The organism is Streptosporangium sp. NPDC023615 (assembly GCF_040640155.1).
Taxonomy (GTDB): Bacteria; Actinomycetota; Actinomycetes; order Streptosporangiales; family Streptosporangiaceae; genus Streptosporangium.
Genome location: NZ_JBFABE010000005.1, coordinates 112,708 through 168,360 on the forward strand (window position 1 = coordinate 112,708; position 55,653 = coordinate 168,360).

General features: G+C 72.4%; 56 protein-coding genes (2 of these 56 cut by a window edge). 23 read left to right on the plus strand and 33 right to left on the minus strand.

The genetic code is table 11. The features are described 5' to 3' along the window. The 5 genes from AB0G16_RS05955 to AB0G16_RS05975 form a co-directional block, all read right to left on the minus strand. A protein-coding gene (locus AB0G16_RS05955; protein ID WP_362799269.1) for a histidine kinase crosses the window boundary here: on the minus strand, positions 1–899 show its 5' portion. Its footprint begins 262 nt before the window's first position; 899 of the gene's 1,161 nt are visible here — the first part of the coding sequence; its start codon is at positions 897–899; its stop codon lies beyond the left edge, outside the window. A 166-nt stretch (positions 900–1,065) separates the two neighbouring features. Beyond that, a complete protein-coding gene (locus AB0G16_RS05960) occupies positions 1,066–1,785 on the minus strand; it encodes an ABC transporter permease (RefSeq protein ID WP_362799272.1) in 720 nt (239 codons plus the stop codon). A 35-nt stretch (positions 1,786–1,820) separates the two neighbouring features. Then, positions 1,821–2,720 (minus strand): ABC transporter ATP-binding protein, encoded by a 900-nt coding sequence (locus AB0G16_RS05965; protein ID WP_362799275.1) that lies wholly within the window; start codon positions 2,718–2,720, stop codon positions 1,821–1,823. Between the two features lie 177 nt (positions 2,721–2,897). After that, a complete protein-coding gene (locus tag AB0G16_RS05970) occupies positions 2,898–3,416 on the minus strand; it encodes a type II toxin-antitoxin system RelE/ParE family toxin (protein ID WP_362799278.1) in 519 nt (172 codons plus the stop codon). Between the two features lie 2 nt (positions 3,417–3,418). After that, positions 3,419–3,730 carry a type II toxin-antitoxin system prevent-host-death family antitoxin gene (locus AB0G16_RS05975; RefSeq protein WP_362799281.1) on the minus strand — a complete coding sequence of 104 codons (312 nt, stop codon included), beginning with the start codon at positions 3,728–3,730 and terminating at the stop codon, positions 3,419–3,421. 279 nt (positions 3,731–4,009) lie between these two features. On the opposite strand from AB0G16_RS05975, the gene AB0G16_RS05980 reads away from it, so the two are divergent. Beyond that, a complete protein-coding gene (locus AB0G16_RS05980; RefSeq protein WP_362799284.1) occupies positions 4,010–5,041 on the plus strand; it encodes a class I SAM-dependent methyltransferase in 1,032 nt (343 codons plus the stop codon). Positions 5,042–5,063: 22 nt separating this feature from the next. On the opposite strand, the gene AB0G16_RS05985 is transcribed toward AB0G16_RS05980, so the two are convergent. The 5 genes from AB0G16_RS05985 to AB0G16_RS06005 form a co-directional block, all read right to left on the minus strand. Next, positions 5,064–6,419, minus strand: coding sequence for a polysaccharide biosynthesis C-terminal domain-containing protein (locus tag AB0G16_RS05985; RefSeq protein WP_362799287.1), 1,356 nt, complete (start codon positions 6,417–6,419; stop codon positions 5,064–5,066). Continuing rightward, a complete protein-coding gene (asnB, locus tag AB0G16_RS05990; RefSeq protein ID WP_362799290.1) occupies positions 6,416–8,419 on the minus strand; it encodes an asparagine synthase (glutamine-hydrolyzing) in 2,004 nt (667 codons plus the stop codon). The genes AB0G16_RS05985 and asnB overlap by 4 nt, the downstream gene beginning before the upstream one ends. Next, entirely contained in the window at positions 8,407–9,573 is a 1,167-nt protein-coding gene (locus tag AB0G16_RS05995) for a glycosyltransferase (RefSeq protein ID WP_362799293.1), read from the minus strand. Before AB0G16_RS05995 ends, asnB begins: the two co-directional genes overlap by 13 nt. A 180-nt stretch (positions 9,574–9,753) precedes the next feature. Beyond that, a complete protein-coding gene (locus AB0G16_RS06000; RefSeq protein WP_362799296.1) occupies positions 9,754–10,614 on the minus strand; it encodes an SDR family NAD(P)-dependent oxidoreductase in 861 nt (286 codons plus the stop codon). Further along, entirely contained in the window at positions 10,611–11,843 is a 1,233-nt protein-coding gene (locus AB0G16_RS06005; RefSeq protein ID WP_362799299.1) for an acyl-CoA dehydrogenase family protein, read from the minus strand. Before AB0G16_RS06005 ends, AB0G16_RS06000 begins: the two co-directional genes overlap by 4 nt. 196 nt (positions 11,844–12,039) lie before the next feature. On the opposite strand from AB0G16_RS06005, the gene AB0G16_RS06010 reads away from it, so the two are divergent. Together AB0G16_RS06010 and AB0G16_RS06015 are read left to right on the plus strand one after the other, a co-directional pair. Then, positions 12,040–12,726, plus strand: coding sequence for a helix-turn-helix domain-containing protein (locus tag AB0G16_RS06010; RefSeq protein WP_362799302.1), 687 nt, complete (start codon positions 12,040–12,042; stop codon positions 12,724–12,726). Positions 12,727–13,259: 533 nt separating this feature from the next. Next, on the plus strand, positions 13,260–13,679 hold the full coding sequence (locus AB0G16_RS06015; RefSeq protein WP_362799305.1) for a Dabb family protein: 420 nt from the start codon (positions 13,260–13,262) through the stop codon (positions 13,677–13,679). A gap of 70 nt (positions 13,680–13,749) precedes the next feature. Here AB0G16_RS06015 and AB0G16_RS06020 read toward each other — a convergent pair whose 3' ends face one another. The 6 genes from AB0G16_RS06020 to AB0G16_RS06045 all read right to left on the minus strand — a co-directional run bounded on the left by AB0G16_RS06020 (position 13,750) and on the right by AB0G16_RS06045 (position 20,707). Then, positions 13,750–14,358, minus strand: a complete 609-nt coding sequence (locus AB0G16_RS06020) for an ATP/GTP-binding protein (protein WP_362799308.1) — start codon at positions 14,356–14,358, stop codon at positions 13,750–13,752. Beyond that, positions 14,339–14,647, minus strand: coding sequence for a DUF742 domain-containing protein (locus AB0G16_RS06025; protein ID WP_362799311.1), 309 nt, complete (start codon positions 14,645–14,647; stop codon positions 14,339–14,341). Before AB0G16_RS06025 ends, AB0G16_RS06020 begins: the two co-directional genes overlap by 20 nt. A gap of 38 nt (positions 14,648–14,685) precedes the next feature. Then, a complete protein-coding gene (locus tag AB0G16_RS06030) occupies positions 14,686–15,111 on the minus strand; it encodes a roadblock/LC7 domain-containing protein (protein WP_362799314.1) in 426 nt (141 codons plus the stop codon). After that, entirely contained in the window at positions 15,092–17,509 is a 2,418-nt protein-coding gene (locus tag AB0G16_RS06035; protein ID WP_362799317.1) for a nitrate- and nitrite sensing domain-containing protein, read from the minus strand. Before AB0G16_RS06035 ends, AB0G16_RS06030 begins: the two co-directional genes overlap by 20 nt. A 480-nt stretch (positions 17,510–17,989) precedes the next feature. Then, the gene (locus tag AB0G16_RS06040) at positions 17,990–19,441 is read right to left on the minus strand and encodes an MFS transporter (RefSeq protein ID WP_362799320.1); all 1,452 of its coding nucleotides are present in this window, start codon (positions 19,439–19,441) and stop codon (positions 17,990–17,992) included. A 333-nt stretch (positions 19,442–19,774) separates the two neighbouring features. After that, positions 19,775–20,707 (minus strand): methyltransferase, encoded by a 933-nt coding sequence (locus tag AB0G16_RS06045; RefSeq protein ID WP_362799323.1) that lies wholly within the window; start codon positions 20,705–20,707, stop codon positions 19,775–19,777. Positions 20,708–20,859: 152 nt separating this feature from the next. On the opposite strand from AB0G16_RS06045, the gene pcaD reads away from it, so the two are divergent. The 3 genes from pcaD to AB0G16_RS06060 all read left to right on the plus strand — a co-directional run bounded on the left by pcaD (position 20,860) and on the right by AB0G16_RS06060 (position 23,902). Next, entirely contained in the window at positions 20,860–21,600 is a 741-nt protein-coding gene (gene pcaD / locus AB0G16_RS06050; protein WP_362799618.1) for a 3-oxoadipate enol-lactonase, read from the plus strand. Between the two features lie 71 nt (positions 21,601–21,671). Beyond that, positions 21,672–23,405 (plus strand): pyruvate dehydrogenase, encoded by a 1,734-nt coding sequence (locus AB0G16_RS06055; protein ID WP_362799326.1) that lies wholly within the window; start codon positions 21,672–21,674, stop codon positions 23,403–23,405. 128 nt (positions 23,406–23,533) lie between these two features. Then, entirely contained in the window at positions 23,534–23,902 is a 369-nt protein-coding gene (locus AB0G16_RS06060; protein ID WP_362799329.1) for an MmcQ/YjbR family DNA-binding protein, read from the plus strand. 135 nt (positions 23,903–24,037) lie between these two features. Here AB0G16_RS06060 and AB0G16_RS06065 read toward each other — a convergent pair whose 3' ends face one another. Beyond that, entirely contained in the window at positions 24,038–24,541 is a 504-nt protein-coding gene (locus tag AB0G16_RS06065) for a MarR family transcriptional regulator (RefSeq protein ID WP_362799332.1), read from the minus strand. A 73-nt stretch (positions 24,542–24,614) separates the two neighbouring features. On the opposite strand from AB0G16_RS06065, the gene AB0G16_RS06070 reads away from it, so the two are divergent. The 4 genes from AB0G16_RS06070 (at position 24,615) to AB0G16_RS06085 (ending at position 29,011) form a co-directional block, all read left to right on the plus strand. After that, positions 24,615–25,865, plus strand: a complete 1,251-nt coding sequence (locus AB0G16_RS06070) for a flavin-dependent oxidoreductase (RefSeq protein ID WP_362799334.1) — start codon at positions 24,615–24,617, stop codon at positions 25,863–25,865. A 118-nt stretch (positions 25,866–25,983) separates the two neighbouring features. Further along, positions 25,984–26,433, plus strand: a complete 450-nt coding sequence (locus AB0G16_RS06075; RefSeq protein ID WP_362799337.1) for a DUF3237 domain-containing protein — start codon at positions 25,984–25,986, stop codon at positions 26,431–26,433. A 10-nt stretch (positions 26,434–26,443) separates the two neighbouring features. Beyond that, entirely contained in the window at positions 26,444–28,039 is a 1,596-nt protein-coding gene (locus AB0G16_RS06080; protein ID WP_362799340.1) for a CocE/NonD family hydrolase, read from the plus strand. A gap of 270 nt (positions 28,040–28,309) precedes the next feature. Then, a complete protein-coding gene (locus AB0G16_RS06085; RefSeq protein ID WP_362799343.1) occupies positions 28,310–29,011 on the plus strand; it encodes a hypothetical protein in 702 nt (233 codons plus the stop codon). A 53-nt stretch (positions 29,012–29,064) separates the two neighbouring features. Here the strand turns inward: AB0G16_RS06085 and AB0G16_RS06090 are convergent, their stop codons facing one another. From AB0G16_RS06090 to AB0G16_RS06125, 8 genes are read right to left on the minus strand one after another with little or no spacing between them, the layout of a single operon-like run. Next, positions 29,065–30,036 (minus strand): amidohydrolase family protein, encoded by a 972-nt coding sequence (locus AB0G16_RS06090; RefSeq protein WP_362799345.1) that lies wholly within the window; start codon positions 30,034–30,036, stop codon positions 29,065–29,067. A gap of 3 nt (positions 30,037–30,039) precedes the next feature. Beyond that, positions 30,040–30,555, minus strand: a complete 516-nt coding sequence (locus AB0G16_RS06095; RefSeq protein ID WP_362799348.1) for a 3-hydroxyanthranilate 3,4-dioxygenase — start codon at positions 30,553–30,555, stop codon at positions 30,040–30,042. Continuing rightward, entirely contained in the window at positions 30,552–30,974 is a 423-nt protein-coding gene (locus tag AB0G16_RS06100; RefSeq protein ID WP_362799351.1) for a RidA family protein, read from the minus strand. The genes AB0G16_RS06095 and AB0G16_RS06100 overlap by 4 nt, the downstream gene beginning before the upstream one ends. Beyond that, positions 30,971–31,741, minus strand: coding sequence for a fumarylacetoacetate hydrolase family protein (locus tag AB0G16_RS06105; protein ID WP_362799354.1), 771 nt, complete (start codon positions 31,739–31,741; stop codon positions 30,971–30,973). Before AB0G16_RS06105 ends, AB0G16_RS06100 begins: the two co-directional genes overlap by 4 nt. Continuing rightward, positions 31,738–32,877, minus strand: coding sequence for a 4-hydroxy-2-oxovalerate aldolase (dmpG, locus tag AB0G16_RS06110; protein ID WP_362799357.1), 1,140 nt, complete (start codon positions 32,875–32,877; stop codon positions 31,738–31,740). The genes AB0G16_RS06105 and dmpG overlap by 4 nt, the downstream gene beginning before the upstream one ends. After that, the gene (locus tag AB0G16_RS06115; protein WP_362799360.1) at positions 32,874–33,833 is read right to left on the minus strand and encodes an acetaldehyde dehydrogenase (acetylating); all 960 of its coding nucleotides are present in this window, start codon (positions 33,831–33,833) and stop codon (positions 32,874–32,876) included. Before AB0G16_RS06115 ends, dmpG begins: the two co-directional genes overlap by 4 nt. Continuing rightward, a complete protein-coding gene (locus tag AB0G16_RS06120; RefSeq protein ID WP_362799363.1) occupies positions 33,830–34,630 on the minus strand; it encodes a fumarylacetoacetate hydrolase family protein in 801 nt (266 codons plus the stop codon). Before AB0G16_RS06120 ends, AB0G16_RS06115 begins: the two co-directional genes overlap by 4 nt. Continuing rightward, a complete protein-coding gene (locus tag AB0G16_RS06125; protein ID WP_362799366.1) occupies positions 34,623–36,077 on the minus strand; it encodes a 2-hydroxymuconic semialdehyde dehydrogenase in 1,455 nt (484 codons plus the stop codon). Before AB0G16_RS06125 ends, AB0G16_RS06120 begins: the two co-directional genes overlap by 8 nt. Before the next feature lie 74 nt (positions 36,078–36,151). Here AB0G16_RS06125 and AB0G16_RS06130 point away from each other — a divergent pair, with 74 nt between their 5' ends. The 5 genes from AB0G16_RS06130 (at position 36,152) to AB0G16_RS06150 (ending at position 39,838) form a co-directional block, all read left to right on the plus strand. Next, on the plus strand, positions 36,152–36,910 hold the full coding sequence (locus AB0G16_RS06130; RefSeq protein ID WP_362799369.1) for an IclR family transcriptional regulator: 759 nt from the start codon (positions 36,152–36,154) through the stop codon (positions 36,908–36,910). Positions 36,911–37,037: 127 nt separating this feature from the next. Next, positions 37,038–37,784 carry a dienelactone hydrolase family protein gene (locus AB0G16_RS06135; protein ID WP_362799372.1) on the plus strand — a complete coding sequence of 249 codons (747 nt, stop codon included), beginning with the start codon at positions 37,038–37,040 and terminating at the stop codon, positions 37,782–37,784. A 242-nt stretch (positions 37,785–38,026) separates the two neighbouring features. Next, the gene (locus AB0G16_RS06140; protein ID WP_362799375.1) at positions 38,027–38,578 is read left to right on the plus strand and encodes a VanZ family protein; all 552 of its coding nucleotides are present in this window, start codon (positions 38,027–38,029) and stop codon (positions 38,576–38,578) included. Between the two features lie 150 nt (positions 38,579–38,728). Further along, positions 38,729–39,481, plus strand: coding sequence for a GntR family transcriptional regulator (locus tag AB0G16_RS06145; protein ID WP_362799378.1), 753 nt, complete (start codon positions 38,729–38,731; stop codon positions 39,479–39,481). A 126-nt stretch (positions 39,482–39,607) separates the two neighbouring features. Beyond that, entirely contained in the window at positions 39,608–39,838 is a 231-nt protein-coding gene (locus AB0G16_RS06150) for a hypothetical protein (RefSeq protein ID WP_362799381.1), read from the plus strand. Between the two features lie 268 nt (positions 39,839–40,106). Here the strand turns inward: AB0G16_RS06150 and AB0G16_RS06155 are convergent, their stop codons facing one another. Then, the gene (locus tag AB0G16_RS06155; RefSeq protein ID WP_362799384.1) at positions 40,107–41,651 is read right to left on the minus strand and encodes a DivIVA domain-containing protein; all 1,545 of its coding nucleotides are present in this window, start codon (positions 41,649–41,651) and stop codon (positions 40,107–40,109) included. 140 nt (positions 41,652–41,791) lie between these two features. Here AB0G16_RS06155 and AB0G16_RS06160 point away from each other — a divergent pair, with 140 nt between their 5' ends. The 3 genes from AB0G16_RS06160 to AB0G16_RS06170 all read left to right on the plus strand — a co-directional run bounded on the left by AB0G16_RS06160 (position 41,792) and on the right by AB0G16_RS06170 (position 44,090). Next, the gene (locus AB0G16_RS06160) at positions 41,792–42,334 is read left to right on the plus strand and encodes a gamma carbonic anhydrase family protein (RefSeq protein WP_362799387.1); all 543 of its coding nucleotides are present in this window, start codon (positions 41,792–41,794) and stop codon (positions 42,332–42,334) included. Positions 42,335–42,349: 15 nt separating this feature from the next. Continuing rightward, complete coding sequence (locus tag AB0G16_RS06165) at positions 42,350–43,693, plus strand: hypothetical protein (RefSeq protein ID WP_362799390.1); 1,344 nt, start codon at positions 42,350–42,352, stop codon at positions 43,691–43,693. A gap of 208 nt (positions 43,694–43,901) precedes the next feature. Beyond that, entirely contained in the window at positions 43,902–44,090 is a 189-nt protein-coding gene (locus AB0G16_RS06170; RefSeq protein WP_362799636.1) for a hypothetical protein, read from the plus strand. An 85-nt stretch (positions 44,091–44,175) separates the two neighbouring features. Here AB0G16_RS06170 and AB0G16_RS06175 read toward each other — a convergent pair whose 3' ends face one another. From AB0G16_RS06175 to AB0G16_RS06200, 6 genes are all read right to left on the minus strand, one after another. Beyond that, on the minus strand, positions 44,176–44,457 hold the full coding sequence (locus tag AB0G16_RS06175; RefSeq protein WP_362799392.1) for a metal-sensitive transcriptional regulator: 282 nt from the start codon (positions 44,455–44,457) through the stop codon (positions 44,176–44,178). A gap of 144 nt (positions 44,458–44,601) precedes the next feature. Continuing rightward, a complete protein-coding gene (locus AB0G16_RS06180) occupies positions 44,602–45,678 on the minus strand; it encodes a glycosyltransferase (protein ID WP_362799394.1) in 1,077 nt (358 codons plus the stop codon). Then, complete coding sequence (locus tag AB0G16_RS06185) at positions 45,675–46,481, minus strand: hypothetical protein (protein WP_362799396.1); 807 nt, start codon at positions 46,479–46,481, stop codon at positions 45,675–45,677. Before AB0G16_RS06185 ends, AB0G16_RS06180 begins: the two co-directional genes overlap by 4 nt. Positions 46,482–46,644: 163 nt before the next feature. Continuing rightward, a complete protein-coding gene (locus AB0G16_RS06190) occupies positions 46,645–48,795 on the minus strand; it encodes a (Fe-S)-binding protein (protein WP_362799399.1) in 2,151 nt (716 codons plus the stop codon). Positions 48,796–48,985: 190 nt separating this feature from the next. Next, positions 48,986–49,714 carry a TetR family transcriptional regulator gene (locus AB0G16_RS06195; protein ID WP_362799402.1) on the minus strand — a complete coding sequence of 243 codons (729 nt, stop codon included), beginning with the start codon at positions 49,712–49,714 and terminating at the stop codon, positions 48,986–48,988. Continuing rightward, positions 49,711–50,520: a sugar phosphate isomerase/epimerase gene (locus AB0G16_RS06200; protein WP_362799405.1), complete on the minus strand. Its 810-nt coding sequence runs from the start codon at positions 50,518–50,520 to the stop codon at positions 49,711–49,713. Before AB0G16_RS06200 ends, AB0G16_RS06195 begins: the two co-directional genes overlap by 4 nt. A 163-nt stretch (positions 50,521–50,683) precedes the next feature. On the opposite strand from AB0G16_RS06200, the gene AB0G16_RS06205 reads away from it, so the two are divergent. From AB0G16_RS06205 to disA, 5 genes are all read left to right on the plus strand, one after another. Then, on the plus strand, positions 50,684–51,382 hold the full coding sequence (locus AB0G16_RS06205; protein WP_362799408.1) for a class I SAM-dependent methyltransferase: 699 nt from the start codon (positions 50,684–50,686) through the stop codon (positions 51,380–51,382). Positions 51,383–51,534: 152 nt separating this feature from the next. Then, positions 51,535–51,915, plus strand: coding sequence for a MerR family transcriptional regulator (locus tag AB0G16_RS06210; RefSeq protein ID WP_362799412.1), 381 nt, complete (start codon positions 51,535–51,537; stop codon positions 51,913–51,915). Next, positions 51,912–52,226, plus strand: coding sequence for a thioredoxin (trxA, locus tag AB0G16_RS06215; protein ID WP_362799415.1), 315 nt, complete (start codon positions 51,912–51,914; stop codon positions 52,224–52,226). The genes AB0G16_RS06210 and trxA overlap by 4 nt, the downstream gene beginning before the upstream one ends. An 83-nt stretch (positions 52,227–52,309) precedes the next feature. After that, positions 52,310–53,713, plus strand: a complete 1,404-nt coding sequence (gene radA / locus AB0G16_RS06220; RefSeq protein WP_362799418.1) for a DNA repair protein RadA — start codon at positions 52,310–52,312, stop codon at positions 53,711–53,713. Positions 53,714–53,859: 146 nt separating this feature from the next. Then, positions 53,860–54,945, plus strand: coding sequence for a DNA integrity scanning diadenylate cyclase DisA (gene disA / locus AB0G16_RS06225; RefSeq protein ID WP_362799422.1), 1,086 nt, complete (start codon positions 53,860–53,862; stop codon positions 54,943–54,945). A 128-nt stretch (positions 54,946–55,073) separates the two neighbouring features. Here the strand turns inward: disA and AB0G16_RS06230 are convergent, their stop codons facing one another. Continuing rightward, on the minus strand, positions 55,074–55,653 hold the 3' portion of the coding sequence (locus AB0G16_RS06230; protein WP_362799425.1) for a hypothetical protein. Its footprint extends 116 nt past the window's final position; the window shows 580 of its 696 coding nt (coding positions 117–696); the start codon falls outside the window, past its right edge; it ends in the stop codon at positions 55,074–55,076.

The window sequence follows — 55,653 nt, forward strand, 5'->3', positions numbered from 1 at the left end:
GTCTCCCGCAGGACCAGGCCGAGCAGTTCGCCCGCGCGGGCGTCGACCTCGGTCTCGCGCTCGACGCGCACGCGGATCCCCGCGGCCTCGAAGAGGTTCTTCGCGTTCTCCAGTTCCGCGGACAGGTTGAGCCGCCGCTGGGCGTAGGCGAGTTCCTTGGTCTGGGCGATGGTGTCGCTGACCAGGGCGTGTACCTCGCGGAGTTCCCGCTCCGCCCGTTCGGCGTCGCCGCGCACCAGCCTCTGGGCCAGCGCGATCTTCAGCTTCACCACGTGCAGGGTGTGGCCCTGGATGTCGTGCAGGTCGCCGGCGAACCGGACGCGTTCGCGGATGACGGCCAGTTCCGCCTCGCGCTCCCGTGCCGCCTCCAGTTCCTCGATGAGGCCGTAGAAGCGCCTGTTGGGGAACATGAGGCCGACGAATATCGCGGTGATGCCCGCGGGGACGATGACGTACTCGATCAGGACGCCGGAGAGGTCTCCCCCGGTGACCAGCAGCCTCGACGCGCCCACCGCGGCGACGTAGGCGATCAGCCCTGCGGCCGCCGCGACCCGGTGGCGCGGCAGGTGGGGGACGACGTAGGAGCCCACGATCGAGAGGCCGTAGAACCCCGCGCCGCTGTCGGCCACCAGTACGGAGAACGGCCACACGGCCGCGGTGACGATCAGGCAGGGGAGCGCGACGCGCAGGACGTCCCCCGCCGCCCACCGCGTGAAGGCCACCAGGGCCGCCGCCACGCCCGCGCCGAGGACGAGGGCCTCCCACCAGGTCCGGGCGTCCCTCGCCACCAGTAGCGCCCCGACGGTGACGAGCAGCGGGAGGAACAGGGTGATGTTGAGCCTGCGCAGCCGTTCCCGCGCGGGCTCGGCGCGCTGGGACACCGCGTGTGTCGGGTTCACTGCGCCTCACCTGGTCGCCGGGCGGTCGGTTCGGGGGGCCGGACCCTGGTCGGCCCCTGTTCGGGCCGGGCCGGCCACATCCGTCGTCTCCACGGTAGGCGCTGTCGCGCGATGCTCTCGCGGGGCGGCTCTCTCCCGCCCGGGCCGGCGACGACGCCGGGGGCCGTCATCGGCGCGGTTCCCAGCGGAAGATCCGGGAGGCCAGCGCGACGGCGACGATCACCCAGCCCAGCGTGGGCGCCAGGAGAAGCAGGGATTCGCCGACGGGAACGCCGCCGTTCCAGGCGTCGACGGCCAGTTCGGTGGCCGAGCCGCCGGGAAGCAGCCGCTTGAGCAGGGTGAGCTCCTCGGTACCGCTGATGCCGACCCAGGTGGCCACGGCGATGGCGCCGAGGCTGACGGGCAGCGTGGTCACCTGGGCGTGCTCGGGGGAGTTCGTCAGCCCCGCCGTGGCCAGCGCCAGGCCGATCATCATGATCAGCGTCGAGAGGACGGCCGCCGCCAGGAGGAGGACGTTGTCCGGCCGGCCCGCGACCACGGCCAGCACGGTCATGATCACGGTCACCTGGACCAGTGAGATGGCGGTGATCGGGAGGAGAAGCCCGGACAGGATGCCGGTGTCGCCCTCCGCGGTGGAGCGCAGCCGCTTGAGGAAGAGGTTCTGCCTGCGGGAGGCCAGGGTCGTCACCGCGGTGGTGTAGAGCCCGAACGCCCCCACGGTGAACATCATGATCGCCGCGATGTACCCGAGGCTGCCCAGGGTCGCGAAGGCTTCGTGGCGGTAGATGAAGAACCCGCTGACCACCGCGGGCATGACGAGACCGGTGATCAGGACCAGCCGGTTCCGGAATATCTGGATCAGCTCGCCGAGAGCGATCGAGAGCATGGCGAAGCGCCCTTTCAGAGAAGGTTCGGGGAGGGTCAGCGGGTCCGGTCGTCACCGATGGCGCGGAAGACCTCGTCGAGCCGGGTCGGCCCGGCCTGGAGGTCCCGCAGCTCCACCGAGTGCTCCTGCGCCCAGCCCAGCAGGACGTGCAGGTCCTTCTGCAGGTCGAAGGTCTCGACGAGGAACGTTTTGTCGCCGTCGCGCACGGCCGGCACGGGCAACGGCACCGCCGGGGCGGGGTCCGGCAGGGAGAAGCGGGCGGTGGAGGGCAGGGTCCGCGTCAGCTCGGAGACGGTCCCCTCCCGGTGGAGGGTGCCCCCGTGCATGAGACCGATGCGGTCGGCGTGCTGCTGCGCCTCCTCCAGGTAGTGCGTGGTCAGAACGACGGTGGAGCCGGCCTCGCGCAGCCTGCCCACGGTGTCCCACAGATCGTCCCGGGACTGGACGTCCAGGCCGGTGGTGGGCTCGTCCAGGAAGATCAGCTCAGGTGTTCCGTACACGGCGGTGGCGAAGTCCAGGCGTCGCTTCTCGCCGCCGGAGAGCTGGGACACCGTGGTCCCCGCCTTGCGGGTGAGGTTGACGACGCCGAGCACGCGCTCGACGGTGTCCGTGCGCCGGGTGAGCCGCCCGATCAGCCGGACCGACTCCCTCACCGTCAGGTCCGGGGAGAAGCCGCTCTCCTGCAGCATGATGCCCATCCTGGGCCGCACGGCGCGCCGGTCCTGCGGGCTCTGCCCGAAGACCCGCACGCTGCCCGAGGTGGCCCTGCGGTGACCTTCGACGGTCTCCAGGGCCGAGGTCTTGCCCGCCCCGTTCGTGCCGAGCAGCGCGTAGAGCTCCCCTGGCCGTACCTGGAAGGACAGGTCCTTCACGGCATGGAAGTCGCCGTATGTGAGATTCAGACGTTCAACGTCGATGACCGGTGTCGAGGACATGCCGTCGATCCCATCAGCCACCGCCCTCGCCGGGCAGTGCGACCACGTCATGACCCGGGCGTGACATTCCCGGTGTGAACGTATGACGTGGCGTCACGGGTGCCGCTGTCCTCGCGGTAGCCCGGCGTTGAGAGCTGCCTTGGCCATGCGTCGTTCCAGCCCGTGAACGGCGACGGGCTAACGCGGCCCCGAACGGAACTCCGTCCAGAGATCGACGGCTTCCTCCAGGCCGAGCGCGGCCACATCCTCCCGAGCCATGCCGACCGTATGGATCAACCGATCGGCGAGCCAGTCGGGAACCGGCTCCCGCACGGGCACCTTTTCGACATGAATGTGGTCGGTCGGCGTTCCCAGGCGGTCGATGACCTCACCAAGACGCACGATGTCAGGACGAGCACCACCGACTGCCCGAACCCGCGCTTTGGCTTCCGCATAGACCTCGGCGTCGGCCCTTTCCCCGACCGCCCAGACCTCACAGATCTCGACCGCCTTGTCATCGGTGATCCGGTAGACGACCCGCCAGGTGTTCCGCCCGACGACGAGCTTGCGAAACCCGGTCAGCTCGCCGCCCAACGGGTAGCCGGCCTCGGGGTTCTCGAGGAGCAGGAAAATCTTCTTCAGGATCTTGGGGACGGCATCCGGACCGATCTTCCGGAGATCATCAATGGCCGGATCGGTGAATACGACGTCGGACATCGCTACTCGTCGTCGTCCGGAATCGTGGCCAGCGATTCACGGGTGTGCCCGAAAGCGGAAAGGACATCGTCGATCGACGTCCGCCGACCGCTGTCGGTGGCGGCCCTGACGAGCACCAACGCCAGATCCCGCAGATCGGCTGCGGCCTCTTCCAGTTCGTTGAGACGTCGCATGCTCACGACGGCTGCGACCGGCCGATGCCGGCGGGTCACCACCAGATCCGCGCCGTGCTCGGCGTCGGCCACCAGACGAGCGACCCCACGCTGCGCGGCCTCGGTGACCGTGAGCTCGGTCGCGTCATGAAGAACAGCCATGCGCAAACTATATAGAAAATTGTGCAGAACGGCGAGCGTCAGGTCCGAAGTCTCGATCGTCGAGCCGATCGGACGGGTCCGCCACGGCCTCGGACCGGGTTCACGGCATCGGTGGACGAAGATCCGGGCCGCCCGTGAGGCGTGCCGCGAACCGGCCGTCGCCGGACCATCGACCCGGCCTGCCACTCCGGCACCGCCTCCACGGGGTGATCGGCAGGCCACGGTACGTTGTCGATCATCGTACGGCGGTCCTCGCGCGGCAGGTGACAGGAGACGACGGTGGACGAGAACCTTCTGCAGGTCAGGCGGGGTGACAGGTTCGCCTTCGGCCGCAACTGGACGTCCTTCGTCGGGCTCGTCGACGAAGACCGCGTCCGGCGCGCGGTCGACTCGCTGCGGGCGACCCTGGGCGTCGAGGACCTCGCCGGGCACACCTTCCTCGACGTGGGCTGCGGCAGCGGCCTGTTCTCGCTCGCCGCGTACCGCCTCGGGGCGCGCGTGCACTCCTTCGACGCCGACGCCGAGGCGGTGGAGGCCGCCGTACGGCTACGGCACGCCTTCGCTCCCGAGGCCTCCGGGACGGCCGAGGGGGGAACGTCCGAGTCCTGCCTGACGGTCGAGCGGGAAGCGACCGAGGTTTCCCCGGCGGTCGAACGGGAGTCGGCCGACGCCTCACGGAAGGTCACGCGGGAATCGGCCGGTGCCTGCTGGACGATCGAGCAGGGGTCGATCCTGGACGGCGGCCGTCTCGCGCGGCTGGGGACCTTCGACGTGGTGTACGCCTGGGGGGTGCTGCACCACACCGGGGACATGTGGCGGGCCTTCGACGCCACCGTCGGACTCGTCGCCCCGGGCGGGCTGCTGTTCGTCTCGCTCTACAACGACCAGGGCAGGCAGAGCCGGGTCTGGACCGCCGTGAAACGGCGCTACAACCGGTCGGGGCCGGTGACCCGCGGCGCCCTGATCGCCGGGAGCGCGGTCTACGTCTACCGGGCATGGCCCCTGCTCGCGGTCGCGCGGCTGCTCCGCGGCGGGGCCGGCCCCGCGGACGTCCAGCCGCGGGGCATGTCGCGCCGGCACGACCTGCTCGACTGGGTGGGCGGCTACCCCTTCGAGGTCTCCCGGCCCGAGCGGGTCCTCGCCCGCGCCCGCGCGCACGATCTCGACCTCCTGGCCCTCAAGACGTGCGCGGGCGGGCTCGGCTGCAACGAGTACCTGCTCCGGCGACCGGGCGGATCGGACGGCCCGGACGGGCCCGGCGGGCCGGACGGAACTGATCGGCCGGTCGGCCGGCGGGCGGGAACCTCCTGAGCCGACGGGCGCGCGGGACCCCTCAGGGACGGCCGGCGCGCAGGAGCCCGTGGAGCCGTCGGACGATCTCACCTACCTCGGCGGCGCCCGGGACCAGCCGGCGCAGGGGCACCCCGGCTGAGTGCGCGAACCAGCCCACCTGGGCGGCGGCCAGCATCGTGTAGGCGATCGTGGACGCCAGGGCGCACCCCGTGACACCCATCGGGGGGATCAGCAGGACGTTCAGGACGAGGTTCGCCAGCAGCGCGGCGCCGTACACCAGCGCGGCGAGGAACGGCAGGTCGAGACGGAGCAGGTAGGCCGCGGCCGGGGCCGCCGTCGCCGCGGCCGCCACGCCCGGTGCGAGCACCAGCATCGGGACGACGCACCCCGCGAAGGCCGGGCCGGTGGCGGCGACCACCAGGGCCGGGCCCGCCAGGCAGAACAGGACGGCCGACGAGACGGCCAGGACACCGGTGATCCGGATCGTCCGCGCCGTGTACGCCGCCGCCTCCTCCAGGCTCGACTCCATCTGCCGGGGGAGCGCGAGCTGGACCACCGTGCCGGTCATGGCCCGCAGGAGCTCGGCGGGCGTCACGGCCATGGAGTAGACGCCCACGGCGGCGGGCGTGCCCAGGGCGTTCAGGATCAGGATGTCGAGCCGCAGCAACAGGAAGTGGCAGACGTAACCCGGGTGGTGGCGCAGCCCGCACGAGAGCGTGCGGGCGGCCAGCCTCCGCCCGCGCGGCCGGCGTACCGGCAGGGACGGCAGCAACAACACCAGGTTCACCACCGCGGAGAGGGTCCAGACGATCACCACCCCCTCGACGGTGAGCCGGCCGGGAAGCGCCAGGGCCGCCAGGGCGGAGCACTGGACGGCCGCCCCTGCCAGCGAGCCCCGGTCGACGACCCCGGTGCGGGCGCGCAGGACGTGCACGTTGCCGACGTAGACGATCGCCGTCATGACGGGCACCGCGACCAGCCCCCACACCAGCGTGGGGCGGTCCGCGACGACCGTCACGGCGGTGCCGGGAGGCAGGACGGCCGCGAACGCGACGACCGCGGCCACCGTGCCCACGGCGAGTCCCAGCCACGGCGCGTTCGCCGAGATCGCCGGTCGGCGGCCCTCCCGCGTCCACAGGGCCGTCTGTGACCTCTCCACCGACAGGTTCCCGACGGCCGCCGCCGTGATCGCGACCGTGACGACCACCCAGTAGACGCCGCGGTCCTCCGGCCCCAGTGCGCGGGCCACGACGACGCTGGTCAGCGCCCCGGCCACGGCGAGGGTCACGCGGGTCAGGAGCAGGTGGACCAGGCGGGCGGCGGTCGCGTCGCGACGTCCCGTCGCGGACGCGGGGGGCGGTAGGGAGGACGACGTGGAAGGCGACGGAGCGCTCACGCGGGCCGCGGGTGCCACCGGTCGTCCTCGACCGGAGGAGCGGGGACGGGCGGGACGACGGCGACAGGAGCGGCCGGCCGCACGGGTGGACGGTGACCGGCGACCGGGCCGGCGGCCGGGCGGGCAGGCAGGTGGGCGGGCAGGTGGGTGCGGTGCCAGAGCTCGAACTGCAGCAGTGCCCAGATGCGGTCGGAGTGGTCCCGGCCCGCGGCGTGCTCGGCGAGCAGACGGGCGACGGCCCCCGGGTCGAAGATTCCCCGGTCGCGGGCGGTGGCGTCGGTCAGCAGGTCATGCGCGAGGGGACGCATCCCGGTCCTGAGCCAGGAGGCCAGCGGCACCCCGAAACCCATCTTCGGGCGCCGCAGCAGGTCCTCCGGCAGCCAGTCGGCGAGGGCGCGCTTGAGCAGGTACTTCGTCGTCCCGCCCCGGATCTTCAGCTCGCCGGGCAGTCCTGCGGCCCACTCCATCAGGACGTGGTCCAGGAACGGGGAGCGCGCCTCGACCGAGCAGGCCATCGTGCTGAGGTCCGTCTTCACCAGGAGGTCGCCGGGCAGGTAGGTGTTGACGTCGACGTCCATGAACCGGGTGAGGTCGCAGCCGGCCGAGGACTCGGCGAAGGCCCGCTCCACGAGGGCGCCGCTGCGCACACCCCCCACCCGGCCCCGCTGCCACGGGGTGTAGACCTCCCACTTCTGTTCCCCGGTGAAGTAGGACATCAGCCGCGTGTACCTGTCGGCCGCCGGCAGCCCGGCCAGTTCCATGCCCCAGCCCGCCCTGCGGAGCATCGACCCCTGGCGCGACAGGACCTGCAGGCTCCTGCCCGCCGCCCCCAGCAGCGGCGCCGCCGCCCGCGGCGCCCGGAGCCGGGCGGCCCGCCGCAGCATCAGGTAGCGGCGGTAGCCGCCGAAGGACTCGTCCCCGCCGTCCCCGGTGAGCGCCACCGTCACCTCCCGGCCGCTCATCCGGGCGACGAGCAGGCTGGGAATCGCCGAGGAGTCGGCGAACGGCTCGTCGAAGTGCCAGGACAGGGCGGGGAACACGTCCAGCGGGGCGTCGGAGAGCGTCAGCTCCGAGTGGTCGGTGCCGTAGAGGGCGGCCACCCGGCGGGCGTGCTCGCGCTCGTCGAAGGCGGCATGGTCGAAGCCGACGCAGAACGTGCGGACCGGCCGCGAGGACTGGCGCGCCATCGCCGCGACGACGGCGGAGGAGTCGACCCCTCCCGACAGGAAGGCGCCGATCGGGCGCTCGCCGGTCATCCGCAGCCGGGTCGCCTCCATCAGCAGCTCGCGCAGCCGGTCCGCCTCCTCCCCGGCGTCGGCCACCGGACGGGGGGTGGCGTCCAGCCGCCAGTAGCGGTCGACGCGGACGCGGCCCTCCTGCCACACCAGGGTCGAGCCCGGCGGGAGCTTGCCGATGCCCTCGACGATCGACCAGGGGGCCGGGACGTACTGGAACGTCAGGTAGTGGTGCAGGGCGACCGGGTCGACCTCGCCGCGCCACTTCGGGTCGGCGATCAGCGCCTTCAGCTCGGAGGCGAAGCGGAGCGAGCCGGACCGGACCCCCCAGTAGAGCGGCTTCTCGCCGACCCGGTCGCGCGCCAGCAGCAGCCTGCGCCGGTGCCCGTCCCACAGGGCGAAGGCGAACATGCCGCGCAGCCGGTGCACCAGGGCGTCGCCGTGTTCCTCGTACAGGTGGACCAGGCACTCGGAGTCGCCGCCGGCGGCAAGGCGATGCCCCTTGGCCAGCAGCTCGGCCCGGAGCTCGGCGAAGTTGTAGATCTCGCCGTTGAACACCGCGACGACGCGGCCGTCCTCGCTGCGGACGGGCTGGTCGCCGCCGGCCACGTCGACGACGGCCAGGCGGCGCGCGCCGAGCACGGCCGAGTGCTCCACGTGCAGGCCGTCACCGTCGGGGCCGCGGTGCACCATGGTCTCGCACATCGCGCGGACCGTGGCCGGGTCCACCCCGTCCGCGCGGACGGCGCCGGCTATCGCGCACATCGCTGCTCCAGCAGGCGCCCGTACAGCTCCAGGTGGCGGTCGATCATGGAGTCCACCCGGAGGTTGTCCAGTGCCCAGGCGCGCGCGGCGCCGCCGAGGGAGGCTCCCAGGCGGGGGTCGCGCAGTACGCGCTCCAGGGCGTCGGCCAGTTCCCCCGCCCCCCGCGGGGGGACCAGCAGGCCGCGCCCGCGCAACAGCTCGCACGTCCCGCCCACCGCGGTGGCGACGATCGGCCTGCCCGCCGCCATCGCCTCCATGACGGCGTTGCTCATCCCCTCGTGCAGGGAGGGCAGCACCACCACCGAGGCCCGGTGCAGCAGGGCCTCGACGTCCCGGCGAAGGCCCAGCAGGCGCAGGTCCACCCCCAGGGCCGCCGCCTGCGGCACCAGGGCGTCGCGCTCGGGGCCCTCTCCCGCGAGCACCAGTGTGCACGGCCTGCCCCGGGCGGCCAGCAGCGCCGCGGCCTCGACGAGGAAGCGGTGTCCCTTGTACGTCATCAGGTTGGCGACGCAGCACACGACCGGCAGGTCGGTGGCGATCGGCGCGGGCGCGACGGGCAGGAAGGCCGACTCGGGCAGGCCGTTGTAGATCACACTGATCTTCTCCCGGGCGAGGCCCTCCACCCTCCTGGCGTCCTCCGCCACGGCCACGGCGTTGGCCACCACGTGCCGCGTCAGCCGGGCGGCGAGGCGTTCCAGGGGGCGGCTGCCGTACCGGAGCCGTTTGAAGACGCTCAGACTGCGCCGCCCCGCCACGATGACGGGGACCCGGGCGAGCCAGGCGAGCGGCGCGCCGATCACGTAGGCGTGGTAGAGGAAGGCGTGCAGCACATCCGGCCTGAGCCGCCGCACGGTCCTGACCAGGCGCGCCGCCGCGAGCAGGTTGCGGGGAAGGGCGGCGATCCCCGTCGACAGCGCCGTGAACCCGGCGTTGTGCACGAAGATGCCGGCGCGTTCGAGGGCGTCGCCGTAGGGTCCCCCGGAGTGCAACGTCACCACGTCGACCTCCACCCCGCTGCGGGCCAGGCCGATGGCCAGGAGATGGATCTGCTTCTCGGTGCCGCCGACCCGTAACTGCCCGGTCAGCAGCACGACCCGGCGGACCCTCGCGGGCGGCGCCTTCCCGGACAGGATCAGCTCACGGCCACTCTTCACGCCCGTGATCTTACTTTCGGTGACGGTCGCCGGCGCCCAGGAGATCGGCGTGAGCGGTGAGCGTGTCGTGGCCCGGCGGGTGGCGGCCACCGGGAGCGTGGGACGGCGGCCGCCCGGGAGCCCTCGAACCGGTGGGCGACGGCCACGGGAGCCGTGGACCGCCGATCCGCCGGGGGCGCGTCAGGTGCGCGGTCCCGGGGCGCGGCGGAAGGCGAAGGGCTGGCTCTCCCTGCCGGGGATCACGAACCAGCACTCGCCGGTGCCCTCGCTGTCGAGCAGCCGCATGAACGTCTCCACGACGTCCGAGACGTCGAGGACGGGGAAGCCGAGCTGTTCCAGCACGGCCTTGCCCTCGCCGAGGATCGCGGTGTCGGCGAAGGAGGGGCAGAGCGCCTGCACCCTGACCCCTCGCGACTGGAGGTCCTGGCCGAGCGTGCGGACCAGCCCGACGACCGCGTGCTTGTTGGCGGCGTAGATCGGGTCGGACGGGATGCCGACGATGCCGGCCATGCTGGCGGTGGCCACGATCGTGCCGCCGCCCGCCGCGAGCAGCGCGGGCAGGGCGGCGTGTACCCCGAACACGACGCCGTCGAGGTTGACGCCCATCGCCAGACGGTAGCGCCGGAGGTCGAAGTCCTCGCCCACCCCGCAGCCCGAGGAGATGCCCGCGTTGAGGAAGGCGAGGTCGAGCCTGCCGTACCGCTCGACCGCGGTCGCCACGGCCGCCTCGTTGTCCTCCGGGCGCGACACGTCACAGTGGACGAACGTCGCGTCCAGCTCTCCGGCGAGCTTCTCGCCCGCGGCGTCGTCGATGTCGGCGAGGACGAGGCGGGCCCCGCCGGAGGCCAGGCGCCGGGCCACACCCGCGCCGATGCCGTTGCTCCCGCCGGTGACCAGGGCCACCCTCCCCTCCAGGTCGTCGCCGCGGACCGTGTTGGCCGCCTGTATCGCGGGCTGCGGGACCAGGCCGCTGAGCAGCCCGCCCCCCGTGCCGCCGCTCGCGCCGTCGCCGGTTCCCCTGGTCGTCTCCTGCGTGCTCACAGCGGCAGTCCTCCGGTGGCGGCGTTGGTCGATCCGGTGCTCCGGTACGCCGCGATCGTACGCTCGGCGATGCGCATCTGGTGGATCTCGTCGGCACCGTCCGCGAACCGGGCCCATCGGGCGTGCTGGAGCATGTTCGCCAGCGGGGTGTCGGTCGAGTAGCCGAGCGCGCCGTGCACCTGGATCGCGCGGTCGACGATCCGGTTGAGGCTGTTGGCCACGAAGTGCTTGGCCATCGAGACCTCGGTGCGGAAGTCCTCACCCTTGTCGATCTTCGAGGCGGCGTGCAGGACCATGAGCTTGCACTGGTAGAGCTCCATGGCCGAGTCGGCGATGAGCCACTGGATGCCCTGCTTCTCGGCCAGCAGCGACCCGTGGCTGTAGCGGTTGAGCGCGCGGTCGACCATCATGTCGAGCGCGGTCTCGGCCTGGGAGATCCAGCGCATGCAGTGCGCGAGCCGCGCCGGGCCGAGGCGGTACTGGCCGAGCCGGTGGCCGTTGCCGCGCCCGCCGAGGATCTGGTCGTCGTGCACCCGCAGGTCGGTGATGACGATCTCGCTGTGCCCGGTGGAGCCGTGCATCGTCTCGACCTCGCGGACGTCGTTCCAGCCCTCCTGCGGCAGGTCGACGAGGAAGGCGGTGTTGCCGCCGCGCGAGCCCTCGGGCACGTCGAGCTCGGTCTTGGCGATGAGGATGGCGAAGCTCGCGCGGCGGGCGTTGGAGATGAACCACTTGTGGCCGTTGATCACCCACTCGTCGCCGTCCTTGACGGCGTGGGTGCGGATGAGCGTGGGGTCCGATCCGGCGACCTCTGGCTCGGTCATCGCGAAGCACGACATCGCGGTTCCCTCGAGCAGCGGCCTGAGGTACCTCTCCTTCTGCTCGTCGGTGCCCCAGTGCAGCAGCGTGTGCATGTTGCCCTCGTCGGGCGCCGAGCAGTTGAGGACCCACGGTCCCAGCCGGGTCCTGGCCGCCTCCGACTGCACCATGGCGAGCTCGACGTGGCCGAGTCCCATCCCGCCCCACTCGACGGGCATGTGCGGCAGCCACAGCCCCTCGGCCTTCGCCTTGGCGCGCAGGTCGAAGATGACACGGAGGTACTCGTCGCGACCGGTCCCCTTCTCCGTGTCGAGGCCCTCGACGGCCGGGATGACGGTCTCCTGGACGAAGGCCCGCACGCGGCGGCGGATCTCCTCGTGCTCGGGCGCGAGGGTGAAGTCGATGGCCATGCTCTCCCCTTGACCGGTTACCGGTTCCGTGGCGTGTCGGCGGGTCGCGTGAGATCACCGGGAGTCGCGGGCGTCACGCCGGTCGCCTCTATCCTGTGCGGTGTGCCGCCGCCCTTGAGGCGGCTGCTCGACGATTTGAGACACGTGCATTATTACCATAGTCATCGGCACATCCACCGGCAAGGCAGGAGTTCCCATGCCCCCCAACCCGGAGGCCACCGGCAGGCGCCTGGTGGCGGCGGCAGAGCTGCTCTTCGCCGAGCGGGGGATCGACGGCGTGTCGCTGCGCGAGATCAACGCCGCCGCCGGGCAGCGGAACTCGACCGCGCTGCAGTACCACTTCGGTGACCGAGCCGGGCTGCTGGGCGCGGTGCTGGCCAAGCACCATCCCGAGATCGAGGCCCGCCGCCACCAGCTCCTCGACGAGTACGAGTCCCGGGGCGCGCCGCACGGCGCCGAGGCCCGCCGGACGCTCGCCGGCGCGCTGGTGCGGCCGATGGCCGCGAAACTGGCCGACCCGGACGGGGGGCGCGCGTACCTGAGGATCATGGAGCAGCTCGTGCACCGCGCGGGCCGGCCGGCCCTGCGCAGCGGGCAGGACGATCCCGGGCAGAGCATCAACCGGTGGCGCGAGCTGGTGGCCCCGCTGCTGCCCGAGGTGGCCGTCACCCGGCTGCACCAGCGCTTCATGGCCATCCGGGTGACGTACGTGGAGCTCGCCCGGCGCGCCGCCGGGCCCGAGGGCAAGGACGACCGGCTCTTCACCAGCCACCTGGTCGACGTCGTCTCCGCGGTGCTGGCCACCGAGGTCTCCCCGGAGACCGCGCGGCTCCTCGGCGAACGCGACAGGCGTCCGGCCGGCGACGGCCGGACGCCCTCGTGAGACTTCCCGGCGTCTCCTCGCGGACCTTCCCGAGGGGTCCCGATCACGCCGTGCGGGCGCCATATAGGTGAGAACCACCGACGCGAACGCCCGGCCCTCGCTGCCAGTGTCGTGTCATGAGCAGCGCACGCTTCATCGGGGCCGGCTGGAAGCCGTCAGGGATCCCGGTCGCTGTCGCCACCGAGCACCACTCGATCCAGGAGTCGCCGTGAACCGCTTCCCCGCCGTCGCCCTCACCTCTGTCCTGATCGGCGGTTCCGTTCCCGCCGGCACTTCACCGGGACCGACACGCCGCGCGTCAAGCGTGGCCTGATCACCGACCACCGGCTCGACGCCGACACCCTGCTGCTCGTCACCCGGCTCGAGGCCGAGGCCGCCTGGACCACGGCCGCCGATCCTGACGGCCGTCGGCGTCGGTGACGGTCCCGTCACGAGGCCTGCCCGGCCGGACGACCGTCCCACGGACACGGCGGAGAACGAGTCCGCCCCGTCCCCCCACCTGCGCAACACCCTGACGAATCGAGGAGTCAACCATGATCTTCCACGTGAACCGCCTGACGTTCCGGCCCGAGGTCGACGACCGGCAACGCGCGGAGGCGCTCGACCGGCTGCGCCTTCAAGGATCGGAGATCGACGCCGTGACGTCCTGGGTGGTGGGCCCCGACATCGGCGGGGACTACGAGTGGGGCGCCGTGTTCGCGATCGAGGATCTCGAAGGCTACTGGGAGTACCTCGTGCACCCGGTGCACTTCGAGAGCCAGAAGGCGGGCCTTCCGCTGATCGGCCGTTTCGTGTCCTTCGACATCACCGACGACGACGACCCCGGGATCGGCGCGCGGATCGCCGAGCTTCACGAGCGCAGCTACCGGGAGAACCCCGAACTCGCCACGTTGGTGGGCGATGTGCCGTCGTTCGCCGCCGGCGCGGTTCCCGAGGACGAGCCGCGATCCTGACGGGGACGTCCCCGCGGACGCTCCGGCGCACCCGGGCCACCGGGTGCGCGTCCAGCCGGACGGCGGATGGTCAGACGCGCGCGTGGGCCTCCTGGTAGGCGCCCCCCGCCGAGTAGGTGACCAGCGTGGTCAGCACCTCCTTGACCGACTCGCGCCGGCGCACGTCGCACAGCACGATCGGGGCCACGCCGTCCAGGCCCAGGGCCCGCCGGATCTTGATCGGGTCGTGCCGCCGCGCGCCGTCGAAGCAGTTGACCGCCACGACGAACGGCAGGCCGCGCTGCTCGAAGTAGTCCACCGCCGGGAAGCAGTCCTGCAGGCGCCGGGTGTCGGCGAGCACGACCGCGCCGAGCGCGCCCACGGAGAGCTCGTCCCACATGAACCAGAACCTGTCCTGACCCGGGGTGCCGAACAGGTAGAGCCAGAGCCCGTCGCGGATGGTGATCCGGCCGAAGTCCAGCGCCACGGTGGTGGTGACCTTCGATTCCACGCCCGAGAGGTCGTCCACGCCGACGCCGCGCTCGCTCAGCAGCTCCTCGGTGTGCAGCGGCCTGATCTCGCTGATCGTGCCCACCATGGTCGTCTTGCCGACCCCGAAACCACCGGCCACAAGGATCTTGATGGCCATCGCAGGAGTGTCGTCCGGGGTCGCCCCCGGCTCAGAGGCCGCGTATTCCATGCAGCACTTCCCTGTAGATGCGTTCGTCGATCGTCTTCCCGACCGGGCGGGGCCGGTCGATGGTGACCAGGCCCTCTCGCCGCAGTTCGCTGAGGATGACGCGGGTGATGTTGAGCGGCAGCCGGAGATACGCGGCCACGTCGGCCACCGGGGTGGGGCGGCGGCAGGAGGACAGCACGTCGAGGTGCTCGGGCATCAGCCCGACCGGTTCGGACGGCATGTCGACCGTCGTGACGATGGCCACCACGTCGAAGCTCTCCCCGACCGGGCGGGCCCTGCCCCCGGTCACCCCGAACAGTCTGATCAGGGGCCCGGGATCCTCCCCTGTCACGACCTCACGCCGTTCCAGGCGGGCGCCGGCGCGGCCCCCCTCGGCTGGGAGGACAGATGCTCGCCGACGCGCTTGACCATCAGCGCCATCTCGTAGGTCACCATGCCCAGCTCGGCGTCCCCCGCGGCGAGCACGGCCAGCCTGGCCCCCTGCCCCGCCGCGGTGACGAACAGGAAGCCGCCCTCCATCTCGATGATGGTCTGCCGTACGCCGCCGAGGCCGAAGTGCCGCCCCGCGCCCAGCGCCAGGCTGTGGCTCCCCGCGGAGATCGCGGACAGGTGCTCCGCGTCCTCCCGGGTCAGCTCCCGGGAACCGCCCATCGCCAGCCCGTCGGAGGACAGCACGATGGCGTGCCGGACGCCCGGGACACGCTGGGTCAGGTCGTCGAGCAACCAGCTCAGTTCAGATCTGGGGTCGGGCATCGGGGCGACTCTCCTTTCGGTTCCACACGTCCTGGTCCTGCTCGGTCCGGCCACGGCCCTGCTGCCAGCCCCGCTGCATGGACGACATGAGGTTCGAGAGTTCCTCGGGGGTCCGCGTCGACACGTCACGCTGTGCCGAGGAACGCGCCTGGCGGAGCTGGGGTGCCAGGTTGGCCTGCCGTACCCGTACCGGGAGCCCGTCCAGGTCGTCGTCGGTCTCGGGTACGGCGACCGCCCGCCGGGTGGGCAGCACGGGCGGGGGCTGCTCCTGCCGCTCCTGGGCCGGGAACCAGTCCGTCGCCGGTTCGGGAGCCGGCTGCCACTCCGTCGCGGGCTCGGGAACCGGCTGCCACTCCCTCGGGGGATCGGGCTGCCACTCCCTCGGCGGCTCCGGCTGCCACTCCGGCACGCCGGTGAGCTCCCTGGGCGGCGTCGCGGCCGGCACGTTCGGCGCCCGCGTCTGCCCGGCCGCGTGGGCGCCGTGACGGGACCGTTGCGGGACCTCGAAGACCGGCACCTCCTCCACGGCGAGCAGGGCCGGGGGCAACAGCACGATCGCGGTGGTCCCGTCGTAGGGCGAGGGCCGCAGCACGACCTTGATGCCGTGCCGGGAGGCGAGGCGGGCGACGACGAACAGGCCGAGCCGGTCACTGTCGGCCAGGTCGAACTCCGGCGGTTCGGCGAGCTTGGCGTTGAGCTCGTCCAGGGTCGCCCGGTTGAGCCCCAGTCCCCGGTCCTCGATCTCCAGCGCGAAGCCCTTGGCCGCCGACATGCTGCGGACGTGGACCACGGTGTTCGGCGGCGAGAAGACGGTGGCGTTCTCCACCAGCTCGGCGATCAGGTGGATCAGGTCGGTGACCACGCCGCCCACCAGCATCGGGGCGTGCGGCATGGGCAGGACGGTGACGCGGGTGTAGTCCTCGACCTCCAGCACGGCGCTGCGCACCACGTCGAAGATCGGCACCGGGTCCCGCCACCTGCGGGCGGGCACCGCGTCGGACAGGATGATCAGGTTCTCCGCGTGCCGCCGCATGCGGGTGGTCAGGTGGTCGAGCTTGAAGAGGTCCTCCAGGATCTCCGGCTCCTCGACGCGGCGCTCCATCGCGTCCAGGAGGTTGAGCTGCCGGTGCAGCAGCGCCTGGTTGCGCCAGGCGAGGTTGAGGAAGACCTGGCCGACGCCCTTGCGGAGCGTCGCCTGCCCGACCGCGGCCTCCACGGCGGTGCGCCGCACGCTGGAGAACGCCTGCACGACCCGGTCCACCTCGGCGGTGTCCGCCGGGGCCAGCTCCGGGGCCTCGCTCGCCGGATCGACGTCCTCCCCCCTCCGCAGCCGCTCGACCAGCCTCGGCAACCGCTCCTCGGCCAGTTCCACGGCCGAGTCCTGCAGCCGCCTCAGCTCAGCGATCATGGATCGGCCGAACCGGTAGGAGATCAGGATCGAGGCGATGACGGCGATCAGGCCCACGCCGATGACCACGGCGATGCGGAGCAGGGCGTCGCGCTTGAGCTTCTCGCCCATGGCGGAGGCCCTGACCAGCTCTTCCTGGGTCTGCCGGGCGATGGTGTCCAGGACCGTCTGGGAGTCGCGCTTCCAGGAGGCGGGGTCCAGCGGCGGCCTGCCCTTCAGGTCCCACGCGAAGATCGTGTTCTCCGCCGCCTGGAGCCGCTGGTGGGGCGCGTCCCCCGCGACCTGCTGGTAACGCGCCAGCAGTTCGGGGCTCATGTCCCGGTCCGCGTTGGTCTGGAAGTTCCTGCGGCTGGTCATCGCCGCGACGAAGGCGGCGTGCTCGGCCTGCGTCATCTCGCCGCGCTTCAGCACGGGGGCGAGGATGGCCTGCTCCCTGCCCAGGTACTCGGCGGTGTTGGTGTAGGCGCCCACACCGCGGACGGTGCGGAAGGACGCGACGTCGGGGAGCGTCGTCGGGGAGCCGAACTGCCGGGTCGCGGCGAAGACGGACGCGTTGTAGGCGTCGGTCAGCTGGATGGCGCTCATCGAGCCGTTGTCCGCGGAGACCCGCAGCGCGTCCAGGCCGTCCATGGCCGACTCCAGGGCCCGCACGTCGGCGAGGGCGTTGCCGGGCTCGTTGGCCGCGGCGGACGCGATCACCTCGCGGACCACCTCCACCTTGCCGTCGGTCGCCCTGCGCTGGTCGGCCAGCGCCTTGTCCTGCGCCGTGCGGCCGGCCGCCTCGGCGGTGAGCCTGCGCTCACGCTGGAGCTCGGTGGCCAGCTCCCGCGTCGGCGCTCCGATCGCCCCCCAGCGGTTCAGCGTCTGGGAGAGGGCGCTGACCTCCGCGACGGTCGAGTACGCCATGAACAGCCACAGGGCGACCAGCGCGAGGGTCGGGACGAGAAGGATCTTGAGGATCTTGGAGCGGATCGGCGGGGGGGAACTCATTCGACCTGTCCAATCCGCGGTTCTTCACGAGGCCCGCGGCGATGGGAACGGAGCCCCACGGTCGCACGCCGTAACCGGTACGTAAGTGATTCGACACACTATGCCCATGGGACAGATCTAGCTTCAAGCCACAGGAGCGAAGTTTAAGTATCAATGTTCACAACGGGCCAGGTGGGGTATTCCCGTCAAAAATGGGGCCTGAGATGAATCGCGGCTGTTCATCCGGAGTCTCTCGCCCGCCCCACGGGGCCGTGTCCCCCGGGACCCGGGGGTCCGCTCCCGCCGCGCGCTCCAGACCTGGCGGCCGGGTTCCCGTCACCGTCCGCTCCGGCTCCCCGTCCGGGCCCTCGCGGCCGTCCACCCCGGCCTCGCGACCGGGTCCCCCCTGCTCCCCACGTCCCGGCCTCGCGGCCGGGCCCCTGCCGCCGCCCGCCCCGGCTCCCGGGCGGTGCCGGGGAGCCGGGGCGGGCGGGCCGAGGATCACCCTCGGGCCGCCTCCATCACCCGCTGCGCGTCGCGCTCGTAGAAGCCGCGCGCGAACAGGGTGATCAGGCCGCCCACGACCATCGGCACGATCAGCGCGTACATGGCGTTGATCAGGCCGCCCGCGTTGTCGGAGACGATGCCGACGATCAGCGGGCCGAAGGCGACGCCCCCGGTGAGGAAGAGCTGCAGGACGGCGAAACCGAGCCCCCGGGAGGCGGCGGGGACCACGTCGGCCAGGGAGGCGGTCAGGTTGGGGATGGCCATCGACGTCAGCACGCTGGCCACGACCATCACCACGCTGAACAGGGGGATGGAGTCCATCGTGAGCGCGACGGCCAGGGTGGTCGAGCCGAGCGCGATGCCCCCGCCGCCCGCCAGGAGCCTGCCTCCCTTGCGGGTGCCGTGCCAGACCCCGCCGAGCCACGAGCCGATCAGGGTCCCGCCGACCACGCCGATGATGGTGATGATGCCGCTGAGCGAGCCCGCGGCGGCGATGCCGATGCCGAAGTTGCGTACCAGCAGCGAGGGAAGCCAGTAGAAGACCCCGCCCAGGCCCAGGCTGACCAGCATCAGGCCGATACAGACCACGAGCAGGGTACGGATGGCCAGGACCTCGCGGAGCTGGCGGCCGAACGGCGGCTTGACGCCCACGCCCTCCGGTCCGCCGACCGCACCCAGGTCGGAGGTCCCGGCGCCGATGCCGGCACCGCCCACGACGTCGAGGGCGGGCTCGGTACCGAGGTTCCCGGGAACGCCGGAGGCGGGACCCGTGCCGGGGGTGCCCGCGGCCCCCTCGGCCACCAGCCGGTCGAGGTGTCCCCTGACGGGCTCCCGGAGCCGCCAGACGAGGAGGGCCGTGAGCACGCCCGGCACGACCATGATCAGGAAGGCGCTGCGCCAGCCGAACGACCCCGCGAGCACGCCGCCGAGCAGCGTGCCGAGGCCGCCGAGGTAGGCGGTGATACGGGTCCAGCCGTAGGCCTTGGCGCGGGAGACCGGGGGATAGTAGTCGGCCAGCAGGCTGCCGGCCGCGGGGTTGTCGATGCTCTCCGCGGCGGCGAGGAAGACGCGCATCGTGTAGAAGAGCGCGAAGCTGGTGGCCAGACCCGAGCCGAGCGTGGCCAGCGCCCAGCAGAAGACGACGACGGCGATGATCCGGGTGCGGTTGTGCCGGTCGGCGAAGTACCCGGCGGGGAGCGCGACGACGGCGGCGGCCAGGGCCGAGGCCGTGGGGATGGAACCGGCGACGGTGTCACTGAAGCCCCACTCCGCCTGGATGAGGGGAAGGACGCCGGAGAGCAGGTTGTGTTCGATCCGGTCGACGAGCCCGACGATGAAGAGCACGACGAAGGGCGCCCAGCCGTAGGGAGCACGGGAGGTCGCGTCGATCTCTCCGTTGCGGGGCGCTCCGAATTTCAGGCGTTGGGTGGTGGGCGTGTCGACCATGCGCCGGCCTTCCTGTAGCCAAAATCTAGAATCCGCTTCTAGAGCTTTGTTAGGGAGGGTGGCACAGATCACAGCACGCGTAAATGGTCTGAACGACACATCGCATGGTCAGATGCCGTACGACCGAGGGCGTCCCCCGCGGATCACCCCTCGGCGCGGGGCGGCCGGGGCGGGGCCCGCGGGTCGTCCCCATCCCCGGTCTGACAGGGAGTCAAACCCGGCGGACCGCCGCCGGACAACCGTCGGAACGCCCTGGAACGCCCCGCACCGCTGCCGAAGCGCCGCAGGATCACTGCCGGGTCACTGCCGGATCACTGCCGGATCGCCGCGGGCTCAGACGGCGGGAGCCCGGCGGCCCAGAACGGAGTGGATCTCGAACGACGGAGCCTCGAACCCCGGGGCCGCCATCACCTCGCGGGCCTCGCGCAGCCGCCCGAGGGGTATTCCGGCCTCTGTCAGGCGGCTCTGCAGGTGGTGACTGTTGCTGATCATGAGGTCCAGCCCGGCGGAGCCCGGCTTCCACACCTCGGACCATCGCACCGGATCGACGTCGACCAGCCCGGCCCGGGTCATCTCCCCGGCGACCCGGGCACCCCAGGTCGGGTCGCTCCCGGCGGCGCCCAGGACACGGGCCATGGCCCCGACGTAGGCGGCGTAGGCCTCCGCGCCGTGCCCCCCGGACACGGGAGGCGCCACCCACCGACTGATGTCGATCTCGTCGAGGTGCAGGAAGCCCCCGGGGCGCAGCGCGGCGCACAGGCGCCGCAGGACCTGGTCGCGCTGCGGCAGGTGGCTGAGCACGAGACGGGCGTGGATCAGGTCGAACGCGCCGGCGGGCAGCGGATCGGTGACGATGTCGTGGCGGACGACGGTCAGGCCCTCCCTGGAGGGGATCAGGCCGGGTTTGATGTCGGTCGCCAGCACGTGCCCGTGCGGCGCGACCCGCTCGGCCAGCCAGAGCGCCACGCTGCCACCGCCCGCCCCGACCTCCAGGCAGTTCCACCCGGCCCCCACCCCGGTCAGCGCCAGGCGTTCGAAGGTGAGCGGGTCGAGCAGCCGGGCCAGGTGGCGGTGCTGGTCGCCGGAGTGATCTCCGTCGTTGTCGAACACGTAGGCGGACCCGCGGGCCGGCACACCGGCGAACCCCGCGGCCGGCACACCGGCGGCCCCCGCGGCCGGCACGCCGGCGGGCGCGTCGGCGAAGGCGTCGGCGGACGCGTCGGCGGACGCGTCGGCGGACACGGTCACGGCGTTCTTGCCGGTCATCGAACCCTCCAGGGGTGTGAGCTCGACCGCATGGTAGACGTCTTGACAGGCGAGGTGACAGGGCATGGCCGGACCCGGACACGTTTCTCCGGCGAGGTCGTCGTCTACGCTCCGATGCGTCCGTATCGAGAACTTACGTTCGGCAGGTGAACATGCTGCACCACGAGATCGAGGGCCGGCCCGACGCCCCGCCGGTCGTGCTGTCCGGTTCGCTGGGCACCACGCTGAGGATGTGGGACCCGCAGATGGAGGCGCTGACCTCCCGCTTCCGGGTCGTCCGCCTCGATCACCCCGGACACGGGGGCTCGCCCGAGGGCGGCGACGGCTCCATCGCCGACCTGGGCCGCGGCGTGCTGGACGCGCTCGACCGGCTGGGGCTGTCCCGGGTCTCCTTCGCCGGCCTCTCGCTCGGCGGCATGATCGGTATGTGGCTGGCCGCGCACGCGCCGGAGCGGATCGACCGGCTCGCGCTGCTGTGCACGTCCGCGAAGCTCGGCACCCCCGCCTCCTGGGCGGAGCGGGCGTCGGCGGTCCGTGAGGCGGGCACCGCCTCCCTGGCGGAGACGGTCGCGGCCCGCTGGTTCACCCCCGGCCACACCGGGGCGGAGCCGTACGTCAGGATGCTCGGCGAGGTCTCCGCGGCCGGGTACGCCGCCTGCTGCGAGGCGATCGGGGCCATGGACCTGCGGCCCGACCTGCGGCTGATCACCGCGCCCACGCTGGTGCTCGCCGGGGCCGAGGACCCCGCCACGCCTCCCGCGCACGCGGAGCTGATCGCCGCGGGCGTCCCCGGTTCCCGGCTGGTCGTCGTGGACGGCGCGGCGCACCTGGCGAGCGCCGAGCGGCCGAAGACGGTCACGTGGCACCTGCTGGACCACTTCCTCGCGGAGTGATGAACGGCGACGGGGAGTGATCCGGCGAAATACGGTGACGTACCGGGTGACGCCGTACACGAGGGGGCACCATGGCGACCGTCGCGGAGCAGTTCATCGAGGTCCTGCGCCAGGCCGGGGTGGAACGGATCTACGGGGTGGTGGGCGACAGCCTGAACCCGGTGGTCGACGCCATCAGAAAAGGCGGGGGCATCGAGTGGGTCCACGTGCGCAACGAGGAGGCCGGGGCCTTCGCGGCCGCGGCCGAGGCGCAGGTCACCGGACGCCTGGCGGCCTGCGCGGGGAGCTGCGGGCCCGGCAACACCCACCTGGCCCAGGGGCTCTACGACGCCCACCGCAGCGGCGCCCCGGTGCTCGCGCTGGCCGCCCAGATCCCCTCCACGCAGATCGGCACCGGGTTCTTCCAGGAGACCCACCCCGAGCGGTCGTTCGTGGAGTGCAGCCACTTCTGCGAGACGATCGCCTCGCCGGGGCAGATGCCCAGGGTGCTGCGGGTCGCCGTCCAGCGGGCGATCGGCCTCGGCGGCGTCTCGGTGGTGGTCCTGTCCGGCGACGTGGCCGAGCTGACCATCCCCCATTCCCTCGGCGAGCACGACCTGCTGACCCGGACCGGCACCGTGACGCCGCCCGCCGACCAGGTGGCCGAGCTGGCCGCGGCGCTGAACCGCGCCGAGAAGGTGATGCTGTTCTGCGGCGCCGGGGCCCGCCACGCCCGGGACGAGGTCATGGTGCTGGCCGGGCGCGTGCTCGCCCCGATCGGTCACGCGCTGCGCGGCAAGGAGTGGATCCAGTACGACAACCCCTACGACGTGGGGATGAGCGGGCTGCTCGGGTACGGCGCCTGCTACGAGGCGATGCACGAGGCCGACCTGGTCGTGCTGGCCGGGACCGACTTCCCGTACGACGACTTCCTGCCCGGCGCGCGCACGGTCCAGATCGACCACGACGCGGCGCGGCTGGGCCGCAGGACCCCGCTGGAGCTGGCCGTGCACGGTGACGTCGGCACGACGATCCGCGCGCTGCTCCCCCACGTCACGCGGAAGACCGACCGCCGCCACCTGGACAGGATGCTGGCGCGGCACCTCAAGGCGCTGGAGAACGTCGTGGAGGCGTACACCCACGACATCGAGCACCACCGGCCGATCCATCCCGAGTACGTGGCGAACCTGGTGGACGAGCTGGCCGCCGACGACGCGGTGTTCACCGTGGACACCGGGATGTGCACGGTCTGGGGCGCCCGCTACCTCACCCCCAACGGCCGCCGCCGGATCATCGGCTCGTTCTGGCACGGCAGCATGGCCAACGCGCTCCCGCACGCCATCGGCGCCCAGTTCGCCGACCGGGGGCGGCAGGTCGTCTCGCTGTCGGGGGACGGCGGGCTCGCCATGCTCCTGGGCGAGCTGCTCACCGTCCGGCTGCACGACCTGCCGGTGAAGACCGTGGTGTTCAACAACTCCTCGCTCGGCCTGGTGAAGCTGGAGATGATGGTGGACGGGTTGCCCGACTTCGGCACCGACCACGCCCCCGTCGACTACGCCGCGATCGCCGCCGCGGCCGGGATCGCGTCCCTGCGGGTGGAGGACCCCGCGGACGTGCGCCGGGCCCTGGAGACCGCCTTCGCCACCCCCGGCCCCTTCCTGCTGGACGTGGTCACCGACCCGAACGTGCTGGCGGTGCCGCCGCACATCAGCGCCAAGCAGGTGAAGGGGTTCGCGCTGGCCGCCGGCAAGACCGTTCTCACCGGCGGGGTCGGACGCATGATCGACATGGCGAAGGCGAACCTGCGGAGCATTCCGCGCCCCTGAGCGGGCGACCGCGCGGGCCGGGCGACCGCGGGCCGAGACCGTGCGAGCCGGGTGGTCGCCACCGGCGGGACGGCGTCCCGGGCCGGGCGGTGCCGGGAAATGTCGGTGGCGGGGTCCAGAATGCCGTCATGGACGGTTGGCGCGAGGTCCGCGAGACGCTGCGCGAGTTCGCGCTGCGACTGCCGGAGTCCTACGAGGATCACCCCTGGGGCGACACGGTCGTCAAGGTGAACAAGAAGATCTTTCTCTTCCTCGGTGTCGAGGAGCCGACGGAGAAGTGGCGTCCCGGCGTCGGCGTGAAGCTGCCGGAGTCGAACGGGCACGCGCTGGCGCTTCCGGGCGTCGAGCCGTCCCGGTACGGGCTCGGCAGGTCGGGATGGGTGACGATCCCGCTGACCGGCCCGCTCCCGGAGACCGAGGTGCTCCTCGACTGGGTCGAGGAGAGTTACCGCGCCGTCGCTCCCAAGAGACTCGTCGCCCGGCTCGACGCCTCCTGACCCGGGTGACCGCGGCCGGGCGCCTTCCGGCCCGGCGGTCACGGCTCGCCCTCCCCCCTGCCCGGCGGGTACGGCCCGCCCCCTCCGGGCGGCCGCCGGGCGCGTGTCCCACCGGGCGGGCCACGGCCCCGGCGCTCAGGGGACGTCCCCCGGCCGGCCCTCGAGGATGCGGTCGAGCAGGCCGGTGAGCTCGCCGCGCTCGCCGGGCGCCAGCGGGGAGAACCACTCCCGCTCCCGGCGCGTCTGCTCGGTGAAGACCTCCCGGACCGCGGACTCGCCCGCCGGGGTGAGGCCGACCGTCACGGCCCGCCCGTCATCGGGGTCCGGGCGGCGCTCGACCAGGCCGTCGCGTTCGAGGGTGTTGACGGCGTTGGTCACCGCCGACCGGGACATCGAGGAGATCTCGGCGAGCCTGACCGGCCGGGTGGGGCCGAGCAGCCAGAGCTTGAACATCAGGCGGAAGCCCGGAAGGGTCCAGCCGCGGGGACGGTGGATCCGCGTCTCCAGGTCCGTGACGAGCAGGTAGGCGAGCTGGAGCAGGTTGTAGGCCAGCGCGAAGGCCTCCGCGTCGGCCGGGGGCGGCATGGCCGCCAGGCGTTCCCTGGCGTAGGCGGCGTACCGCAGATCTGCTCTGTCCACCGGCCAAGTCTTGCTCAAACGACGTCGGCCGTGAATATTGTTATGGCCATAACAATATTCACGGGAGGCGCCCGTGCGGGTGGTCATCGCCGGAGGCGGCATCGGCGGGCTGGCGACGGCCCTCAGCCTGCACGCGGCCGGCTTCGAGGACGTGGTCGTGCACGAGGCGGCCGAGCAGATCCGCCCCCTGGGTGTGGGCGTCAACCTGCTGCCGCACGCCGTGCGCGAGCTGACCGAGCTCGGCCTCGCCGACCGGCTGGCCGGGATCGGGGTGGCCACCGCGGAGCTGGCCTACTTCAACCGGTACGGCACGCCGATCTGGTCCGAGCCCAGGGGACTCGACGCCGGCTACGCCTGGCCCCAGTACTCCGTCCACCGCGGGCGCCTGCAGCTGCTCCTGCTGGAGGCCGTGGTCGAGCGCCTGGGCGCGCACGCCGTACGGACCGGCAGCCGCGTCGCCCTCACCGGGGACGTCCCGCGAGCCGGCGCCGACGGCCCGCGGGTCGGGGTGAAGGTCCTGCGGGCCGGGACGGACGAGGTGCGGATCGGCGCGGACGACCTGCTGGTCGGCGCGGACGGCATCCGCTCGGCGGTCCGCGCGCACCTGTTCCCCGACGAGGGTCCCCCGCCGTGGAACGGCCTGGTCCTGTGGCGGGGCACGACGTACGGGGACCCGTTCCTGACCGGACGATCCATGATCATGGCCGGTGACGGCACCCAGAAGTTCGTGGCCTATCCCATCGCGACGGGCGAGAGGACACTGATCAACTGGATCGCCGAGCGGCCGGTGGACGGCGGGTCCTGGGGGCCCGCCGACTGGAACCGCCCCGCGGACCCGGCGGAGGTCGCCGGCCACTTCGCGGACTGGCGCTTCGACTGGCTGGACGTGCCCGGGATCATCACCGGCGCCGAGGCGGCCTACGAGTACCCCATGGTCGACCGCGACCCGCTGCCGTACTGGACGGCGGGCAACGTCACCCTGCTGGGCGACGCCGCGCACGCCATGTACCCGATCGGCTCGAACGGCGCCTCCCAGGCGATCGTCGACGCGCGGGTGCTCGCCTGCTTCCTCGCCCGCGGCGACCTGGCCGGATACGAGGCGAACCGGCGCCCGGTGACGACCGCCCTCCAGCTCTCCAACCGGAGGATGGGGCCCGAGGTCGTCATGAAGCTCGCCCACGACCGGGCGCCCGGCGGTTTCGACGACGTGGAGAGCGTCGTCCCGCTCGCCGAGCGGGCCGGGATCGCCGCGTCGTACAAGCGCACGGCGGGCTTCGACCCGGTCGCGCTCAACGAGCGCCCGTCCTGGAGCGTGACCCGTTGACCGAGCACCCGCGAGGCGGACCGTCGGACATCCGGCACCCCGGAAGCGGGCCGCCGGACACCCACCGGCGCCCCGGAAGCGGGCCGTCGGACATCCAGTCCCCGTGGAGGCCGGACCGTTGAACCTCGAACCGCTCGCGACGTTCCACGTGAAACTCGATCCGATCCTCGACCTCGGCGACACCCCGTGGGGCAGGCGCCGGGTGATCAACATCCTGGGGGGCTCGTTCGAGGGGCCGCGGCTGTCCGGGACCGTGCTGCCCGGCGGGGCCGACTGGCAGGTCCTGCACGCCGACGGCATGGTCAGCATCGACACGCGCTACACGCTGCGCACCCACGACGGCGCGCACCTCTACATCTCCACCAGCGGGGTCAGGCACGGCCCGCCCGCGGTCCTGGAACGCCTGTCCAGGGGCGAGGCCGTCGACCCCGCCGAGTACTACTTCCGGCTCTTCTGCCGGTTCGAGACCGGCGACACGCGGTATCTCTGGCTCAACCGCACCCTCGCCGTGGCCTCGGCGAGCCGCACCGCGGACGCCGTCCGCTACGACGCCTGCACCCTCACCTGAGGAGCCCCCGATGCCGAACCTCGACCGCCCGCCGCTGCCCCTCGCCGCCGAGCACGACACCCCGTTCCCGATGCGCGACGGCACGATCCTGCGCGGCGACGTCCACCGCCCGGCCTCGGGCGGCCCGTTCCCCACCCTGCTCGTCCGCTCCCCGTACGGCGAGGGCTCGTTCCGCTCCGCGCCGAGGGTCCCCGCGCTGGAGGCCGGGTTCGCGGTGGTGCTCCAGCACTGCCGGGGGCGCGGGAGCAGTGACGGCGTCTTCCGGCCCTGGCGGGACGAGGGCGCGGACGGCCACGACACCATCGAGTGGATCACCGCTCAGCCGTGGTCGAACGGCGAGGTCATGATGCACGGGATGTCCTACCTCGCCGGGTGCGCGCTCCAGGCGGCGGCGACACGCCCGCCGGGGCTGAAGGCCGTGGTCGCGACCATGACCCCGCACGACTTCCACGACGGCCTGAAGTACCACGGAGGCGCGCTGGCGCTGGGCTCGGCCCTGCACTGGGGGGCGATGCAGGCGCTGCTCACCCTGACGCACGCCGCCCAGGCGGGCGAGGACGTGGGAGCCGGGTTCGCCGAGCTGATGCCCGTCCTCCGCGACCCCGCGCGGGCCGTGCGGACGCTCCCGCTGCGCGACGTGCCGGGCATCCCCTGGTGGGAGGAGTGGATCTCGCACCCCGACCGGGACGCCTACTGGCGGGAGCTGGCCGAGACCCTGCGGCACGAGGACATCGAGGTGCCGGTCATGCACACGGCCGGCTGGTTCGACGTGTTCCTCGGCGGGACCCTGGAGAACCACCGCCGTCTGGGCGGGCCGCTGGTCGTCGGGCCGTGGTCGCACCTCGCGAGCACCGGCGCCCTCGACTTCGGCTTCGCCGCCTCGCCGCCGGCCGCCCGTGTGGAGGCGCGGCAGCTCGACTTCCTCCGGGGCGCCGACCGCGGCCCGGCGGTGAGGATCTTCGTGATGGGCGACGACGTGTGGCGGGACGAGGAGGCGTGGCCCCTGGTCCGCGCGGTCGAGACCCGCTACCACCTGCACCCCGACGGCGTGCTGTCGACCGACGTCCCGGCCGGGGACACCCCCCTGACGTTCGTGTTCGACCCGCGCGACCCCGTCCCCACGGTCGGCGGGCCGGTGCTGCTCGCCGACGCCGGCAACGTCGGCCCGCAGGACCAGCGCGAGGTGGAGCGCCGCCCCGACGTGCTCTGCTTCACGAGCGCCGTCCTGGACGCCGACGTCGAGGTGACCGGCCCGCTCGGCGTCACGCTGCGCGCCGCGACCTCGGCCGTCTCCACCGACTGGACGGCCAAGCTGGTCGACGTCCACCCCGACGGGCGGGCGATGAGCGTGATCGACGGCATCGTCAGGGCCCGCACCGAGCCGCACCGTCCCGCCGAGTTCGTGATCGACCTGGTGGCAACCAGCCAGGTCTTCAAGGCCGGGCACCGCATCCGCGTGGAGGTCTCCAGCTCCAACTTCCCGCGCTTCGACCGGAACCCCGGCAACGGCCGCACCTGCGCCGACTCGCGCGAGGACGAGCTGGTCGTCCAGCACCAGACCGTCCTGCCCGGCTCCTACATCACCCTGCCCGTCGTCCCCCGCTGACCGGGAGGGGGCCGGGAGGGGGCCGGAAGAACCAGGAGGGGCCGGGAGAGGGCCGGACCGGTCACGAGGAATCGGTGTAAACGCCTTTTCACCTGCCCTTTCCCTTTTTGATGGCCTGGATCCCGGCGTGGCACCACATGAGCATCAACGGTTGCTGTGAGCATCATCAGTGTCACGCTGAGTCGCTCGGCGCGCCGACAGGGAGCAGCCGTCCGCGGCCCGTGAATCGATCGCGGCCACGGACCGCGTCCCGAAAGGAACGGTGCCTCCATGTCCACACCCGGCCTCCAGACGAACACCGCGGTTCCCCGCCTCCGGCGCCAGGGGCGCCGTCCGCTCGGCGGGGCGGCGACGCTCCCGCTGACGGGGCTCCTCTCGATCGCCCTCGCCGTCACCCTGGCCGTGCCCGCCGGTGCCGTCACGCCGGGTGCCCCGCGCGACCCGGACCCGTCCATCACCGGCGACCTGGCCCCGGCGGGCACGGTGCGAGGAGAGGCGCAGCGCGTCTGCCGGCCGAAGTCCTTCTACAGCTTCCACCACCTGAGGCCGAGGAACTTCTTCGTACCGCGCACCCGGTTCATCGACGGCCCCGGCGGCACGATGACGGCCTCGGTCAACCGCCAGCACCGGGTGTACGCCGAGATGGAGGTCGAGCGGGAGAGGGTCAACACGATCGACAGGGAGGAACTGGTCCGCCTGTTCCGGAACCTGGTGAACCCGCTGGTCGCCGAGGAGTACGTCGTGGAGAGCGGCCACGAGTACACGCAGGAGATCAGCGAGGGCAAGTACGGCAACCTGTGGTACCGCGTCTTCGGCTACCGGACGGGCTTCACGGCCTGGCGCAGGGTCCACAGCTGCCGGGTGTACAAGGTCGCCGCGGGCATCGCCAGCATCCCCGCGCGGGTGGAGGGCTGGAGGTACTGGGAGACCAGCCACCCGATGTACAGGGGACGCAAGCTCAGCGAGCGCTGAGTCCCGCGGCGCCCGCGGGGACGCGGCGGGGCTCCCCGCGTCCGGGCCCGGGCTCAGCGGCCCAGGAAACGGACGGCGTTGCCCCCCAGCAGCTTGGCGCGTGCGGGCTCCGACAGGAACCCGGCGCCGCGGACCAGCGCGCCCACCGGTGACTCGCCCAGCGGGTACGGGAAGTCGGAGCCCAGCATGACCCGGTCCTCCCCCATGGTGTCCACCAGCAGCCGCAGCGCCCGCTCGTCGAACACCACCGAGTCCACGCTGAACCGGTCGAGGTAGTGCGAGGGAGGGAACTCCGAGACCCCGACCAGGTCGGCGCGGCGGTGCCAGGCGTTCTCGAACCGGCCGAGCCAGAAGGCGAACGAGCCGCCGCCGTGCGCGAAGCACAGGCGCAGCGTCTCCGGCACCCGGTCCAGGACGCCGCCCAGGATCAGGGAGAGGATCGACAGGTGCGTCTCGGCGGGCATGCCGACCAGCCACCGCGCCATCCACCGGTCCAGCCGGGGCCCGCCCGCCATGTCCCACGGGTGGACGAAGACGGGCGCGCCCACGGCGGCGCAGTGCTGGAGGAACTGGACGACGCCCTCGTCGTCCAGGTCGCGGTCCCCGACGTGGTTGCCGATCTCGACGCCCGCGTGGCCGGCGGCCAGGCACCGGTCCAGCTCGGCGCACGCCAGGTCGGGGTCCTGGAGCGGCACCTGGCAGAACGGCACCAGCCGTTCCGAGGCGCAGATCTCCAGCGCCAGGTCGTTGAAGATCCGCGCGGCCCGTACGGCCTCGGACGCCGGGCGGTCGTAGCCGAAGAAGACCGGCGTCGGCGAGACGACCTGCACGTCCACCCCGTCGGCGTCCATCCGTTCCAGCCGGACCGAGGGGTTCCAGCAGTCGTCGGCGATCCGGCGGAACTCCCGGTCGCCGAGCAGGATGACGGCCTCCCGCTCGGAGTCGATCCGCAGGCGGGGCGCCTCCGGCCAGCCGAGGTCGGGCCAGCCCGCGGGGACGTGGTGGGTGTGAACGTCGACGATCAACGGTTATCCCTTGCCCGGGTGCAGCGCGCCGCAGTTTCCGCAGGTGCGCGCCTTCTCGTCGTCGTAGAACGCCTGGAAGACCGGCGGCAGGTCGGTCACGATGTTCCGGACCTGGAGTTCCACCTCGTGGACCACGGCGCTGCACGCGGGGCAGTACCAGAGGAACCTCTCCAGCACCCCCTCCGGCCGGATCCGCTCCACCACCAGGCCGACCGACCCCTCCTCGGGACGCTGCGGCGAGTGCGGGGTGTTCGCCGGGAGCAGCCACATCTGGCCCTCGCGGACGTGCACGGTCTCCGGGCCCTCCGGCGTCATGACGTTGACGTGCATGTTGCCGCGGATCTGGTAGAAGAGCTCCTCGAACGGGTCGATGTGGAAGTCGGTCCGCGCGTTCGGGCCGCCGACGACCATGACGATGAAGTCGTCGCTGCGCTCGAAGACCATCTTGTTGCCCACCGGCGGCTTGAGCAGGTGGGCGTGCTCGTCGATCCACGCGGTGAGGTCGATGGGGCTGATCACTGGCGCTCCTCCGGTCGGTAGGCGACGGCCTGAATCTCGATGAGCAGGTGCGGGTGCGGCAGCTCGCGGACGGCCACGGTCGTACGGGACGGGCCGCTCTCGTCGAAGTACTCCGCGTAGACGGCGTTGTAGCCGCCGAAGTCGTCCATGTTCACGAGGTAGGTGGTGATCTGAACGAGATTGCTCAGGTCGGCCCCGGCCGCCTTGAGGATGTCGCCGATGTTCTCTATCACCGCCCGGGTCTGCTCGGCGATGTCCAGGATGATCTTTCCGGACGTGTCGGTCCTGACCCCGGCGAACGTGTCGTCCGGCCGGCGCGAGCTGGTGCCCGACACGTAGAGGAAGTCCCCCGCCCGCTTGACGTGCGGGAACCGCCCCCGGGGAACGGCCTTCCCGGCGACGACGAGCCCTTCGTTCATGGTGTGTCCCTTTCCTTCGCGGTGAACGAGACCGAGCCCAGGTGCTGGATCTCGGCCCGTACCCGCGCGCCCGGCAGGAGCGGCTCGGCGGGCGTAGCGGCACCGGCGAGGAGGATCCACCCCTCCTCCAGGACCATCCCCACCCGCGCGGCCAGGCGCGCGGCCTCCGCCAGGGCGCGGCGAGGGTCACCCAGGATCGCACCGGTCGACCCGGCGTGCACCACCCGGTCGTCGATCTCCAGGACGACGCCCAGGTTCCACCGGGACGGGTCGTGGGGCTGCCACGGGCCGACGGCGTACCCGGCGGCCGAGGTGTTGTCGGCGATCACGTCCGGCAGCGAGAAGCGGAAGTCCTCGTAGCGCGAGTCGATGACCTCGACACCGACCGCGACGGCCGCGACGGCGTCCGGCGCGAGCGCGTCGGCGGGCGAGGCGATGCGCCGGCCCAGCAGGTAGACGACCTCCGGTTCCACCCTCGGGTGGACGAGGCCGGACACGTCCGCGTACGAGCCGTCGGCGATGGCGGACGACGCCGGGACCCGGCCGAAGATGACGTCGTGCACGCCCATCTGGCGGCGCTTGCCCTCACTGGTGAAGCCCAGCTTCACCCCGGCGAGCCGGTCCCCCCGCTCCAGGCGGAGCCGGATCAGCTCCTCCTGTACGCGGTAGGCGTCGGCCACGTCGTAGTCCTGTTCCGGCCTGGGGACGGCGCGGCCGGTACGGGCCGCCTCGTCCAGGACGGCGGCGAGCCTGCGCAGGTCGGTCATGTCCTCTCCTCCGAACGGGTGCCCGGCCCGGAGAGCACCGGGTCCCCCGGAGCCCCCGGCCGCGCCGCTTCCCGCCGACCGGCCGCCTCCCCCGGGTCCTCCGGGCTCCCCGATCGCGCCGGGCTCCCCGCGGAGGCCGGGCGGGCCAGGTCGAGCGCGATGTCCACGATCATGTCCTCCTGGCCGCCCACCATCCGGCGGCGGCCCGCCTCGGCCAGGATGGCCCTGGTGTCGACCCCGTAGCGCGCCGAGGCGGCCTCGGCGTGCCGCAGGAAACTGGAGTACACCCCGGCGTAGCCGAGGGTCAGCGTCTCCCTGTCCACCCGCACCGGCCGGTCCTGCAGCGGCCTGACCAGGTCGTCGGCCGCGTCCATCAGGGCGTACAGGTCGCACCCGTGCTCCCAGCCGGTCAGGTCGGCCACCGCGACGAACGCCTCGATCGGGCAGTTGCCCGCGCCCGCGCCCATCCCGGCCAGGGAGGCGTCCACCCGGCAGGCGCCGTTCTCCACCGCGACGACCGAGTTGGCCACGCCCAGCCCCAGGTTGTGGTGGGCGTGGATGCCGATCTCGGTCTCCTGGCGCAGCACCGAGCGGTAGGCCCGGATCCGCTCCCGCACCCCGTCCATGGTCAGCCGGCCGCCGGAGTCGGTCACGTAGACGCAGTGCGCGCCGTAGGACTCCATCAGCGCGGCCTGCCTCGCCAGCTCCTCGGCGGGGGCCAGGTGGGACATCATCAGGAACCCGGCCACGTCCATGCCGAGCTCGCGCGCGACGGAGATGTGCTGGGCCGAGACGTCGGCCTCGGTGCAGTGCGTGGCGATCCTGACCGAGGTGACGCCGAGCGCGTGGGCGCGCCGCAGGTCGCGGACGGTGCCGATGCCCGGCAGCAGCAGGGTGGTCAGCCTCGCCCGCCGTACGGCCCCGGCGACCGCCTCGATCCACTCGTCGTCGGTGTGCGCGCCCACGCCGTAGCTGAAGCCGCCACCGGCGAGGCCGTCCCCGTGCGCGATCTCGATGGCCGCCACCCCGGCGGCGTCGAGGGCCGCGGCGATGGCGGCGGCCTGGTCGACGGTGTAGCGGTGCCGGATGGCGTGCATGCCGTCCCGCAGCGTCACGTCCTGCACGTACAGCCTCATGCCCCCACCTCCACGTCCCGGGCCGGGATGCCGGCGGCCGTGACCGCGGGCCCGTCGCCGCGTTCGGCCAGGCGTTCGGCCGTGCGCAGCGCGGCCGAGGTCATGATGTCGAGGTTGCCGGCGTAGGCGGGCAGGTAGTGGGCGGCCCCCTCCACCTCCAGGAAGACGGTCACCTTGACGCCGCCGTCGCGGGTGCCGTCGGGCAGCGGCTCCCCGGCCGCGATCTCCTCGAACTGCACCTCCTGCTTGAGCCGGTAGCCCGGCACGTACGTCCTGACCCGCTCGACCATGTCCCGCACCGCCCCGGTCACGGCGGCCTCGTCGCAGTCGCCGACCAGGCAGTAGACCGTGTCGCGCATGATCAGCGGCGGCTCGGCCGGGTTCAGCACGATGATCGCCTTGCCCCGGCCGGCCCCGCCGACCCGCTCGATCGCGCGGGCGGTCGTCTCGGTGAACTCGTCGATGTTGGCCCGGGTGCCCGGCCCGGCCGAGCGGGACGCGATCGAGGCGACGATCTCGGCGTACCGGACGGGCGTCCGCGAGGCGACCGCCGCCACGATCGGGATCGTGGCCTGTCCCCCGCAGGTGACCATGTTGAGGTTCGGCTCGGAGAGGTGGTCCTCCAGGTTGACCGAGGGCACCACGTAGGGGCCGATCGCGGCCGGGGTCAGGTCGATGACCCGCTTGCCGTGCGCGCGCAGCACCCGGTCGTTGTGCCGGTGCGCCCCGGCCGAGGTCGCGTCGAGGACCACGTCCACCTCGTCGAACCCGGGCAGCGCCACCAGCCCCTCGACGCCCTCGCTGGTCGTGGCGACCCCGCGGCGGCGCGCGCGGGCCAGACCGTCGGAGTCGGGGTCGATGCCGGCCATCGCGACCACCTCGACCCTCTCCGAGAGCAGGCCCTTGAACATCAGGTCGGTGCCGATGTTCCCGGAACCGATGATCGCGACTTTCACGAGAAGACCGTCCTTACCGACCCCAGGCCGTCGATGTGCACCTCGAAGGCGTCGCCCGTCTCGACGGGGACCACCGGGCCGAGCGCGCCGGTGAGCACGACGTCCCCCGCGCCCAGCGGGAAGTCCGTGCGGCCCAGCGCGTCGGCCAGCCAGACCGCGGCGTTCAGCGGATGCCCCATGCAGGCGGCGCCCGCGCCGGTGGAGACCTCCTGCCCGCGCCTGGTCATGGTCATCCCGGCCAGGCGCAGGTCCACCTCGCGCAGGCCGGCCGGGGTGTTGCCGAGGACGAACGCGCCGCTGGAGGCGTTGTCGGCGATCGTGTCGACGAGGGTGATGTCCCAGTTCGCGATGCGGCTGTCGACGATCTCGATGGCGGGCAGCACGAAGTCGACCGCGCGGACGACGTCCGCCACGGTGAACGGGCCGCCCCTCAGGTCTCTCCCCAGGACCAGCGCGACCTCCGCCTCCACCCGGGGCTGGAGGAACCGGCCCGTGGGGACGGTCAGGCCGTCCAGGTAGGCCATGTCGGCGAAGAGCACGCCGTAGTCGGGGGTGTCCACGCCGAGCTGGCGCCGCACCGCCTCGGACGTCAGGCCGATCTTCCTGCCCACCGGACGGCGCCCCTCCTCCAGCGCCCGCCTGGTGTTGATCTCCTGTACGGCGTACCCGACGGCCTCGGCGTTCCCGGCCGGGAGCATCTCGCGCACCGGGGGGCACGGCTTGCCGCTCCGGGCCGCCTCCAGCAGCCGGTCGGCCGCCTCGGCGTACACGTCGGTCGCCTCGCTCCACTCAGTCATGTTCGGGCTCCAGCTTGATGGTGATCGTGGTGGGCTCGGAGTAGAAGTCCAGGGAGCGCGTGCCGCCCTCGCGGCCGATGCCCGACAGTTTCACCCCGCCGAACGGGGTGCGCAGGTCGCGCAGGTACCAGGTGTTGACCCAGACCAGGCCGGCCTCCAGCGACTGCGCGACCCGGTGGGCCCGGCTCAGGCCCGAGGTCCACACGGTCGCCGCCAGGCCGTACTCGCTGTCGTTGGCCAGCGCCACGGCCTCGGCCTCGGTGTCGAACGGGGCGACGTGGCAGACCGGGCCGAAGATCTCCTCCCGGTTCACGCGTGAGTCGCGCGGCAGGCCGGTCAGCACGGTCGGCTCCACGTAGTAGCCGCCGTCGCGGTCGTCGCCGAACCTCGGCACGCCGCCCCCGGCGCGGATCTCGGCGCCCTCGCGCGCGGCCAGCTCGTAGTAGGAGAGCACCTTGTCGCGGTGCTCGGCGGAGATCATCGGCATCATCGTGGCGTCGGGGTCGGCGGGACGGCCGAACCGCAGCTGTCCGGCCCGGCCGGCCAGCCGCTCGGTGAACTCCTCGAAGACGGGCCGCTGCACGTAGAGCCGCTCGGTGCACAGGCAGACCTGGCCGCCGTTGGTGAAGACCGACCGCACGCTCCCCTCGACCGCCGCGTCCAGGTCGGCGTCGGCGAAGACCAGCCCGGCGTTCTTGCCGCCCAGCTCGAACGAGACGGGCTTGACCCGGTCCGCCACCGCCTTCATGATCGCCGATCCGGTCCGGCTCTCCCCGGTGAAGGTGACCGCGTCCACGCCGGGGTGCCCGACCAGGAACTCACCGGTGGAGCCGGCGCCGAAGCCGTGCACGACGTTGAGGACGCCCGGCGGCAGGCCGATCGAGGCGGCGATCTCGGCGAGCACCGCCATCGAGCCGGGGGTGTGCTCCGACGGCTTGACCACGACGGTGTTGCCCGACACGAGCGCGGGCCCGAGCTTCCAGGTCGCCAGCAGGAACGGCAGGTTCCACGGCACGATCACCGCGACCACCCCCAGCGGCCTGCGCACGGTGTAGCTCAGCACGTCCGTGAGGTGGAACGCGTTCTCCGGGTGCTGGGCCGCGATCTCGGCGAACGACCGGAAGTTGGCGGCGCCGCGCGGGATGTCCAGGGTGCGGGCCTGGGTGATCGACTTGCCGGTGTCGGCGATCTCCGCGGCCACCAGCTCCTCGAACCGCTCCTCGATCGCGCCGGCCAGGCGGCGCATCCAGGCGGCGCGCTCGGCCACCGGCAGCGCCGCCCACCCGGGCAGCGCGGCGCGGGCCGCGGTCACCGCGCGGTCGACGACCGTCCGATCCGCCTCACGGACCTTCCTGACCACCGCTCCGGTCACCGGGTCGTACGCGGCGAACGTCGCCCCCTCGGCGACCGGCACCCCACCGATGAAGTGGTTCACCTGGTCGGACACGTCTGCTCCCTGGGATAGCCCTGTCGTGAGGTCACTACGTACGGGTATAGAGCGCGAGGTGGCGATAGGCAAGAATGCGTTCCGTGAGACGGAACTCCGATCGGCTCTCCATGCTGGAGAAGTCCTGGCTCGTCCTCGACGCGTTCCGCCCCACGGGAGGACCGCTGCGCCTGAACGACGTCGTCGAACGCTGCCACCTGCCCAAGACCACCGCCTTCCGGCTCGTCACCGAGCTGGCCGAGATCGGCGCGATCACTCGCCGCCCGGACGGCTACTACCTCGGCCGCCGGCTCTTCGAGCTCGGGAGCATCGTGCCCGGGGAACGCGACCTGAGGCACGCGGCCCTGCCCTTCATGCACGATCTGTACGAGGCCACCCACGAGACCGTGCACCTGGGCGTGCGCGACGGCCTCGACGTGGTCTACGTCGAGAAGATCCAGGGCCAGGAGGCGTTCGCGCTGCCGTCCCGCGTCGGCGGGCGCCTCCCGCTGACCTGTACCGGCATCGGCAAGGCCCTGCTGGCCTACTCCGGCCCCGAGCTGATCGACGAGGTCCTCGGCCGGCCGCTGCGCCGGTTGACCCCGCACTCCATCGTCGACCCCCGGCGGCTGGAGGAGGCCCTCGGCCAGATCCAGGCCTCCGGGCTGGCGTACGAGCGCGAGGAGGCCCAGCCGGGCGGCGCCTGCATCGCGGCCCCGGTGTTCGGCGACGGCGTGGCCGTGGCCGCGCTCTCGGTGTCGGTCCCGCTGGCCCGCTTCCACCCGGCCCGCCTGGCCCCGGCGGTCAAGACCGCCGCCCTGGGCATCTCCCGCGCCCTGGCCAGGAGCATCTGACGGGCCGTGGGCGCGGGTACGGGGACGGCTCGCGGCCCCCACATCTGTCCGTGCTCGACGGGTATGCGATTCACTGCTCTTTGACTCACCGCTCTTTGACGATTCCGGACCCGCCAGGAGGATTTTCGTGGAAGCTCGCACCGAGACGGTCACCGTCGCCGACGGCTCGTTCGACCTGCACCTCTGGCTGCCCCCGAGCGGCCGGGGGCCGGTCGTCCTGCTGGTGCAGGAGATCTTCGGGGTCGGGCCGTACATCAGGAAGGTCGCCGAGGACCTGGCCGCGCTCGGGTACGTCGTCGGCGCCCCCGACCTGTTCTGGCGCCTCCACCCCAACTGGGTCTCCGGGCACGACGAGGCCGGGGTGGCGAGGTCGATGGAACTCGTCTCCACGTTCGACGTGCCCCAGGGGGTGGCCGACGCGGCGATGGCCCTGGCACACCTGCGGAAGCTGCCCGAGGCCGCCGAGGACGCCGCGGGGGTGGTCGGGTTCTGCCTGGGCGGCTCGATCGGCTACCTCCTCGCGGCGACGATGGAGCTGGACGCGGTCGCGTCGTTCTACGGCTCCGCGCTGCCGGACGCCACGGGCATGATGGAGAAGATCACCGGTCCGCTCCTGATCGTCTTCGGTGGTTCCGACCCGTTCATCCCGCGCGAACAGGTCGCCGCGGTGGAGGAGGCCGCGGCGGGGCGGCCGAACGTCGAGATGTACGTCGCCGAGGAGGCCGGTCACGCCTTCCACAACCACGAGGCCCCGCAGTTCTACGACCCCGTGGCGGCGGAGAACGCCTGGGCGCGGACGGTGGCCTTCCTCGGCCGCCACCTGAAGCCGGGCTCCCCTGGGACGTCCGCCCCCGAGGACGACGCCCGGCCCTGAGGACCGGGCCCCGGACATCCGGGTCCCGGACATCCCCGGCCCTGAACACCGGGTCCTGACGCCCGGCCCCGTACACCGGCTCCTGAACGCCCGGTCATGGACGCCCGGTCATGGACGCCCGCCCCGGTTCCCCGGCCCCGGGGCGGCCTTCCTCGGCGGCCGGAAAGACCCTTGCCCGGAGGTCACCTTCCCGTACCCCCGCGGACCGTCCGGACGGCCTCGCGGACCGGCATCATTGCCTCATGCACCAGGCGTGGCAGATGTGGGGAAATGTCGTCATAGCGGCCTTCCTCGCGGTCCCGCTGGCCGCGCCGGCCGTTCGTCTGCTCGCCCTCCGCCGTGCCCGCGCGGGTCGTCCCCGCCCCGTCCGCACCGCGCTGGCCGACGTGGTCGCGACGGCCGGGACCGCCCCCTGGATCTGGATGGTCCTCACCCCGGCCCCCGGCCCCGGCGGTGCCGGCGCGGTCCCTTTCGAGGATCTGCGGGCGGTCCTCCAGGGGCCGGTTCAGACGGCGTTCGCGCAGGTCGGAGGGAACCTCCTGGTCTTCGCCGCGCTCGGCGCCATGCTCCCCGTCCGTTCGGCGCGGTTCGCCTCACCCGCCGGGATCGGGGCCGTCGCCGCGGTGGCGGCGGCGGCCTCGCTCACCGTGGAGACGCTCCAGTACGCCCTGAGCCTGGGACGGGTCAGCTCCGTCGACGACGTGATCGTCAACGCGGCGGGTGCCGTCCTGGCCGCGCTCGTCACACGCCGATGGTGGGCCGTACGGATACCGGGCGGGATCGTTCCACCGTAACGGACCGGGAAAACCCTCGAAGATCGCCACAGAGGCACGATTCTCCCAAAAGAAGCACGTTATCACCCTTCGTATCTGTGCGATCGTGGACAAGGCGGGGCAAGTTCTCTGGAGACGCCAAACCCGGTTGGTGACAGAGGGTGATCGAACGTGCAGCAGTCCCCGGTACCTCCCGAGCCCCCGATCTATCGGCGCATCGCCGACGGGCTTCGCCGAGCGATCCTGTCCGGTGATCTCCGAGACGGGGATCGACTTCCGGGCGAGAACGCCCTGATGGCGAGACACGGCATAGCCCGTGCGACCGCCAGGCAGGCTCTTTCCGTATTGATCAACGAAGGACTGGCCGTCCCCAAACGCGGATCGGGGGTGTACGTCAGGCAGTTCCGCCCGATCAGGCGGCACGGCTCCAAGCGGCTCTCCAAGGACGGCTGGGGACGCGGCGAGGCCATCTGGGACTCCGACACCAGGGGCCGCCCCTACACCGTGGACGAGGTGGAGATCGACAGGGAGACCGCGGAGGACGCCGTGGCCCGTGTCCTGGGCGGGCCCGAGGTGTGGGTCCGCAGGCGGCGCTACTCGGTGGACGGGCGGCCGGTACAGCTCTCGGTCTCCCACTTCCCGGCCGGCCTGGTGGAGGGAAGCGCCATCACCAGGCAGGACACCGGGGCGGGGGGCGTCTACGCGCGCCTGGGCGAGCTCGGTCACCTGCCGTCCCACTTCACCGAGGAGATCCGTGCCCGCATGCCCCACCCCCACGAGACCGTCCAGCTCGACCTGCCCGCGGGCACCCCGGTCATCGCCGTCGCCCGGGTCGCCTACACGGCCGAGGGCACGGCGGTCGAGGTGAACGAGATGGTGCTGGACGCCGCCTCTTATGTACTTCAGTACGACTTCGACGCATAGATCAAGACCATCCGTCAACCGATAGGTTGACCTGTCCCCCGCGATCATTGATTTCTCTAGAGAACTGCCTCACCGTCGAAGGTGGAACGTCGAAAGGGCGAACCTGGGCGCGGGGAAGGTGCACGGATGTCATTCGACCGACATCTCGCGGAGATCGCCCGGGAGTTTCCCGACTGGACGATCTGGCGGAGCGACGCGGGCAGGTGGTGGGCGACCCGCCACCACCCGCTGACCTCCGCCCAGCGCGACCTCGGCTGCGCGATGACCATCGACGCGGACGACCCCGAAGGGCTGCGTGAGCAGCTCCTCGAACAACGGGAACGTTCCGGCGGCTCGGAGCCCGGGACGAACGCCTGAAGACCGCCCGGTGCCGGGATGAGCGGATCCGACGCGGTCCCGGCGCCGGGCCTCAGAGCGCGGAAGCCCCCGACCCGATCGGGGGCGGGGGCTTCCGCTCGGCGTCCACGACTCCCCGACTCCCCGGCGTCCGGAACCCGGTGCCCGGTCTCCGGTGTCCGGCGTCGGACCTCGGGCCTCGGACACCGGACCTTGGACCTCGGACGTCAGGAGCCCGGCGTCAGGGGACCCGGCGGTCACCCGCCGGAGGCCCCCTCGCGACGGGCCGTCACTTGCGCGGGTTCGCGTACCTCTGGTTCCTGCGCTCGGGCGCGGGGGCGATCACCGTGTCGGCACCGGCGTCGGCGTCCGGTCCCGTGGCGCCTCCGCCCTCCGCGCCGGTCTTCGTCCCGTCCCGCGACCCGGCCCCGGCATCCGTCCCGGACTTCGTCCCGGACTTCGTCCCGGTCTCCTTGCCGCTCTCCGTGCCGGTTTCCGTGCCGGCCGGGCCCGACGCCGTACCGGCGCCCCCGTCCGCGTACGGGTCGGCGTGCCGCGCGTCGCCGGAGGGGGTGGCGTTCCTGGCGGGGAGGTCGTCCTCCACGATCACGCGGACGGACGCGAAGTCGGGCGAGGCGTCGATCCGGTCCCCGGCGACATGGCCGGAGCCGTTCCCGGCCGTCTCCCGCTCCGCCGCGGCTCGTCCGGGCGCGCGTTCCGGCCCGGTGCTCCCGGAGACGCCGGAGGACCCGGCCGGCGCGTCCGGCGCGTCCGGCGCGTCCGCGACGTTCTCGGCCGCGGCGCCCGCGGGAGGCTGACCGGGAGTCCCCTCGAAGACCCGGCCGGACCCGTCGGAGGCGTCGGAGGCGTCGGAGGCCTCGGTGCCGTCGCCGCCCTCCCGGAGCTCCGTGCCGCCGGGGACGGCAGGGGCGGCGGGAGCGGCCAGCGCGGGCTGGACCCTGGCGGGGGGCAGCACGGCGTCCTCGTCGACCAGCGGCCCGGCGCTGCCCTCGCGGTGCAGCAGGTCGCCCAGGACGGCGCCCATCTCGTGCAGGCGGCGCATGACCTCGTCATGGGTGTCGGTGAGGTAGACCACCCGGCGGCCGGTGGTCTCGTCCAGGACGGCGGCGCGCCGCTGGGCCGCCGCGAGCGTGGACTGCGCCTCGGTGTCGGCGGCCAGGACGGTCGCCTGCGCCTCGGCGTGGGCGGCGGCCAGCGTGGACTCGGCCTCGGCGCGGGCGCCCTCCACCGTCCGCTCGGCCTCGTTCCTGGCCGAGGTGACCATGCGCTCGGCCTCGTCGCGGGCGCCGCGCAGCGTCTCCTCGGCCTCGGCGCGGGCGGCGTTCAGCGTCTCCTCGGCGTCGTTACCGGCCTGGGAGAGCATCTGCTCGGCGGCGGCGGTGGCCTCGGAGACCCGGCGCTCCGCCTCCTGCTGAGCGGCGTTCAGGATGCCCTCGGCCCGCTCCTGCGCGGAGGTGACCAGCCGCTCGGCCTCGGCCGCCGCCTCCTCGCTCACCCGGGCGGCCTCCGCCTCGGCGACCTGTTTCTTGGAGGCGGCCTCCTCCTCGCCCAGCTTCAGGATCTGGCTGAGCCTCTCGCCGAGCTCGTCGTAGCCCTGCGGGGCGTCCGAGACCCTGCGGCGCGCCTCGGCGAGCTCCATCCGGCTCTGCTCGACCTGCTGGGAGGCGTGCGCGAGCCGCTGCTCCAGCTCGCGGATCTGGTGGCGGTGCCGGTCCATGTAGTCGTGCACCTGGCGGCGGCTGTAACCGCGCATGACGACCTCGAACGAGTCCTCATGCATCAGGTCGGGAAAGCTCTCGTGCTGATTTGTCATGGCACTGCCCGTGGAGATCGTGTGGCGGAAAAGGAGACGTCAGGACACGACTTTCCTGCTTAACGCCCTCATCCGCAACCTGAACGCCCACCTGCTCGCCGAAACACCGGACAAATCGCTCCCCCCGTACCATCGCTGTCATGACCTCCACGCCCTACGTCGCCGCGCTCGGCGACGACGCCGTCCCGCGGATCCATCCGGACGCCTACGTCGCCCCCGGGGCGGTGGTCGTCGGCAGGGTCCGGGTGGGCAGGGCCGCGAGCATCTGGTACGGCTCGGTGCTCCGCGGCGAGGACGAGGACGTCGAGGTCGGCGAGGAGTGCAACGTCCAGGACCTGTGCTGCCTGCACGCCGACCCGGGCGAGGCCGCCGTGCTGGAGCCCCGGGTGAGCCTGGGGCACAGGGCCATGGTGCACGGGGCGCACGTGGAGACCGGTTCCCTCGTCGGCATCGGCGCGATCGTGCTGGGCGGCGCCAGGATCGGCGCGGGAACGCTGGTCGCGGCGGGCGCCGTGGTCCCGCCGGGGAAGCGGATCCCGGCGGGGGTGCTGGTCGCGGGCGTCCCGGCGAGGGTCGTGCGCGACCTCACCGACGACGACCGCGCCGTGTTCGCCGGCACGGCGGCCCGCTACGTCGACAAGGCCGCCCGCCACCGCGCCGCCGTCCCCGTGCCGCCGGCCTGACCCCCGGGGGTGCCGATGACGGGCATGTGGCAGTGGGACGGGTTCGACGCCGTGGAGAACGACGTGCGGGCCATGGTGACCGACCCCGGGTGGGCCGTGCTGTCGCCGTTCGCCCGCGCCCGGATGCTGGCGGAGCGCGCGCTGGCCACCTCGGACGGCGGACGCTGGCTGTTCGGCGCGCACGCCCGCTGGTACCGGCAGGACCCAGCCGACGGGCGCTGGTACCTGACCGCGCCCCCGGCCGACCGCGACCTCCGCGCGACGGCGCACCGGATACGGATCACCTCGGCGGTCCTGCCGCACCTGATCCCCACCGGCCTCGACTTCACCGTGGACCGGGGGTCGGTCCAGGGCTTCGTCGGCCCCGACGTGCCGTACGAGATCACCGAGCGGGTCCGCGAGCTGGTGATCTCCCAGCGCGGCAGGCGCCGGGAGGACTTCCCGCTCACCGTGGCGTTCACCGGGCTGTTCGCGCCGGAGGTGGCCAGTCCGGTCGCCGCGATCTGGGGCACGCTCATGTGGTGCGCCTACGCCCCGGCCTTCGACGGCAACGAGGTGCTGCTGTCGATGTTCGGGGAGTTCCTGGCCCGCCCGCTCCCCGGTGACGAGTGGGTCCGCTGGCTGCCGCCCACCCGGCTGGACGACCTGGTCGCCCTCTACTGCGAGCGGGTCAGGGCCGCCCATCCCGAGGCGGGCCTGCGGCTGGTCGCGCTGATGGCCGACACCGCGGCCGTGATCCACGGCGACCCGAGGTTCGGCCCGCGCGCGGACGCCCTGCTGTGCATGCTCGGGCCGCTGCTCCGGCGAGCCTGCCAGGACCCCGTCCTGGCCCACCGGGGCGACGAGGAGGTGCGGGACGCGTGGCTGGCGCGCTGCCCGTCCCACGTGACGCTGCCCGACGCCTTCCCCGGCGAGCACTTCCAGCACGCGGTCTACGACCTGGTCGCGGCGCTGGGCTTCCTCGCCACGGCGGGGGCCGACCCCCGCGCGGTGGCCGCCTCGCTGCTGGCCGCGGACCTGGAGGCCCTGGCCCCCGGGGCGGCCGACGGGCTCTCCCCCTGGCTGGACCCGGAGTCGCGGCACATCGTGCACGCGGTGCTCGCCGACGCCTCGCACCCGCTGCGAAGATGCTGGCCGCGCTCGGGCGAGCTCCCGGCCGCGCTGCACCCGCCGGACCGGGCCTCCGCCGCCGCCCTGCTCGGCGCCGCCTACGCCGTCGGGCTCGCCTGGTGCCGTCTCACCGGTACGGAGGTGCCGGAGCGCGGGTTCGCGACCGCCTCGGCCGTGGTCCACCGGCTCACGCACGAGCGGGACGACCCCGCCCCGGGAGCCTCGGGCACCTATCCCCGTCACTTCTGACACGGGTCCGTAGGCTTAAACCACAAATATAGTTATTTTAACCTTACTGCCGCTATATCCTTCTAGCCCCGTATGCATCAGACAATTGGCTGAATTGTGATCTCGCAATCGGGAAATGATCCTCCTTGAGGACGGACCGGGCGGGGCGAGGAATGGTCCCGATGGGCCATGGGCACCGATGACCGCCCGCCGTAACCTCGAAGTGGGTGTGGGCTGCGGAAGGAAGGACGACGCGGTGGGGCACGACGACCTGGACTCTAGGGTCCACGACCGTGTCGCGTTGGACGAGATCGCGCTCTATGCCGAGGTGCTGTCCGCCGTCGCGATCAGCGAACGGCCCCTCACCTTGGTGGAGCTCGACAACGCGCTCGGGTTGAGCGCCTCGGCTGTCTGCTGAGGCCACGGCAGGAACCGTTTCGAGACCTGGTCCCGGACCCTTCAGGGGTCCGGGACGCGGTCGGAAAAGATAGTCATGTGACTAGTCACGAACGGACGAGCCGGGCGATCGCGGCCGAGGCCTCCTTGACCTTCTCCTCCGCCTCCGGTCCGCCCGCCGCGATGGCGTCGGTGACGCAGTGCCCGATGTGGTCCTCCAGGAGGCCGAGCGCCACCGCCTGGAGCGCCCGGGTGGCGGCCGAGACCTGGGTCAGCACGTCGATGCAGTAGGCGTCCTCCTCGACCATCCGCTGAAGGCCCCTGATCTGCCCTTCGATACGCCGCAGGCGGGTCAGGTACGCCTGCTTGTCACCGCTGTACCCATGCATGTCCCAACGGTACCCGGGCCGGGCGGCACGTGGCCGCGATCGGTTTCCCCACCCGGGCCACACGAACGGGACGTGCGGCGATCGGTTTCCCCCGTCCGGGCCACACGAACGGGACATGACCCCGACCGGCTCCCCGTCCCCGGATCACACGGGGCGGGACGTGGCGGCGATCAGCTTCTCCCACCGGTCCGCCACAGCGGACGCCCCGTACGCCGTCGCGGCCTCCAGGGCTCCCGCCGAGAGCGTCCTGCGCCGTCGCTCGTCGTCGATGAGGGTGAGCAGCGCGGAGGCGTACGCCTCGATCTCGCCCTGCCCCTCGGCGACCAGGACACCACTGCGCCCGTCGGCCACGAACTCGCCCGGCCCGCGCGGGCTGTCGAACGCGATCACCGGCACCCCGCTGGACATCGCCTCGATCACGGTCATGCCGAGCACCTCGGTCCTGGAGGTGGTCGCCACGATCGAGGCCTTGGCGAACTCGCCGGTCAGGTCGGAGGTCGTGCCCATGAAGTAGACGTGGTTGTGCAGGTCGAGATCGCCGACCAGGGCGCGCAGCCGCTTCTCCTCGGGGCCGCCGCCGTACAGGCGCAGCCGCCAGTCGGGGCGCTTGCCCGCCACGACGGCGAACGCCCGGATCAGCCGGTCGTGGGCCTTGACCGGCACCAGGCGCCCGCCCGCGGCGACGATGCGGTTGTCCATCCGCGAGCGCGGCCACGGCCCGGCGGGCAGCGCGTCGGGGATCACGCTGACCGGGACGCCGCCGGTCAGCAGCCGGTCCCACTCCTGCCGGGCCGTCTCCGTGGCGGTCACCACCGCGTCCAGGCGCGGGTAGAACCTCCTGATCGGCCCCGGTACCGGCGGGCGGCCCCACTCGCGGGCGATGCGCAGCGGGCCGCGCGGCGCGTGCCGGGCGACCTGGACGCTCAGCCCGGGCCGGGTACTGATGATCACATCGGCCCTCAGGCCCCGCAGCCGCCGCCACAGGGCGACCTCGGCGCGCATCCGGCCGCCCGGGAGCAGGTGCCTCACCCCGGGCCGGCCGTCGACCACCCAGGACAGCTCCACGCCGGAGGCCACCGGGAAGAACGGCCTCTCCCGGTGGCGGCGGACGCTGATGATCTCCACGTCGTGACGTTCTGCCAGCTCCCCCGCGAGGTTGACGATCGAGCGGACGTCACCGCGCATGCCGTACGCGGAGGGGACGAGCAGGCAGATCCTCACCCGCCGACCTCGATCCGCAGTTCGTCGTCCGCGGTGTAGCAGGGGCGGATCGGCACACCGTCGATCTGCGCGGCCGGGTAGTGCAGCCGCCGGCGTTTGCCGTCGACGTCGTCCAGCCGGGAGCCCAGCCGCAGCGGGGTGGAGACGCCGCGCACCTGCAGGGAGGGCTCCCAGGTGCCGGTCTGACCGGGGGCGGCCTCGATGACGTCGCAGAGCGAGAGCGCGGCGTGGAACCGGACCCCCTGGACCGTCGCGGCCGAGGAGAGCTCGGCGTCGGGCCGGCTGCGGTGCAGGGTGAGGCGGGCCTCGTGCCGCGCCTCGTCGTCCTCCAGCCCGGTGAACGCCAGCAGGCCCGTCACCTCGAAGCGGCCCTCCCGGAACCAGACGGACCTGACCTCGGCCGTCGGACGGGCGTCGTCGATCTTCAGCGCCAGGAAACCGTTCCGGGTCCGGTACGCGCGGTAGGCCAGCGTGCGCCGGCTCAGCGCGTACGCCTCCAGGTGGTCGAGGGAGAAACCGGGATCGACGCTGCGCAGCCGGGTCCGCGACGTGCCCTGCTGCAGGTAGGTGTCCCAGCGGCCCGGGCCGAGGTCCAGCGGGGCGAGCGAGACCGCGAGCGCGGCGTCGCGCACCCCGCCGCCCGGTCTGCCGCCCGGTCTGCCGAGCGGCACCCGGCTCTCGGCCGAGGTGGCCCGGTTGCGCAGGACCAGTTCGGCGCCGTCGGCCAGCGGTTCGTCGACGGCCAGCCGAAGTGAGAGAACGTCGGCCAGGGTAACCTCGGCATCGCTGACGACGACAGGCATCGTCGAGCCCCCTCCCCGTTGAATGAGCTACGCGACGTTGAGGTTACCGTGATTTTCCCGTTATGTGGAGAATGGGTTTTGATCTCCGCGCCTTTTCGCAAACACTTGACCGAATGTCAGATACGAGCCGTTGAAATAGCTCGTATCTGACGGCGGGGGACGGTCAGGAAGCCTCCACGGGCTGGCCCTTGATCGATTTGATCAGCAGCTGGGAGACGTCGACGACCTCCAGTGTCTCCTTGGCCTCGCCGGCGTTCTTCTTCTCGTTGATCGAGTCGCCGAGCATCACCAGACAGAACGGGCACGCCGTGGAGATCGTGTCGGGTTCGGTGGTCAGCGCCTCGTCCACCCGCTCGGTGTTGATGCGCTTGCCCAGCCGCTCCTCCATCCACATCCGCGCGCCGCCGGCGCCGCAGCAGAAGCCCCTGTCCTTGTGGCGGTGCATCTCCTGGGTCTTCACCCCGGGCACCTTGGCCATGATGTCGCGGGGCTGGGAGTACACCTTGTTGTGGCGGCCCAGGAAGCACGGGTCGTGGTAGGTGATCTTCTCCTCGATCGGCGTGACCGGCACCAGCCTGCCCTCGTCCACCAGCTTGGCCAGCAACTGGGTGTGGTGCACGACCTCGTAGGTCCCGCCGAGCTGCGGGTACTCGTTGGCCAGGGTGTTGAAGCAGTGCGGGCAGGTCGCGACGATCTTCTTGGCCCCGACCTCGTTCAGCGTCTCGATGTTCTGCTTGGCCAGCATGTCGAAGAGGTACTCCATGCCCAGCCGCCGGGCCGGGTCCCCGCTGCACGCCTCCATCGGGCCGAGCACCGCGAACCTCACCCCGGCGACGTGCAGCAGCTCCGCGACCGCCTTGGTGGTCTTCTTGGCCCGGTCCTCCAGGGCACCGGCGCAGCCGACCCAGAACAGGTACTCGACGTCCTCGTCCAGCTTCTCGTCGACGAGCGCGACCTCGATGGGGTCGACCTCGCGGCCGGCGAGCTCCTCGATCCAGTCGGCCCGCTTGGTCTCGGCCATCCCCCAGGGGTTGCCCTTGTTCTCCAGGTTCCTGACCATGACGCCGGCCTCGGAGGGGAAGTTCGACTCCACCATCGCCTGGTAGCGGCGCATGTCCAGGATGTGGTCGATGTGCTCGATGTCGACCGGGCACTGCTCGACGCAGGCGCCGCAGTTCGTGCACGACCACAGCACGTCGGGGTGGATGACGCCGTCCTCGCCGACCAGCGGCTTGTTCAGCAGGGCCAGCACGTCCTCGTGCAGGTCCGCGCGCTGCTCCTCGGTGGCCGACAGGTACGGCGCGACCTGGAAGGCGTGGTCGCGCTGCTGGAGGATGAGCATCTTCGGCGAGAGCGGCTTGTCGGTGTTCCAGGCCGGGCACTGGTCCTGGCAGCGCCCGCACTCGGTGCAGGTGTAGAAGTCGAGGAAGCCCTTCCAGTTGGTGTCCTCGATCTTGCCCCGGCCGAGCCGGTCACCGTCGAGCTCCTCGTCCTCGAAGTCCACGACCTTGCCGTCGATCCGCAGCGGCTGGGCCGGGCCGTTGCCGTTCGGGCGCCGGGAGAACGCCACGTTCAGCGGCGCGGTGAAGATGTGCAGGTGCTTGGAGTTCACCACGATGACCGAGAAGACCAGCATCACGCCGATGTGCAGCAGCAGGCCGACGTGCTCGATCGTCTCGTTGGCCGAGGCGCCCAGCGGCCGCAGCAGGGCGGCCGTCGCGTCGGAGGCGAACGCCCCCGAGGCGTAGGGGAGGTTGCCGGTGTTGGCCGCGGCGCCGCGGAAGAGGAACATCGTCCAGATCACGTTGAAGATCATGAAGAGGACGAGCCAGGCACCGCCGAGGTGCGAGCCGGAGAAGCGCGACCTGCGGCCCAGCTTCTTCGGCGAGTTCTTGATCCTGATGGCCGCGAAGGCGATGAGGCCGCACAGGGCCGCGACCGCGATGAAGTCCTGCAGGAAACCCAGCACCGGCCACGTCCCCACCAGTGGGATGTGGAAGTCGGGGGTGCCGGTGACCGCGCCCTGGATCAGCGCGCCGTAGGCCTCCACGTAGACGGTCACCAGGATGAAGAACGCCCACATCACGAAGAAGTGCGCGACACCGGGCGCCGTCCACTTCAGCAGCTTGCGCTGGCCGAAGACCTCGACGAGCTGGGCCTTGATCTCCTCCCCGAGGTGGTTCCTGGCGTACGCGACGCGCTCGGGCGCGGGTGGCCCGACGGTGGCGAGCCGGTACAGGAACAACACGCGGCGCGCGGCAAGCGCGACCGCGACGGCTGTCATGACCAGCCCGATGATCGCTACCCAGAGCACGGGTCCTCCCACAGACGGCGTTGGCTGCCAGCGTACGACCGCCGGTCATCCACGATGACGACGGGTCCCCACGAATCCTACCCGCGAGTAACTTACTCGCGTACCAGACCCGGGCCGACCGTGGCCACCTTACGGTCAACCCGATGCCCAGAACAATGCTCTGTACGCCTCCGGCCCGGTACCGAAGTGATCACTGTTGCCCGGGCGGGTCCAGGTAGCGCTGGATCGTGGGCGCGAGCAGGTCCACCAGTTCCTCGACGTCGGTGGAGGCCAGCGGTTCCAGCTTGAGGACGTAACGCACCAGGACCACGCCGAAGAGCTGGGCGAAGGCCGCCTCCATGCGGAGCGGCGGGATCTGGAGCAGCTCCGCGACCCGTCCCAGCAGCGCCCGCGTCATGAACTCGCGGATCATGACGACCATCTGGTCGTTGGTCATCGCGGTGCGCACCAGCGCCAGCAGCGGCTGGCGGGCCGCGGCGTCCGAGGTGATCGTCAGGATGAACCTGGCCAGCCGCTCGCCGACCTCCTCGCGCGGCCCTGCCAGGATCGCCGAGACGACGTTCTCGGGGGTGATCGGCAGCTCCATCGCCGCGACGAAGATGCCCTCCTTGCCGGCGAAGTAGTGGTGGACCAGCGCCGGGTCCACCCCCGCCTGCCGGGCGATGCCCCGGACGGTCGCCTTGTCGAACCCCTTCTCGGCGAAGATCTCGCGCGCCGCCGCGAGGATCTGCCCCCGCGTGTCGGCCGACCCCGGCCTGCGCCCCGGCCTCCTCCTGCCCGCCGCGTTCCCCCCGGCCCCGTCGGCCCCGTCGGCCCCGCCGGGCTCGGTGGAGGCCGCGGACCCGCGCGCGGACGCCGGGGCGGAGCCGTCCGCGTCGGGCCCGCCCACGGCGGGCTCGCTCACGGCGGGCTCGCTCATGCGCTGGTGGAGGCGGCCAGGTGCAGCCGGGCGAAGGCCAGCGCCTCGGCGAGGTCGTCGATGCGCTCGGTGCGGCTGGCCGCCTTGCGCGTGTTGATCTCCAGCACCACCAGCCCGGAGTAGCCGTTGCCCGCCATCCGCTCCAGGATCGGCGCGCACGGCTGGGTCCCCCGTCCGGGGACCAGGTGCTCGTCCTTGTTGGCCACGCCCACGCCGTCGGCCAGGTGCAGGTGGGCCAGCCGGTCGCCGAGCTTGGTGAACATCTCCAGGGCGTCGGACCCGGACACCGCCGTGTGCGACAGGTCCAGCGTGACCTGGGGGAAGTCGTGGTCGACGGGGTTCCAGTCGGGGGAGTAGGGGACGACCTCGTTGCCCCTGGCCTTGAGGGGGAACATGTTCTCCACCGCGAACACCACGTCGGTCTCCTCGCGCATCCTGGCCAGGCCGACCTCGAAGTCACGGGCGTAGTCGCGCTGCCAGCGGAACGGCGGGTGCACCACGACCGTGCGGGCGCCGACCCTCTCGGCGGCCCGCTGGGCGCGCTCCAGCTTCGCCCAGGGGTCCTTGCCCCAGACCCGCTGCGTCACCAGCAGGCACGGCGCGTGGATGGCCAGGATGGGCATCTGGTAGTGGTCCGACAACCGCTCCAGGACGTCGACGTCCTGGCTCACGGGGTCGGCGCCCACCATGATCTCCACGCCGTCGTACCCCAGGCGCGCGGCCAGTTCGAAGGCGTCGGGAGTACGCTCGGGATACACCGACGCGGTGGACAGCGCGATCTTCGCACTGGATACACGGACGCTCATACCGCTTCCTCGTCTCCGGCTCGGAGCACACGCTCGCGAACACCGCTGGGCCGACCGGCCCGCTCGCTCATGTCGCTCACCTCTGCCAGCCTAAGCGGGTCCGGAGAGCGGTGCTGTACGCCGGCGCCCACCGCGTCCGAGATCACACCGTTACGGTGAGGGCATGCCGAGGTACGCGAAGGGCGCCATTCCCAGCCCCAACATCTGGAACACGCCCCAGACCTACGAGCTGGAGAACCGCGCGGTGGACCCCGAGGGGCGCGCCGAGGCCGCCATGGCGGCCATCCGGCCCTGGCACGGCGCGACCGTCCTGGACGTCGGCTGCGGCACCGGCTACCACCTGCCGTCCCTGGCCGCCACCGCCGGCCGGGTCGTCGGCGTCGAGCCGCACGAGGACCTGGTGAACCTGGCCCGGCGCCGGTGCCGCGCGCTGCCGGACGTCGAGGTCCGCGTGGGCACCGCCCAGGCGCTCCCGCTGCCCGACGCGAGCGTGGACGTGGCCGTCGCCCGCTGGGCCTACTTCTTCGGGCCGGGCTGCGAACCCGGCCTGGCCGAGCTCTCGCGGGTGCTGCGGCGCGGCGGCGCGGCCTTCGTGATCGACGTCGACGCCGGCCGCGGCGCCTTCGGCCGCTGGTTCTCCCGGTCGATCCCCTCCTACTCGGCCCGGTCCGTCGAGGAGTTCTGGAGCCGGCAGGGCTGGCAGAGCGCCGAGCTCGACCTGCGCATGCGCTTCGAGCGCCGTGCCGACCTGGAGGCGGTGTTCCGCATCGAGTTCACCCCCGAGGTCGCCGAGCGGGCCGTCGCCGAGACCGCCGGCCTGGAGATCGACTACCCCAACCTGCTGCGCTGGAAGCTGTACTGAGCCACCCGGCCCACCCGCCCGGTCGAACCCACCCGGTCGAACCGCCCGACCGGGCCGTCCGGAGCCGTCCGCCGGCCGATCCGGGAACAACGGGCGGCGGCTTGACCTTGACGTTGGTGTCAAGGTCTATCGTCGTCCCATCGGGAGGGTGGATGCGGATCGGTGAGCTGGCACGGCGCGCGGGGGTCAGCCCCCGGGCGCTGCGTTACTACGAGCAGCAGGGCCTGATCTCGGCGCGGCGCTCGTCCAACGGCTACCGGGAGTACGGGGAGGCCGACCTGCGTCTCGTCTCCGAGATCCGGTCGCTGCTCGCCGTCGGCTTCACCCTGGACGACGCCCGCCCGTTCGTGGCCTGCCTGCGGGCCGGGCACGACTCCGGGGGGTCGTGCCCGGAGTCGGTGGCCGTCTACCGGCGCAAGCTCGCCGAGATCGACGACGAGATCCGCACGCTGCTGATCCGCAGGGCCGAGGTGGCGGCGCAGTTCACCACGGCCTGCCCGGGATGCGTACTGAGGAAAGCAGGAGAATCATGATCACATTGACCGCCGAGAACTTCGACGAGCAGGTACTGAAGAGCGACAAGCCCGTCCTGGTCGACTTCTGGGCCGAGTGGTGCGGGCCGTGCAAGATGATCGCGCCCGTCCTGGCCGAGATCGAGTCCGAGTACGGCGACCGCGTCACGATCGCCAAGCTCAACGCCGACGACTACCCCGAGATCACCGCCAGGTACGGGGTCATGGGGCTGCCCACGCTCAACCTCTACAAGAACGGCGAGGTCGTGCAGCAGATCAAGGGCGCCAAGCCCAAGCGCCTGCTCCTGGCCGACCTGGAGGGGCACATCTGAGACCCGGCACGCGGATCCTCTCACCCGGTACGGCACGGTCGTGCCGGGTGAAAGTTGTCGGTGCGGGCCGGTAACGTGCGGCCATGGTGAAGAAGGCTGGTGGCTACCGCTGTGCCGAGTGCGGCTGGCAGACCGCCAAGTGGGTGGGGCGCTGCGGCGAGTGCCAGGCCTGGGGCACGGTCGAGGAGGAGACGGCCCGCGCGGGCGTGCGGGTGGCCTCCGCCGGGGCGGTCTCGGCCCCGGCGGTGCCGATCGGCCAGGTCAAGGCCGAGGTGGCGCACGCGCGTCCCACCGGCGTGGCCGAGCTCGACCGGGTCCTGGGCGGTGGCCTGGTGCCCGGCGCGGTGGTGCTGCTGGCCGGGGAGCCCGGCATCGGCAAGTCCACCCTCCTGCTGGAGGCGGCGGCCAAGATCGCCCGCCAGCAGACCGTCCTCTACATCACCGGTGAGGAGTCGGCCGCCCAGGTGCGGATCAGGGCCGACCGGATCGGCGCGATCCAGGACCGCCTCTACCTCGCCGCCGAGACCGACCTGAGCGCGCTGGTCTCGCACGTCGAGAAGGTCCAGCCCGACCTGCTCATCGTCGACTCGGTGCAGACGATCGGCTCGGTCCAGGCGACCGGCGTGCCCGGCGGGGTGACCCAGGTCAGGGAGGTCGCGGGGAACCTCGTGCGGCTGGCCAAGGAGCGCGGCATGTCCACCGTGCTGGTCGGCCACGTCACCAAGGAGGGCTCGATCGCCGGCCCCCGCACCCTGGAGCACCTGGTCGACGTCGTGCTCCACTTCGAGGGCGACCGCCACTCCCGTCTCCGCCTGGTCCGCGCGATCAAGAACCGGTACGGCCCGGTCGACGAGGTCGGCTGCTTCGACCTGCACGAGAGCGGCATCGAGGGCATCGCCGACGCCAGCGGCCTGTTCGTCTCCCATCGCACCGACCCGGTGCCCGGCACCTGCGTCACCGTCACCCTGGAGGGCACCCGGCCGCTGCCCGCCGAGGTGCAGGCGCTGGTCGCCAGGACCGAGGCCCAGCAGCCCCGGCGCTCCTCCTCCGGGCTCGACACCTACCGGGTGACGATGGTGCTCGCCGTGCTGGAGCGGCGGCTCAACGCCAAGCTGGGCGGGTGCGACGTCTTCACCGCGACCGTCGGGGGGATCAAGCTCAGCGATCCCGCGGTCGACCTGTCGGTGATGCTCGCGGTGGCCAGCGCGGCCGGCGACAAGGCACTGCCCTCGGGCCTGGTGGTGCTCGGCGAGGTGGGCCTGGCCGGGGAGCTGCGCCCGGTGCGCGACGTGCGGCGCCGCCTGTCGGAGGCCGCCCGGCTGGGCTTCACCCGGGCCCTGGTCCCGGCCGGCTCCCTGGAGGGCGGCAAGCGGCGCGGCGGTGACAACTCGCTGGTCCCGACGAGCGGGCGCGGCGCGGCCTTCGCCCCGGGCTTCGACGTGGTCGAGGCGGAGAACGTCTGGGACGCCCTCACCCACGTCACCTGACCCTCGAAGCCCCGGGTTTCGGGCCTCCCGGATCCCCGGTGGTCCGGGCCCTCGGCGGCCCCGTGGTTCACGGGCATCCGGCGATTCCGGGCCCGGCGCGGGCTTCGCCGGTAAGCTGGGTGCCATAGGCAGACCACGGGGGTCAGGTGGCAGCAACCTACAAAGGGCTCGACGAGCGCCGCAGGAGCATCCTGGCCGCGGTCGCCCCGGGCACCGCTCTGCGCGACGGCCTGGAGCGCATTCTCCGCGGGCACACCGGCGGCCTGATCGTGCTGGGCTACGACCGCACGGTCGAGGAGATCTGCAGCGGCGGGTTCGAGCTGGACGTCGAGTTCTCCGCCACGCGGCTGCGCGAGCTGGCCAAGATGGACGGCGCCATCGTGCTCAACGCCGGTGACCTGCGGATCGTCCGCGCGGCCGTGCACCTGATGCCCGACCCCTCCATCCCCACCGACGAGTCCGGGACCCGGCACCGCACCGCCCAGCGGGTGGCCCTGCAGACCTCCCTGCCGGTCATCTCCCTCAGCAAGTCCATGCGGATCATCGCCCTCTACCTCGACGGCATCCGCTACGTGGTCGAGGAGTCGGCGGTCATCCTGTCCAAGTCCAACCAGGCCCTGGCCACCCTGGAGCGCTACAAGCTCCGCCTGGACGAGGTCTCCGGCACGCTGTCGGCGCTGGAGATCGAGGATCTCGTCACGGTCCGTGACATCGCGGTGGTCGCCCAGCGGCTGGAGATGGTCCGGCGCATCTCCGAGGAGATCGCCGGTTACGTGGTCGAGCTCGGCACCGACGGCCGGCTGCTCTCCCTGCAGCTGGACGAACTCGTGGCCGGTACGGAGAGCGACCGCGAGCTGATCGTCCGCGACTACCTGCCCACGGCGGGACGCCGCCCGCGCAAGTTCGCCGACGCCCTGCACGAGCTCGACCGGCTCTCCTCCACCGATCTGCTCGACCTCTCGATCGTCGCCCAGGTCCTCGGCCACTCGGGCAACGACGCACTGGAGGCACCGGTGAGCCCCCGGGGATACCGGCTGCTGGCCAAGGTCCCGCGGCTGCCGAGCACCGTGGTCGACCGTCTCGTCGACCAGTTCGCCGGCCTGCAGAAGCTGCTGGCCGCCAGCATCGGCGAGCTCCAGGAGGTCGGCGGGGTGGGCGAGGCCAGGGCCCGCCACATCCGCGAGGGCCTGTCCCGGCTGGCCGAGTCGTCCATCCTGGAACGCTACGTCTGAGGGCGCCCACCCCGCCGGGGTCAGCGCACCCGGCGGTGCCCGGCCCGCCGGGGTCTCCACGCTCCGGGGCACCCGGTCCGCCGGATCGTTCCCGGCCGCCCGCGCCGGCAGGGGGAAGGCCGCCCGGGTCAGCGCAGGTGGAAGACGGCCTTGCGGCTCCTCAGCCCGGGGGCGTGGGCCACGGCGACGTAGGTGCCGGGGCGGGCCGCGACCCGTTCGGCGGCGCAGTCGTCCCCGGAGCGGCGCCGGTCCCACACCAGCTCGCGGACGTAGGGGACGCCGCGTTCCAGCCGGTCGACACGGTCGGTCTCGCCGCTGATGCAGTCGGAGGACGACCACACCCGGTCGGGACCGGAGGTGATGCGGACCTCCAGGGAGCGCGGTCCCACCTCGGTGGTGCACATCACCTTGCCGACGTTGACCAGGGTCAGGATGAACCGGGGCCTGATGCCCGGCGGGTAGACCGTCCCCTGGCCCTCCATGCTCAGCACGAGCTGTCGGTCGGTGCAGGCCTGTCCCGGCCGCCTGTGCCGGACGGCCGTCCCGGACGCCCCGGTCGCTCCGGCCGTCCCGGACGCCCCGGGGGCCGGTGTCCGGCTCCCGCCGGCCGAGGGGGTCGCCCCGGGGGGCGGCAGGAGGCCCGGCACCGCCTCCGGCGCCTGCCCGGCGGTCCCGCCCCGCTCCCGCGCGTCGTCCGGGCCGCCCGTC

Bases quoted from the DNA above. Each gene is read 5' to 3' on its own strand.
- AB0G16_RS06165 (WP_362799390.1), top strand. From the start codon at position 42,350: ATGACGGGCATGTGGCAGTGGGACGGGTTCGACGCCGTGGAGAACGAC.
- AB0G16_RS06195 (WP_362799402.1), bottom strand. From the start codon at position 49,714: ATGAGCGAGCCCGCCGTGAGCGAGCCCGCCGTGGGCGGGCCCGACGCG.
- pcaD (WP_362799618.1), top strand. From the start codon at position 20,860: ATGCTGCACCACGAGATCGAGGGCCGGCCCGACGCCCCGCCGGTCGTG.
- dmpG (WP_362799357.1), bottom strand. From the start codon at position 32,877: ATGAGGCTGTACGTGCAGGACGTGACGCTGCGGGACGGCATGCACGCC.
- AB0G16_RS06015 (WP_362799305.1), top strand. From the start codon at position 13,260: ATGATCTTCCACGTGAACCGCCTGACGTTCCGGCCCGAGGTCGACGAC.
- trxA (WP_362799415.1), top strand. From the start codon at position 51,912: ATGATCACATTGACCGCCGAGAACTTCGACGAGCAGGTACTGAAGAGC.
- AB0G16_RS06085 (WP_362799343.1), top strand. From the start codon at position 28,310: ATGTCCACACCCGGCCTCCAGACGAACACCGCGGTTCCCCGCCTCCGG.
- AB0G16_RS06155 (WP_362799384.1), bottom strand. From the start codon at position 41,651: ATGACAAATCAGCACGAGAGCTTTCCCGACCTGATGCATGAGGACTCG.
- AB0G16_RS06100 (WP_362799351.1), bottom strand. From the start codon at position 30,974: ATGAACGAAGGGCTCGTCGTCGCCGGGAAGGCCGTTCCCCGGGGGCGG.
- AB0G16_RS06040 (WP_362799320.1), bottom strand. From the start codon at position 19,441: ATGGTCGACACGCCCACCACCCAACGCCTGAAATTCGGAGCGCCCCGC.
- AB0G16_RS06140 (WP_362799375.1), top strand. From the start codon at position 38,027: ATGCACCAGGCGTGGCAGATGTGGGGAAATGTCGTCATAGCGGCCTTC.
- radA (WP_362799418.1), top strand. From the start codon at position 52,310: ATGGTGAAGAAGGCTGGTGGCTACCGCTGTGCCGAGTGCGGCTGGCAG.
- AB0G16_RS06205 (WP_362799408.1), top strand. From the start codon at position 50,684: ATGCCGAGGTACGCGAAGGGCGCCATTCCCAGCCCCAACATCTGGAAC.
- AB0G16_RS05970 (WP_362799278.1), bottom strand. From the start codon at position 3,416: ATGTCCGACGTCGTATTCACCGATCCGGCCATTGATGATCTCCGGAAG.
- AB0G16_RS06160 (WP_362799387.1), top strand. From the start codon at position 41,792: ATGACCTCCACGCCCTACGTCGCCGCGCTCGGCGACGACGCCGTCCCG.
- AB0G16_RS06185 (WP_362799396.1), bottom strand. From the start codon at position 46,481: ATGCCTGTCGTCGTCAGCGATGCCGAGGTTACCCTGGCCGACGTTCTC.
- AB0G16_RS06030 (WP_362799314.1), bottom strand. From the start codon at position 15,111: ATGCCCGACCCCAGATCTGAACTGAGCTGGTTGCTCGACGACCTGACC.
- AB0G16_RS06150 (WP_362799381.1), top strand. From the start codon at position 39,608: ATGTCATTCGACCGACATCTCGCGGAGATCGCCCGGGAGTTTCCCGAC.
- AB0G16_RS05975 (WP_362799281.1), bottom strand. From the start codon at position 3,730: ATGGCTGTTCTTCATGACGCGACCGAGCTCACGGTCACCGAGGCCGCG.
- AB0G16_RS05960 (WP_362799272.1), bottom strand. From the start codon at position 1,785: ATGCTCTCGATCGCTCTCGGCGAGCTGATCCAGATATTCCGGAACCGG.
- AB0G16_RS05965 (WP_362799275.1), bottom strand. From the start codon at position 2,720: ATGTCCTCGACACCGGTCATCGACGTTGAACGTCTGAATCTCACATAC.
- AB0G16_RS06120 (WP_362799363.1), bottom strand. From the start codon at position 34,630: ATGACTGAGTGGAGCGAGGCGACCGACGTGTACGCCGAGGCGGCCGAC.
- AB0G16_RS06035 (WP_362799317.1), bottom strand. From the start codon at position 17,509: ATGAGTTCCCCCCCGCCGATCCGCTCCAAGATCCTCAAGATCCTTCTC.
- AB0G16_RS06200 (WP_362799405.1), bottom strand. From the start codon at position 50,520: ATGAGCGTCCGTGTATCCAGTGCGAAGATCGCGCTGTCCACCGCGTCG.
- AB0G16_RS06210 (WP_362799412.1), top strand. From the start codon at position 51,535: ATGCGGATCGGTGAGCTGGCACGGCGCGCGGGGGTCAGCCCCCGGGCG.
- AB0G16_RS06020 (WP_362799308.1), bottom strand. From the start codon at position 14,358: ATGGAATACGCGGCCTCTGAGCCGGGGGCGACCCCGGACGACACTCCT.
- AB0G16_RS06080 (WP_362799340.1), top strand. From the start codon at position 26,444: ATGCCGAACCTCGACCGCCCGCCGCTGCCCCTCGCCGCCGAGCACGAC.
- AB0G16_RS06105 (WP_362799354.1), bottom strand. From the start codon at position 31,741: ATGACCGACCTGCGCAGGCTCGCCGCCGTCCTGGACGAGGCGGCCCGT.
- AB0G16_RS06005 (WP_362799299.1), bottom strand. From the start codon at position 11,843: ATGGCCATCGACTTCACCCTCGCGCCCGAGCACGAGGAGATCCGCCGC.
- AB0G16_RS06130 (WP_362799369.1), top strand. From the start codon at position 36,152: ATGCGTTCCGTGAGACGGAACTCCGATCGGCTCTCCATGCTGGAGAAG.
- AB0G16_RS06060 (WP_362799329.1), top strand. From the start codon at position 23,534: ATGGACGGTTGGCGCGAGGTCCGCGAGACGCTGCGCGAGTTCGCGCTG.
- AB0G16_RS06175 (WP_362799392.1), bottom strand. From the start codon at position 44,457: ATGCATGGGTACAGCGGTGACAAGCAGGCGTACCTGACCCGCCTGCGG.
- AB0G16_RS06055 (WP_362799326.1), top strand. From the start codon at position 21,672: ATGGCGACCGTCGCGGAGCAGTTCATCGAGGTCCTGCGCCAGGCCGGG.
- AB0G16_RS06010 (WP_362799302.1), top strand. From the start codon at position 12,040: ATGCCCCCCAACCCGGAGGCCACCGGCAGGCGCCTGGTGGCGGCGGCA.
- AB0G16_RS06045 (WP_362799323.1), bottom strand. From the start codon at position 20,707: ATGACCGGCAAGAACGCCGTGACCGTGTCCGCCGACGCGTCCGCCGAC.
- asnB (WP_362799290.1), bottom strand. From the start codon at position 8,419: ATGTGCGCGATAGCCGGCGCCGTCCGCGCGGACGGGGTGGACCCGGCC.